At 64.4% G+C, this 57,671-nt stretch carries 47 protein-coding genes (2 of these 47 cut by a window edge); 31 read left to right on the top strand and 16 right to left on the bottom strand.

The features are described from left to right. A protein-coding gene (locus ABIB66_RS01860; RefSeq protein ID WP_354206985.1) for an MFS transporter crosses the window boundary here: on the top strand, positions 1 to 754 show its 3' portion. 488 nt of this gene lie to the left of the window's left edge; 754 of the gene's 1,242 nt are visible here — the last part of the coding sequence; its start codon lies off the left edge, out of view; its stop codon occupies positions 752 to 754. On the opposite strand, the gene ABIB66_RS01865 is transcribed toward ABIB66_RS01860, so the two are convergent. From ABIB66_RS01865 to hpaH, 6 genes are all read right to left on the bottom strand, one after another. Continuing rightward, on the bottom strand, positions 732 to 2,360 hold the full coding sequence (locus ABIB66_RS01865) for a thiamine pyrophosphate-dependent enzyme (RefSeq protein ID WP_354206983.1): 1,629 nt from the start codon (positions 2,358 to 2,360) through the stop codon (positions 732 to 734). The genes ABIB66_RS01860 and ABIB66_RS01865 overlap by 23 nt on opposite strands. Positions 2,361 to 2,385: 25 nt before the next feature. Next, positions 2,386 to 3,255: a fumarylacetoacetate hydrolase family protein gene (locus ABIB66_RS01870; RefSeq protein ID WP_354206981.1), complete on the bottom strand. Its 870-nt coding sequence runs from the start codon at positions 3,253 to 3,255 to the stop codon at positions 2,386 to 2,388. Between the two features lie 174 nt (positions 3,256 to 3,429). Next, entirely contained in the window at positions 3,430 to 4,413 is a 984-nt protein-coding gene (gene hpaD / locus ABIB66_RS01875) for a 3,4-dihydroxyphenylacetate 2,3-dioxygenase (protein WP_354206979.1), read from the bottom strand. A 105-nt stretch (positions 4,414 to 4,518) separates the two neighbouring features. Next, a complete protein-coding gene (hpaE, locus tag ABIB66_RS01880) occupies positions 4,519 to 6,057 on the bottom strand; it encodes a 5-carboxymethyl-2-hydroxymuconate semialdehyde dehydrogenase (protein WP_354206977.1) in 1,539 nt (512 codons plus the stop codon). Further along, complete coding sequence (locus tag ABIB66_RS01885) at positions 6,050 to 6,448, bottom strand: 5-carboxymethyl-2-hydroxymuconate Delta-isomerase (protein ID WP_354206975.1); 399 nt, start codon at positions 6,446 to 6,448, stop codon at positions 6,050 to 6,052. The genes hpaE and ABIB66_RS01885 overlap by 8 nt, the downstream gene beginning before the upstream one ends. Before the next feature lie 30 nt (positions 6,449 to 6,478). After that, complete coding sequence (hpaH, locus tag ABIB66_RS01890; RefSeq protein ID WP_275170578.1) at positions 6,479 to 7,285, bottom strand: 2-oxo-hept-4-ene-1,7-dioate hydratase; 807 nt, start codon at positions 7,283 to 7,285, stop codon at positions 6,479 to 6,481. A 109-nt stretch (positions 7,286 to 7,394) separates the two neighbouring features. Between hpaH and hpaR the strand changes: the two genes are divergently transcribed. The 16 genes from hpaR to ABIB66_RS01970 all read left to right on the top strand — a co-directional run bounded on the left by hpaR (position 7,395) and on the right by ABIB66_RS01970 (position 28,398). Then, positions 7,395 to 7,913, top strand: a complete 519-nt coding sequence (gene hpaR / locus ABIB66_RS01895) for a homoprotocatechuate degradation operon regulator HpaR (protein WP_354057515.1) — start codon at positions 7,395 to 7,397, stop codon at positions 7,911 to 7,913. A 117-nt stretch (positions 7,914 to 8,030) separates the two neighbouring features. Then, positions 8,031 to 9,116 carry a malate/lactate/ureidoglycolate dehydrogenase gene (locus ABIB66_RS01900; RefSeq protein ID WP_354206972.1) on the top strand — a complete coding sequence of 362 codons (1,086 nt, stop codon included), beginning with the start codon at positions 8,031 to 8,033 and terminating at the stop codon, positions 9,114 to 9,116. A 141-nt stretch (positions 9,117 to 9,257) separates the two neighbouring features. Beyond that, positions 9,258 to 10,034, top strand: a complete 777-nt coding sequence (locus tag ABIB66_RS01905) for an HpcH/HpaI aldolase family protein (protein ID WP_035974924.1) — start codon at positions 9,258 to 9,260, stop codon at positions 10,032 to 10,034. Between the two features lie 168 nt (positions 10,035 to 10,202). Then, complete coding sequence (locus tag ABIB66_RS01910) at positions 10,203 to 11,726, top strand: UxaA family hydrolase (protein WP_354206970.1); 1,524 nt, start codon at positions 10,203 to 10,205, stop codon at positions 11,724 to 11,726. 186 nt (positions 11,727 to 11,912) lie between these two features. Continuing rightward, a complete protein-coding gene (locus ABIB66_RS01915) occupies positions 11,913 to 12,434 on the top strand; it encodes a PAS domain-containing protein (RefSeq protein WP_354254060.1) in 522 nt (173 codons plus the stop codon). Then, positions 12,412 to 13,716: a methyl-accepting chemotaxis protein gene (locus tag ABIB66_RS01920; protein ID WP_354206966.1), complete on the top strand. Its 1,305-nt coding sequence runs from the start codon at positions 12,412 to 12,414 to the stop codon at positions 13,714 to 13,716. Before ABIB66_RS01915 ends, ABIB66_RS01920 begins: the two co-directional genes overlap by 23 nt. Positions 13,717 to 14,004: 288 nt before the next feature. Then, entirely contained in the window at positions 14,005 to 17,274 is a 3,270-nt protein-coding gene (locus tag ABIB66_RS01925) for a transglutaminase family protein (RefSeq protein WP_354206964.1), read from the top strand. Positions 17,275 to 17,301: 27 nt separating this feature from the next. Then, positions 17,302 to 19,827, top strand: a complete 2,526-nt coding sequence (locus ABIB66_RS01930; RefSeq protein ID WP_354254062.1) for a circularly permuted type 2 ATP-grasp protein — start codon at positions 17,302 to 17,304, stop codon at positions 19,825 to 19,827. Then, positions 19,824 to 20,702: a transglutaminase family protein gene (locus ABIB66_RS01935; protein ID WP_354206960.1), complete on the top strand. Its 879-nt coding sequence runs from the start codon at positions 19,824 to 19,826 to the stop codon at positions 20,700 to 20,702. The genes ABIB66_RS01930 and ABIB66_RS01935 overlap by 4 nt, the downstream gene beginning before the upstream one ends. 219 nt (positions 20,703 to 20,921) lie before the next feature. After that, positions 20,922 to 21,749: a metal-dependent phosphohydrolase gene (locus ABIB66_RS01940; protein WP_354254064.1), complete on the top strand. Its 828-nt coding sequence runs from the start codon at positions 20,922 to 20,924 to the stop codon at positions 21,747 to 21,749. 12 nt (positions 21,750 to 21,761) lie between these two features. After that, positions 21,762 to 22,652 carry an alpha/beta fold hydrolase gene (locus tag ABIB66_RS01945; protein ID WP_354206957.1) on the top strand — a complete coding sequence of 297 codons (891 nt, stop codon included), beginning with the start codon at positions 21,762 to 21,764 and terminating at the stop codon, positions 22,650 to 22,652. 137 nt (positions 22,653 to 22,789) lie between these two features. Then, positions 22,790 to 23,416, top strand: a complete 627-nt coding sequence (gene folE / locus ABIB66_RS01950) for a GTP cyclohydrolase I FolE (protein WP_354206955.1) — start codon at positions 22,790 to 22,792, stop codon at positions 23,414 to 23,416. 27 nt (positions 23,417 to 23,443) lie between these two features. Continuing rightward, a complete protein-coding gene (locus ABIB66_RS01955) occupies positions 23,444 to 24,967 on the top strand; it encodes an FAD-dependent oxidoreductase (protein WP_354206953.1) in 1,524 nt (507 codons plus the stop codon). Between the two features lie 128 nt (positions 24,968 to 25,095). After that, entirely contained in the window at positions 25,096 to 25,671 is a 576-nt protein-coding gene (locus ABIB66_RS01960) for an HdeD family acid-resistance protein (protein WP_354056349.1), read from the top strand. A 112-nt stretch (positions 25,672 to 25,783) separates the two neighbouring features. Beyond that, positions 25,784 to 26,992, top strand: a complete 1,209-nt coding sequence (locus ABIB66_RS01965; RefSeq protein ID WP_354056347.1) for an ABC transporter substrate-binding protein — start codon at positions 25,784 to 25,786, stop codon at positions 26,990 to 26,992. A gap of 191 nt (positions 26,993 to 27,183) precedes the next feature. Further along, the gene (locus ABIB66_RS01970) at positions 27,184 to 28,398 is read left to right on the top strand and encodes an acyl-CoA dehydrogenase family protein (RefSeq protein ID WP_354206951.1); all 1,215 of its coding nucleotides are present in this window, start codon (positions 27,184 to 27,186) and stop codon (positions 28,396 to 28,398) included. Positions 28,399 to 28,452: 54 nt separating this feature from the next. Here ABIB66_RS01970 and ABIB66_RS01975 read toward each other — a convergent pair whose 3' ends face one another. Then, positions 28,453 to 29,790 carry an epoxide hydrolase family protein gene (locus tag ABIB66_RS01975; RefSeq protein ID WP_354206949.1) on the bottom strand — a complete coding sequence of 446 codons (1,338 nt, stop codon included), beginning with the start codon at positions 29,788 to 29,790 and terminating at the stop codon, positions 28,453 to 28,455. Positions 29,791 to 29,986: 196 nt separating this feature from the next. On the opposite strand from ABIB66_RS01975, the gene ABIB66_RS01980 reads away from it, so the two are divergent. Further along, complete coding sequence (locus tag ABIB66_RS01980; protein WP_354206947.1) at positions 29,987 to 30,250, top strand: hypothetical protein; 264 nt, start codon at positions 29,987 to 29,989, stop codon at positions 30,248 to 30,250. Between the two features lie 181 nt (positions 30,251 to 30,431). Next, entirely contained in the window at positions 30,432 to 30,923 is a 492-nt protein-coding gene (locus tag ABIB66_RS01985; protein WP_342761047.1) for a septal ring lytic transglycosylase RlpA family protein, read from the top strand. Between the two features lie 101 nt (positions 30,924 to 31,024). Here the strand turns inward: ABIB66_RS01985 and ABIB66_RS01990 are convergent, their stop codons facing one another. Beyond that, positions 31,025 to 32,995, bottom strand: coding sequence for an AI-2E family transporter (locus tag ABIB66_RS01990; protein WP_473317875.1), 1,971 nt, complete (start codon positions 32,993 to 32,995; stop codon positions 31,025 to 31,027). A 748-nt stretch (positions 32,996 to 33,743) separates the two neighbouring features. Continuing rightward, on the bottom strand, positions 33,744 to 35,483 hold the full coding sequence (locus tag ABIB66_RS01995) for a methyl-accepting chemotaxis protein (protein WP_354206945.1): 1,740 nt from the start codon (positions 35,481 to 35,483) through the stop codon (positions 33,744 to 33,746). Positions 35,484 to 35,706: 223 nt separating this feature from the next. Here ABIB66_RS01995 and ABIB66_RS02000 point away from each other — a divergent pair, with 223 nt between their 5' ends. The 4 genes from ABIB66_RS02000 (at position 35,707) to ABIB66_RS02015 (ending at position 42,193) form a co-directional block, all read left to right on the top strand. Then, entirely contained in the window at positions 35,707 to 37,089 is a 1,383-nt protein-coding gene (locus tag ABIB66_RS02000; RefSeq protein WP_354206943.1) for an ethanolamine ammonia-lyase subunit EutB, read from the top strand. Between the two features lie 152 nt (positions 37,090 to 37,241). Continuing rightward, entirely contained in the window at positions 37,242 to 38,828 is a 1,587-nt protein-coding gene (locus ABIB66_RS02005) for a B12-binding domain-containing radical SAM protein (RefSeq protein ID WP_354206941.1), read from the top strand. A 6-nt stretch (positions 38,829 to 38,834) separates the two neighbouring features. Beyond that, positions 38,835 to 39,620, top strand: coding sequence for an ethanolamine ammonia-lyase subunit EutC (gene eutC / locus ABIB66_RS02010; RefSeq protein ID WP_354206939.1), 786 nt, complete (start codon positions 38,835 to 38,837; stop codon positions 39,618 to 39,620). A 206-nt stretch (positions 39,621 to 39,826) separates the two neighbouring features. Then, positions 39,827 to 42,193 carry an efflux RND transporter permease subunit gene (locus tag ABIB66_RS02015; protein ID WP_354206937.1) on the top strand — a complete coding sequence of 789 codons (2,367 nt, stop codon included), beginning with the start codon at positions 39,827 to 39,829 and terminating at the stop codon, positions 42,191 to 42,193. Positions 42,194 to 42,313: 120 nt separating this feature from the next. Here the strand turns inward: ABIB66_RS02015 and ABIB66_RS02020 are convergent, their stop codons facing one another. Next, a complete protein-coding gene (locus ABIB66_RS02020; RefSeq protein ID WP_106942534.1) occupies positions 42,314 to 42,811 on the bottom strand; it encodes a hypothetical protein in 498 nt (165 codons plus the stop codon). 458 nt (positions 42,812 to 43,269) lie between these two features. On the opposite strand from ABIB66_RS02020, the gene ABIB66_RS02025 reads away from it, so the two are divergent. The 6 genes from ABIB66_RS02025 (at position 43,270) to ABIB66_RS02050 (ending at position 49,454) form a co-directional block, all read left to right on the top strand. Then, complete coding sequence (locus ABIB66_RS02025; RefSeq protein WP_007593627.1) at positions 43,270 to 43,503, top strand: hypothetical protein; 234 nt, start codon at positions 43,270 to 43,272, stop codon at positions 43,501 to 43,503. Positions 43,504 to 43,697: 194 nt separating this feature from the next. After that, the gene (gene hpnC, locus ABIB66_RS02030; protein WP_354206935.1) at positions 43,698 to 44,582 is read left to right on the top strand and encodes a squalene synthase HpnC; all 885 of its coding nucleotides are present in this window, start codon (positions 43,698 to 43,700) and stop codon (positions 44,580 to 44,582) included. After that, complete coding sequence (gene hpnD / locus ABIB66_RS02035) at positions 44,572 to 45,411, top strand: presqualene diphosphate synthase HpnD (protein WP_275170603.1); 840 nt, start codon at positions 44,572 to 44,574, stop codon at positions 45,409 to 45,411. The genes hpnC and hpnD overlap by 11 nt, the downstream gene beginning before the upstream one ends. Then, positions 45,411 to 46,667 carry a hydroxysqualene dehydroxylase HpnE gene (hpnE, locus tag ABIB66_RS02040; RefSeq protein ID WP_354206932.1) on the top strand — a complete coding sequence of 419 codons (1,257 nt, stop codon included), beginning with the start codon at positions 45,411 to 45,413 and terminating at the stop codon, positions 46,665 to 46,667. The genes hpnD and hpnE overlap by 1 nt, the downstream gene beginning before the upstream one ends. Before the next feature lie 73 nt (positions 46,668 to 46,740). Then, the gene (gene shc / locus ABIB66_RS02045; protein ID WP_354206930.1) at positions 46,741 to 48,708 is read left to right on the top strand and encodes a squalene--hopene cyclase; all 1,968 of its coding nucleotides are present in this window, start codon (positions 46,741 to 46,743) and stop codon (positions 48,706 to 48,708) included. Further along, complete coding sequence (locus ABIB66_RS02050; protein WP_354254067.1) at positions 48,705 to 49,454, top strand: phosphorylase; 750 nt, start codon at positions 48,705 to 48,707, stop codon at positions 49,452 to 49,454. The genes shc and ABIB66_RS02050 overlap by 4 nt, the downstream gene beginning before the upstream one ends. A gap of 168 nt (positions 49,455 to 49,622) precedes the next feature. Here ABIB66_RS02050 and hpnH read toward each other — a convergent pair whose 3' ends face one another. Together hpnH and ispH are read right to left on the bottom strand one after the other, a co-directional pair. After that, positions 49,623 to 50,783 (bottom strand): adenosyl-hopene transferase HpnH, encoded by a 1,161-nt coding sequence (gene hpnH / locus ABIB66_RS02055; protein ID WP_007593619.1) that lies wholly within the window; start codon positions 50,781 to 50,783, stop codon positions 49,623 to 49,625. Between the two features lie 35 nt (positions 50,784 to 50,818). Next, a complete protein-coding gene (gene ispH, locus ABIB66_RS02060) occupies positions 50,819 to 51,745 on the bottom strand; it encodes a 4-hydroxy-3-methylbut-2-enyl diphosphate reductase (RefSeq protein WP_354206927.1) in 927 nt (308 codons plus the stop codon). 462 nt (positions 51,746 to 52,207) lie between these two features. On the opposite strand from ispH, the gene hpnN reads away from it, so the two are divergent. Continuing rightward, a complete protein-coding gene (gene hpnN, locus ABIB66_RS02065; RefSeq protein ID WP_275170608.1) occupies positions 52,208 to 54,796 on the top strand; it encodes a hopanoid transporter HpnN in 2,589 nt (862 codons plus the stop codon). On the opposite strand, the gene ABIB66_RS02070 is transcribed toward hpnN, so the two are convergent. Next, positions 54,764 to 55,396, bottom strand: coding sequence for a DUF2147 domain-containing protein (locus ABIB66_RS02070; protein WP_275170610.1), 633 nt, complete (start codon positions 55,394 to 55,396; stop codon positions 54,764 to 54,766). The genes hpnN and ABIB66_RS02070 overlap by 33 nt on opposite strands. Before the next feature lie 141 nt (positions 55,397 to 55,537). Here ABIB66_RS02070 and hpnO point away from each other — a divergent pair, with 141 nt between their 5' ends. Next, complete coding sequence (gene hpnO, locus ABIB66_RS02075) at positions 55,538 to 56,929, top strand: aminobacteriohopanetriol synthase HpnO (RefSeq protein WP_275170612.1); 1,392 nt, start codon at positions 55,538 to 55,540, stop codon at positions 56,927 to 56,929. A 2-nt stretch (positions 56,930 to 56,931) separates the two neighbouring features. Here the strand turns inward: hpnO and ABIB66_RS02080 are convergent, their stop codons facing one another. The 3 genes from ABIB66_RS02080 to ABIB66_RS02090 all read right to left on the bottom strand — a co-directional run. Continuing rightward, positions 56,932 to 57,237, bottom strand: a complete 306-nt coding sequence (locus ABIB66_RS02080) for a HigA family addiction module antitoxin (protein WP_354206924.1) — start codon at positions 57,235 to 57,237, stop codon at positions 56,932 to 56,934. Between the two features lie 12 nt (positions 57,238 to 57,249). Continuing rightward, a complete protein-coding gene (locus ABIB66_RS02085) occupies positions 57,250 to 57,531 on the bottom strand; it encodes a type II toxin-antitoxin system RelE/ParE family toxin (protein WP_354254068.1) in 282 nt (93 codons plus the stop codon). 69 nt (positions 57,532 to 57,600) lie between these two features. Next, a protein-coding gene (locus tag ABIB66_RS02090; protein WP_354206920.1) for an anti-sigma factor family protein crosses the window boundary here: on the bottom strand, positions 57,601 to 57,671 show its final stretch. It continues 691 nt past the right edge of the window; only the last 71 of its 762 coding nucleotides appear in the window; its start codon lies beyond the right edge, outside the window; it ends in the stop codon at positions 57,601 to 57,603.

Raw genomic sequence — 57,671 nt, forward strand, 5'->3', positions numbered from 1 at the left:
GGTCTCGCCCTATCTCGGCGTGGTGCTGCGCGAGCACGACGCGCGGCTACCCTTCGTGATATCGAGCGCAGTGCTGCTGTTGACCGCGCTCGGACTGTCACGGATCGAGCACGACGTGGCCCGCGACACCGCGCCGCCGACACCGGCCGAGGCAGCAAAGCCGCTTGGCCTTGTGCCGATCGCCTTCATCGTCGCGATGGTGGCGCTCGCGCTCGGCTATCAGTTGCACTTCGCTCTGAACAGCGCGCCGTTCTACCTGCGCTTTGCCAAGCCGGATGAGCTGCAATGGCTGATGCCGGTGTTCTGGATCGGTTTCAACATTGCGATGTTTCCGGCAAGCCTCGTCGTCAAGCACCGTGGCGGCGTGATCGTGATGGGCGCGGCCGGACTGCTTGGAGCGGTCGCGATTGCTGCGGCCGAATTCGCCGGCAGCCTCAACACGCTGATCGTCGCGCAGTTTCTCGCCGGCGCGGCGTGGGGCTGCATGCTGATGAGCGCGATCTCGGCCGCGTTGGCGATCGGCTCGACCGGCGCGGAGGGAAAGGTGACCGGCCTCGTCTTCTCGGCGCTGGCACTCGGGACCTTCGCGCGGATGGCGGCGGTCGCCGGCGGCTTGCAGAAAATGCCTGACTACGCGCCGCTGCTGCACTGGGCCCCGGTCGCCTGCTGGGCGGTCGCAGGCGCGGGCCTGCTGGTGATCGCGGCGGCGCGGCTACAGGGCGGCGTTCACCTCAAGGCTTCGGCGGGTGGATGAACGTCCACGGGCTGACTTCCGAATCTCGCATCACTTCGACCGAGATCAGATACGGCCCGCCATGGGCCAGCGCCTTCTCCATCGCCGCCTTGAACTGGTCCGGCGCGGTGACGCGCGCGGATGCGACGCCAAACGACTCCGCGAGCTTGACGAAATCCGGATTGACCAGATCCGACGCCACCACGCGGCCGTCGAAGCGCTCGCGCTGGTCGCGGCGGACATTGCCGTAGGCGTTGTTGTTGAACACCAGCGTCACCACGCCGATGTTGAACTGCACGGCGGTGGCGAGCTCCTGCACACAGAACATGAAGCCGCCGTCGCCGGTGATCGCCACCACCGGCTTGTCGGGATTTGCGACCTTGGCCCCGAGCGCGGTCGGGAAACCCGAGCCGAGCGTGCCCTGATAGCCTGAGGTGATGAAGGTGCGCGGCTCGTAGATCGGGAAGCCGTACCAGGAGGCGAAGCCAAACTGCGACAATTCATCTGTCACGATCGCGTTCGCCGGCAGCACCTCGCGCAGGATGTTGAGATACGCCATCTGCGGCTGGATGCGCTGGATCTCGGCTTGCGCCGTCGCAGTCACTTCCCGGATGTCTCCCCGCCGACCGCTGGTCCTGGCGTAGCCGGCCTTCTTCACGGCGGCGACGAGATCGGCCGCGCCGGTTTTGGCGTCGGCGACGATAGCGACATCGGAGGCGAGCCGCCGCATCTCGGCGGGATCGATATCGACACGAATGGATTTCAGCCCCTTCGGCTGATACGGCCAGCGGAAGCCTGACGCCGGCAGTTCGGCGCGCGTGCCGATCGCGATCATCAAATCGGTTGTCGGCCATAGCTTGTAGGCCGCCGCCATCGTGAGTCCTAGCTCATGCGCATTGGAGACGATGCCGCGGCCGCTGCGGAAGGCGACGACAGGTGCGTCGATCATCTCGGCGAGTTCGAGAATTTCCTCGCGCGCTTCGATCGCGCCGCTGCCGACGAAGATCATCGGCGCCTTGCTGTTCCTGATCAGCGCGGCCGCCTGTTTGATCATATCAGGGTCGGGCTGCGGCGCGGGCAAGGGCTCCAGCACCTGTGCTGCAGCCGTGTCCGCGCGTTGGGTGAAGACGTCCCAGGGCATCTCGACCGAGGCGGGGCCACGCCGTCCGGACGTCATCTCCTGGAAGGCGCGCGCGACCGTGGTCGGCGCGTTGCCGGGATATTCGATGCGGTCCGCCCATTTCACATAGGTGCGCAAGGTCGCGAGCTGGTCCGGCATCTCGTGCAGGTGGCCGCGGCCCTTGCCCAGAAACTGCGTCGGCACCTGGCCGGTGACGCACAACACCGGCTCGTTGCAGCCGAAGGCGGTGAGCAGTGCCGCGCTGGCGTTGAGCACGCCGGGACCCGGCACCACGCTGAACACGCCGGGCCTGCCGCTGGAGCGCGCATAGCCGAACGCCATGTAGCCGCAGGCCTGCTCGTGCCGCGCGCCGATCACCTTGAGCTGAGCCTGGTGGAAGGCGTCGAACAGACCGTAGACCTGCGCGCCTGGCAGGCCGAACACGGTGTCGACTCCGTGGGCGACAAGGCCGCTTACGATCGCTTCGCCTCCGGTGAGGGTGGTCATGGCACTATTCCATTTCAATCGGTGTTCAGGCTTCGTCGACGACGCCATTTCGCAAGGTCCCGATGCCCTCGGCATGGACCTCGACGACATCGCCGGGTTTCAAATAACGCGGCGGGTCGAACCGCGCGCCGGCGCCGGTCGGCGTGCCCGTGACGATGATATCGCCGGGGACAAGCGTCGCGAAGGTCGAGATATAGCTGATGAGATAGCGGAACGGAAACATTAGCCTGCTGGTGCGGTCGTCCTGCCGAAGCTCGCCGTTGACATGCGTGGTGAGGCGGATGTCCGCGATCTGCGATTCCTGTACGTAGGGCACCAGCCACGGGCCGAGGCTGCCGCTGGAATCGAAGTTCTTGCCCTGCGTGACGTTGAACTTGGCATGGCGCAGCCAATCTCGCACCGAGCCTTCGTTGCAGAGCGTCAGCGCGGCGATGTGGTCGAGCGCAGAACTTTCGGGGATGTGCCGGCCGGCCTTGCCGATCACCAGCACGATCTCGCCCTCATAGTCGAGCTGTGCGGATGCGCGCGGGCGCACCAGCGGCGTGTCATGGCCGACGAAGGAACGCGGCGAGCGCATGAACATGCTCGGATATTTCGGTGCGTCCTGGCCGTCCTTGTACTCGGCGTTACGATCAGGGTAGTTGACGCCGATGCAGATGATCTTTTCCGGCGCGGGTACCGGCGGCAGCCAGATGATATCGCCGAGCGCGTGATCGGGCGTGCGGCCGGCGGCTTCTTCGGCGAGGCTCGCGAGCTTTCCTGCCGCGATCACCTCGCGCAGCGTCGGATAATCTTTGGCGTGGCGCGCGGAGAGCTCGACAACGCCGCCATCGACGACGGCGCCGTACTTCGTTTCACCCTTGACGGAATAGGTGGCGAGGCGAGGGAGGTTCATTTGCTGCTCTTCATTCCTCGTCGTCCCGGCGAAGGCCGGGACCCATACCGCGTGATCTCTCGATTGGAGAAGGTAGAAGTACCGAACAACGTGTCTTCGCCAAACGTCTCCCTGTGGCTATGGGTCCCGGCTTTCGCCGGGACGACGGCTTGGGAAGCTCGACAGTCACTGACATTAATCCGCCACCAGCACGTCGGCCACGAACTTCGGCTCACGCACGGCTTGCCCGGAGAACGGCGAGCCCTGCTCGAACCAGGAGCGCGGGGCCGGCGCGCCCCATAATGTCTGGCGGCGCGGATCGCGCAGCGACCAGCGCAGCGGCTCGTGGTCGTGGTCGCCGGTGAAATAGTCGCTGGTGTAGAGCTCGAGCCTGTGACCGTCGGGGTCGCGGACGTAGAGGAAGAACGCATTCGAGATGCCGTGGCGGCCGGGTCCACGCTCGATGTTCTTCACGAAGCCTTGCGAGGCCATGACGTCGCAGAGATGGATGATGTTCATCGCCGTCGGCGTCCAGTAGGCGAAGTGGTGCAGCCGCGGGCCCTTGCCGTTGGTGATCGCAAAATCGTGGACATTGCCCTTGCGATGCATCCAGGCCGCGGCGATGCGCCCGTTCGGTCCGTCCTCCTCGGCGTATTCGGTGAGGCGAAAGCCGAGCCGGGCATAGAATTCGACGGTGTCCTGCACCTCGGCGGCGAACACGTTGAAATGGTCGAGCCGCTGCGGGTGGCATCCCCTGTAGAGATCGTAGCGGCGCAGCAGATGCGGCCGCCGGTCCATCGACGCATACAGCTCGATCTGGAAGCCGAAGGGGTCGGTGAACTGCAGCGTGCGGCCCTGGAAGGGCTGATCGACGAAGGCATAGCCAAGACCGTTCTCGGACAGGAACTTTGCGGCCTTGTCCAGATCCCCGTCATTGCCGACCTTGAAGCCGAGGCGGTTGCAGGCAGGCGCAGCCGCTTTGCGCAACACCAGCGAGTGGTGCTGATGCTCCTCGGCGGCGCGCAAGTAGACGACCTTGTCGTCGGCGTCCTCGACATGCAGGCCGACAACGCTTTCATAGAACTCGCGGCTGAGCTTCAGATTGGTGACGTCCAGCACGGCGTGGCTGGAGCGGATGATGTTGAACGGCGGCTCGAAGATATGTTGCGGTACGGGCATTGCGTTTCCCCTCTCTAGACCCGGTCATTCCGGGGCGGTCCCTTAAGACCGAACCCGGAATCTCGAGGTTCCGGGTTCGCTTCGCGCCCCGGAACGACGGTGGCTCTAAATTCCCAGCTTCTGAATCTTGTGCGTGCCCCGCGCGAGCGAGACGTGCTTGGTTTCCATGTAGAAATCGAACGAGTAATCACCGCCGTCGCGGCCGATGCCCGAGGCCTTCATGCCGCCGAACGGCGTCGGCAGATGGCGGACGTTTTCCGAGTTCAGCCAGATCATGCCGGCTTCCAGCGCATCGGCAACGCGCAAAGCGCGGCCGACGTCGTTGGTCCAGACATAGCCAGTCAGGCCATAGCGGATGTCGTTGGCGATCTCGATTGCGTCTGCTTCGTCCTTGAAGGGCAGCACGGTGAGGAAGGGGCCGAACACCTCCTCCTGTGCCACGCGCATCTTGCCGTGTGCGCCGGTCACCAGCGTCGGCTCGACATAGTGCCCGCCGCCGGGGCCGTCATAGGCCTTGCCGCCGACGGCGATCGTCGCGCCGTCCTGGCGTGCGACGTCGAAATAGGAGCAGACCTTTGCCAGGTGACGCTCGTGGATCAGCGGCCCGATCTCGGTTGCGGGATCGAGGGGATGGCCGACCTTCAAGGCCTTTACCCGCGCGGTCAGCTTCTCGATGAACTTTTCGGCGACGCCGGCCTGGATCAGCAGGCGGCTCGACGACGTGCAGCGCTCGCCGTTGAGAGAGTAGATCATGAACACGACGGCATCGAGCGCGCGGTCGAGATCGGCGTCGTCGAACACGATCACCGGGTTCTTGCCGCCGAGTTCGAAATGCACGCGCTTCAAGGTCGGCGCGCCCTGAACCATGATCGCCGAGCCGGTCGAGCTTTCGCCGACAAAGCCGATCGCCTTGATGGCGGGATGCTCTGTCAGCGCCTTGCCGGCCTCTTCGCCGAAGCCGTGGACGGTGTTGAGCACACCGTCGGGAACGCCGGCTTCCTTGACGAGCTTTGCCAGGATAGCCGCCGTGATCGGCGACCATTCCGCCGGCTTGTGCACGACGGTGCAGCCGGCTGCGAGGGCAGGGGCGATCTTCCAGGTCGAGAGCATGAACGGCGTATTCCACGGCGTGATCACGCCGACCGGGCCGATCGGCACGCGGGTCGAGATGTTCCAATGCTCGTCGCTCGGCGTGTTCTGGCCGTCGCGCGCCTCGCCGCATCGGTCGGCAAAGAAGCGGAAATTCTCGGCGGCGCGGATCGCGGCCTTGGCCATGAAGCGATAGGCCTGGCCGGTGTCGATGCATTCGAGCACCGCGATGTCCTCGGCATTGTCCTCGATGGCGTCAGCGACGCGATGCAGCAGCTTCTTCCGCATCGCCGGCGCCATGTCGCGCCAGGATTTGAAGGCCAGCGAAGCAGCGGTTGCCGCGGCGTCGATATCCTCGGCATTGCCGCGGGCGACGCTCGCGAGGGTCGCGCCGTCGACCGGCGATTTCGTCTCGAACGTTTCGCCTGAGATCGACGGCACGATCTTGCCGTCGATCATGTGGCCGATGCCGTCGGCGCGCAGCGACTTCAGCAGCGGTGCGATGCGGTCGCGATTGGCCTGGAACACATCGGCTTTCGGCGTGGGCTTATCCATGGGCGGCCTCCGCTTTCAGGGCGTCGTGGATGTTGTTGCGCTTCCAGCTCGTGTCCTTGTCGTTGATCTGCATGTCGAACGAGAGGGCGAATTTCGAGCTTGCGAACACGGGATCGAGATGCCGGGAGAGCGCCTGGAAGATTTGCTCGCCGGCTTTCTTGCGGGTCTCGAGGTCACGGCCTTCGCCAATGCGCAGCACCATGTCGAGAAAGCCGTAGTCCTGTCGCGCGTCCGCGATCGCATAATGCTCGCATTTGACGGCGCGGACGCGGATGCCGCCGAGCGGGAAGATGCCGGTCTCGACCGCGGCCTTGCGCACCACCTCGCACGCCGCGCCGATGTCGAGGCGGTCGTCGAGATTGGCCGAATATTCGATCGTGAAATGCGGCATCGCGGTTTCACTCCCTGTTTTTTTGTTCGTCTAAGCGAAGTAGCAGCTCACCGAGCCGTAGGCGCCATAATCGGCCTGAATTGTGTCGCCCTTGCGGGTCTCGATCGGACGGATGAAAGAGCCGGCGAGCACGATTTGTCCGGGCTCAAGCGCAAGGCCGAGCGGTGCGATCTTGTTGGCGAGCCAGGCGACGGCAGTCGCGGGATGATTGAGCACGCCCGCGGCAAGGCCGGTTTCCTCGAGCTGGCCGTTCTTGAAACAGAGCGCACCGATCCAGCGCAAATCAGCATCCAGCGGGCGGATCGGCCGACCGCCGAGCACGATGCCGGCATTGGCCGCGTTATCGGCGATGGTGTCGAAGATCTTTCGCGTCGCCTTGGTCCGGGGATCGACGCGCTCGATGCGCGTGTCCAGAATCTCCAGCGCCGGCACGACGAAATCGGTGGCGTTGAGCACGTCGAACAGGGTGCAGTCAGGGCCCGCGAGGCGCTTGCTCATGACGAAGGCGAGCTCGGCTTCCACGCGCGTCGCGATGAAGCGCTCCGTCGGGACGAGGCCGCCATCGGCGAAGAACATGTCGTCGAGCAATACGCCGGAATCCGGCTCATTGATTCCAAGCGCGCTCTGCATCGCCTTCGAGGTCAGGCCGATCTTGTGTCCCCTGACGATGCGCCCCTCGGCAATCTTGACGTCGACCCAGGCCTTCTGAATCGCGTAGGCATCAGCGATGCTGATGGCGGGAAAGTCCTGCGACAGCTGCCGGATCTGCGTACGGGTCTTCTCCGCCTGATGCAGACGGCTCGCGCAAGCTCGGATATCGTCGTTGGAAAGCGCCATTTGTGATCTTACAAAATGTGGAGCTCGAAGATACTTAACATGTTAAGTGAATGCGTCAACGCCATTTTGGCTTGCTGCACTGCAAACGTTTTGCGGTTGAAGGGGCATCATCGTGAAGAGACCGGCTGATCCAGCGGACGACGGCGCCACCGCCGCGCGACAGGTGCCGATGCGCGACTTCTCGCGTTCGTTGCCGATGTCGTTGCTGCGGGCACGCGAAGCCGTGATGCGGCAATTCCGTCCCTCGTTGCGTGAGCATGGGTTGACCGAGCAGCAATGGCGCATTCTGCGCGCGCTCGCGGCGATCGACACGGTCGAGGTCACGGAACTCGCGCGCACCGCGTTCCTGCTCGGCCCGAGCCTGTCGCGCATCCTGCGCGATCTGGAGGCGCGCAACCTGATCGAGCGCAAGACCGCCAAGGCGGACCAGCGCCGCAGCATGGTCTCGATCTCGGAAAAAGGCGTGAAGCTGATGGCGTCCGTGGCGCCGTCCTCCGAAGCGATCTATGCGGAGATCACGCGCCGCTTTGGCGCGCGCAAGCTCGTCGAGTTGCAGGGGATGCTCGGCGAGCTCGAACAAAGTCTCGCAGGGCTCGGTGCCGGCGAGGAGGCAAGTGCCGAGGAGTGAAAGCAGATATGCGCGAGCGCGCGGCAACAATCATGGACATCGCCGCATTTTTTCGCTCAAGTGCCGCTCAAGCCGGTGACTGCAAAATCGGCGCCAGGTAGAGGCAAACAGACCCTCATGGTCACCATCCAGGTTCAGAAGCTGATCGACTTCGTCACCGAGGTCTTCGCGCATGCGCAGTCGTCGCCTGACGAAGCCCGGCGCATCGCCACTTATCTAACCGCGGCGAATCTGACCGGCCATGACAGCCACGGCGTGATCCGCGTCCCCGTCTATATCCGCTGGCAGAAGAGCGGCGCGGTCGTGCCCAACCAGAACGCCGAAATCGTGCTCGACACGCCCTCGCTCGCGGTGGTCGACGGCAAGTTCGGCTACGGCCAGACCGTGACGGCGCAGGCGGTCCGGATCGGCATCGAGAAGTGCAGGAAGGCGGGACTTGCCGCCGTCGCGCTGCGCAATGCCGGCCATATCGGCCGCGTCGGCGATTGGGCCGAGATGGCCGCCGCCGAAGGACTGATCTCGGTACATTTCGTCAATGCCGCGGGCTCGCTGCTGGTGGCGCCTTTCGGCGGCGTCGAGAAACGGCTCTCCACCGCACCCTATTGCGTCGGCATTCCGCGCGAGGGCCAGGATCCGATCGTGCTTGATTTTGCGACCTCAGTCGTGGCCGAAGGCAAGGTGCTGGTCGCGAGCCGCGGCGGCAAGAAGCTGCCGAAGGGCGCGCTGGTCGATGCCGACGGCAGCCTGAGCGAGGAGCCGGCCGTACTCTACGGCCCCTACACGCCGGACGGGCCGCGCGATCACACCAAGGGAACGGGCGCAATCCGTGCGTTCGGCGAGCACAAGGGCTCGGGCCTTGCCTTCATGTGCGAGCTGCTCGGCGGCGCCTTGACCGGAACCGGGGCCACGTCCGGCGGCCGCCGCTTCGCCAACGGCATGCTGGCCTTCTACGTCGATCCGAAAGTGGTCGATACCTCCCATGTCTTCGACGCAGAGGTGTCGCGCTATGCCGACTTCATCCGTGCCACCAAGCCGGTGGCCGGGATGGACCAAGTGCTGATTCCCGGCGACCCTGAGCGGAAAACCCGGGCTGAGCGGACCCGAAACGGCATCCCCTTGCCGGATGACACCTGGGCGGCAATAGTGAATACCGCCCGCGAGGTCGGCGTCAGCGAAGTCAGCATCCAGAGGGCGACCGCATAGGTCTTGCGTCATTGCGAGCGTAGCGCGACGCGCCAGTTCGCGGTAACAGCGGTTGTGCTGTCGCGACGCTCGTCATGGTGACGATGGTCCAAATCACACGGTCCAAATAACACGGTCCGAACAACAAAGAAGGAAGGCAACGTGGCGAACAAGGTCAAGGAAATCTGGAAGTCGGGCAAGGCCGTGGTCAACGCGTGGCTCGCGATTCCCTCCGGCTTCTCGGCCGAGATGATCGCGCAATGCGGCTTCGACAGCGTCACCGTCGACATGCAGCATGGCGTGCAGGATTATCTGTCGATGGTGCAGTGCTTCCAGGCGATGGACAAGCACCCGATCACGCCGATGGTCCGCGTGCCCTGGAACGAGCCCGGCATCATCGGCAAGGTGCTCGATGGCGGCGCCTATGGCGTGATCTGCCCGATGGTCAACACGCCGCAGGAAGCCAGGAACCTCGTCTCCTATTCCAAGTACCCGCCGAAGGGCGTGCGCTCCAACGGCCCGATCCGCGCCGGCATGTACGGCACCGCGGGCTCCTACCAGAAGACGGCCAACGACGACATCGTGCTGCTGCCGATGATGGAGACCAGGACCGCGGTCGAGAACATGGAAGCGATCTTCGACGTCGAAGGCATCGACGGCGTCTATATCGGCCCGTCCGACCTCGGCTTCTCCTACGGCCTTGAGCCGAAGCTCGATCGCACCGAGCCCGAGATCCTCGCGATCTACGAGAAGATCATCAAGGAGTGCGGCAAGCGCGGCCTCAACCCGGGCATCCATTGCAGCGGCGCCGAAGGTGCCGCGCGCGCCATCAACATGGGCTTCAAGCTGGTGACGCTCTCGAACGAGGTCGGCCTGATGACGACCTACGCCAAGATGCAGGTCAACGCCACCCGGAAGGATTCCGGCGGCAAGGCCTGAGCTCTCTCTGTGTCCCGGACGCGGTGCGGCGCGTAGCGCCGCTCCGCAGAGCCGGGACCCAGAAGCCAGTGAAGCACATTACGTAAACAACTAGGCCCGGCTCAGCAGCGCATCGTTTCGCGCTGCGCTGCGTCCGGGGCACGATAGTTTCGATACAGGAGACCTCCCATGACCATCAGCCCCGTCATTCGCCTGCATCCCGATGATGGCGTGCTGATCGCGCGCGCAAGCTTGCCGCCGGGAACATTGGTGGCCGACGGCGTGACTACGGTCGAGCGCATTCCTTCCGGCCACAAGGTCGCGATCAAGCCGATCGCTGTCGGCGAGCCGGTGATACGCTATGGCCAGATCATAGGCTTCGCGACCACCCCGATCGCGCCGGGCCAGCACGTGCACGTGCAGAACTGCGGCATGGGCGATTTCGCCAAGGACTATGCCTATTGCGCCGACGTCAAGCCGACGCCGAATTTCGATCTGCCGGCGAGCTTCGAAGGCATCCGCCGTCCGGACGGCCGCGTCGCCACGCGCAACTATATCGGCATCCTGACCTCGGTGAATTGTAGCGCGCATGTCGCAAGCCTGGTCGCCGACGTCTTCAAGAAGAATCCCTTCACCGGCGACAATCCGCTGGCCGATTTCCCCAATGTCGACGGCGTGGTCGCGCTGACCCACAAGACCGGCTGCGGCATGACGCAGAACGAGCCCCTGGCGCTGCTCCGCCGCACGCTCGGTGGTTATGCGCGGCACGTGAACTTCTCCCACGTCATCGTACTCGGCCTCGGCTGCGAGGTAAACCAGATCGGCGGCCTGATGGAGGAGCAGAAGCTCGCCGGCCGCCTGCGCGCGATGGACATCCAGGAGGTCGGCGGCACCCGCAAGACGGTGGAAGCCGGCGTTGCCTTCGTGCGCGAGGCACTCGCGGAGTCCAACAAGGTCAAGCGCGAGTCCGTTCCGGTGAGCGAATTGACCGTGGCGCTGCAATGCGGCGGCTCGGACGGCTATTCCGGTGTCTCCGCCAATCCGGCGCTGGGCGCGGCCAGCGATCTCATCGTGCGTCACGGCGGCACCGTGATCCTGTCGGAGACGCCGGAGACTTATGGCGCCGAGCATCTGCTCACGCGCCGCGCCGTCAGCCGCGAGGTCGGCGAGAAGCTGGTCGATCTCATGCGCTGGTGGGATGAGTACACGACGCGCGAAGGCGCCGAGATGAACGCCAATCCGAGCCCGGGCAACAAGGCCGGCGGTCTCACCACCATTTTGGAGAAGTCGTTGGGCGCGATGGCGAAGGCCGGCACCACCAATCTCGTCGAGGTGCTGCGCTACGCCGAGCCCATCACCAAGAAGGGTTTCGTGTTCATGGACACGCCCGGCTACGATCCCGTTGCCGCGACCGGGCAGGTCGCTGGCGGCGCCAATCTGGTCTGCTTCACCACGGGGCGCGGCAGCGTGTTCGGCTGCAAGCCGGCGCCCTCGATCAAGCTCGCCACCAACACGCCGATGTACAAGCGCATGGAAGAGGACATGGATGTCAATTGCGGCACCATTCTCGAAGGCGAGGAGAGCGTCCAGCAGTGCGGCCAGCGCATTTTCGATCTGATTCTCAAGACCGCGTCGGGCCAGCCGACCAAGAGCGAGAGTTTTGATTTCGGCGGCGCCGAGTTCGCGCCCTGGGTGCTGGGCGCGACGATGTAATCCCTTCGTTGCGCGTCGGCGGTAGCCCCGCACTGCAAGCGACGCTCCTAAGTAATGATACGGAGCCGTGAAGTGATCTCGGCGGTTCCCGCGGTCACACCTGATTAACATCTTCTGCCGTAATCCCTGGAGCGATGCGAGCTCCACCCACTAGGGGCGTTCGCCCTTCGTGAGGATTCGTCAACGATGACGCGTGCGATACGGCCGACCGGCGTGGAATATCTCCTCGGAGAGGAGGAGCTGATCGTGTCGAAGACCGATCTCAAAGGCCGCATCACCTACGCCAACGATGTCTTCATCCGGATGGCGAAGTACTCCTGGAAGGAGCTGATGGGCGCCCCCCACAGCCTGATCCGCCACCCCGAGATGCCACGCTCCGTCTTCAAGCTGTTGTGGGACACGCTTCAGTCCAGGCAGGAGATCTTCGCCTACGTCGTCAACCTCGCGAAGGACGGCAGCCATTACTGGGTGTTCGCCCACGTCACGCCGACATTCGACGAGCGTGGCAATGTCGTCGGCTATCACTCCAATCGCCGCAAACCCGATCCTGCGCAGATCGAGCGTATCAAGCCGATCTACAAGGCGCTGTGCGCGGAAGAGGCGCGGCATGCCAATGCCAAGGACGGCATGCATGCGAGCTTCGAGGCGATGGTCGGGCTGCTCAAGCAACAGGGTGTCGGTTACGATGAATTTGTGCTCTCTCTCTAAGGCGCAGGGAGCGACCGCGCTCGCATCCGTTCTTGCCGTCGTTGCGTTCGTGCTGTCGCTGGCCGGTGCGACTGGAATTTCCGCCACGGCGTTGCTTGGCGCGACGGTCGTGCTGCTCGGTTACGCCGTCTGGTGCCAGCACCGCACGGCGGTGGCCGTCGACGAGATGGCAGACGTGTGCCGCAAGGCCGCACGTGGCGACCTCGAGACGCGCATCCTCAGCATCCGCCAGGCCGGACGGATCGGCGCCATTCAGAAGGCGGTCAACGACATGCTCGACATTACCGATGCCTATTTGCGGGAGGCTTCGGCGTCGATGGACTATGCGAGCCGCGGTAAATATTTCCGCAAGATCCTCGCGCGGGGATTACCCGGCTCGTTCCGCCGTTCAGCCACCGTCATCAATTCCGGCACCGACAGCCTCGGCCGTCGCGTGGTCGAGATCGCGGATCTCGCAAAGCAGTTCGGCACGCATCTTGACCAGGTCGCCGGCACTCTGATGGGCGCGGCAACCGATCTCGAATCCGACGCCGGCCAGATGGCGGCGGCGGCCGAGAAGACCAGCCGGCAGACCTCCGGCGTGCTCAGTGCGTCCGACCAGGCCTCGCGCAACGTCGCCACCGTCGCGAGTGCCGCGGAGCAGCTCGCATCATCGATCGCGGAGATCAGCCGCCAGGTGGCCGGCTCGACCACGAGCACGGGGCGGGCGGTGAACGAAGCCAATCGTGCCGGCAGCGAGATTCGCACGCTTGCGGATGCGGCGATGCGGATCGGCGACGTGGTCAAGCTGATCAGCGAGATCGCCGAGCAGACCAATCTGTTGGCGCTCAACGCCACCATCGAAGCCGCGCGGGCAGGCGAGGCCGGCCGCGGCTTCGCCGTGGTCGCATCCGAGGTCAAGAGCCTCGCCAACCAGACCGCGAAAGCGACCGAGGAGATCAGCGCCAAGGTCGGCGAGATGCAGCAATCGACCACCAATTCGGTCGCCGCCGTCGAGGCGATCGCGCAGACCATCACCGAGATCAACGGCATCACCGCCTCGATCGCGACCTCGATCGAGCAGCAGGGTCTCGCCACCCGTGAGATCGCCCGCAACGTCCAGGAAGCCTCGGCCGGCACCTCGCAAATGTCCTCCAACGTCACCGGCATCAGCGAAGCCGCCGCCGATACCGGCCGTGTGGCGAGCCGCGTCAACAGCGCCTCCGAACGCGTCCATGGCGAGGTCGAGACGCTCCGGCGCGAGGTGACGCAGTTTTTGCAGCGGCTGACGTCAGCGGCGTAGGACATCGCGGAGAGGACGCGCATTCTTCCCCTCTCCCCTTGTGGGAGAGGGTGGCTCGCCGCTCAGCGGCGAGACGGGTGAGGGGTCTCTCTCCGCGCGCACCTCTCACGCCGGAATTCGCGGAGGCGTACCCCTCATCCGGCGCTTCGCGCCACCTTCTCCCGCAAGAGGAGAAGGAAGAAAGCGGGCGGGCCGCACCTTGCGTAGGCACCCTTTGCCCGTTGTTAGTGCTTGATCGAGGTCACCAGCGGTGTTCTGCTTAAAAAAGCTGCTGGAGTACCGCACCCCGTGTCGATCTACGTCGCATTACACCACGTCACGCACTACAAATACGACCGCCCGATCGATCTCGGCCCGCAGACCATTCGTCTGCGGCCGGCGCCGCATACCCGCACGCCGATCCTGAGTTATTCGCTCAAGGTCACTCCGGCCAATCATTTCGTGAACTGGCAGCAGGATCCGCTGGGCAATTGGATCGCGCGTTACGTCTTTCCGGAGAAGACGACCGAGCTCAAGATCGAGGTCGATTTCACGGCGCAGATGACTACGGTCAATCCGTTCGACTTCTTCGTCGAGCCCTATGCCGACAGCTTTCCGTTCGAATATACGCAAGATCTCAAGATGGAGCTCGCGCCTTATCTCGAGACCGTCAAGCCCGATCGGCTGTTCGCGAAATATCTCGACACGATCCCGCCCGAAGCCCCGAACACCGTCAATTTCCTGGTCGATCTCAACAGGGAGTTGCAGAAAAGGATCGGCTACGTCATCCGCATGGAGGCGGGCGTGCAGACGCCGGAGGAGACGCTTTCCTCCGCGGCCGGCTCGTGCCGCGACTCCGCCTGGCTCCTGATCCAGACCTTCCGTCACCTCGGTCTCGCCGCCCGTTTCGTCTCCGGCTATCTGATCCAGGTCCGTCCCGACATCGATCCAATCGAGGGGCCGCCGGAGGTTGAGAACGATTTCACCGATCTCCACGCCTGGGCCGAGGTCTACCTGCCGGGCGCGGGCTGGATCGGCTTCGACGCGACCTCGGGCATGCTCGCGGGCGAGGGCCACATCCCGGTCGCCGCGACGCCGCACTACCGCTCGGCGGCGCCGATCTCCGGCGGCGCCGGCTTTGCCGAGGTCGAATTCGCCTTCGACATGAGCGTCAAGCGCATTCGCGAGGCGCCGCGCATCACGAAACCGTTCTCGGACGAATCCTGGATACGGCTCAATGATCTCGGCGAGCAGGTCGACGGCGATCTCGCTGCGCAAGACGTGCGTCTGACCATGGGCGGCGAGCCGACCTTCGTCTCCGTCGATGATCTCGAAGGGGCCGAGTGGAACACGGATGCCGTCGGTCCGACCAAGCGCGGGCTCGCAGACGATCTGATCCGCCGCCTGCGCGCGCGTTTCGGACCCGGAGGCCTGCTGCACTTCGGTCAGGGCAAATGGTATCCCGGCGAAAGCCTGCCGCGCTGGGCGTTTGGCCTGTACTGGCGCAAGGACGGCGTGCCGATCTGGAAGAATGCCGACCTCATCGCCAGCATCGAAAATCCGCGGCCGGCGCACGCCAAGGACGTCCAGGCGTTCGTGGAAGGCACGGCGCTGCGGCTTGGCCTCGATCCCGGCTACATCATGCCGGCCTATGAGGACACCGCGTACTGGCTGCAGAAGGAATCCGAGCTTCCCGTCAACGTCGATCCGTCCGATTCCAAATTGTCCGATCCGGAGGCCCGCGCGCGGATGGCGCGGGTGTTCGAGCAGGGGCTCAACAATCCTCGCGGCTTCGTGCTGCCGGTGCAGCGCTGGAATGCGGCACCACGCTGGCGCAGCGAGCGCTGGCAACTCCGGCGCAGTCATCTGTTCCTGATGCCGGGGGATTCCCCGCTCGGCCTGCGCCTGCCGCTGGACTCGCTGGGCTATGTCCCGCCCGATCAATATCCCTACATTGTCGAGCGGGATCCGATGGAGGCCCGCGGCAAGCTGCCGGTGTTCAGCCTTCCGGCGCGTCCCGACTCGCCGGAGCGGCTCGAGCCCGAACAGCTCAACACCTCCGTCCCGGTTCGCACCGCGATGTCGGTCGAGGTCCGCGACGGCGTGCTCTGTGCCTTCATGCCGCCGGTCGAGCAGATCGAGGATTATCTCGAGATGATCGCGGCGCTCGAAGCCACGGCCGAGGAGATGCAGCTCCAGGTCCATGTCGAGGGTTATCCGCCGCCATTCGATCCGCGCGTCGACGTCATCAAGGTGACGCCCGATCCCGGCGTGATCGAGGTCAACGTCCAGCCGGCAAAGAACTGGCGCGAGGCGGTCGAGATCACCGCCGGCCTCTATGAAGATGCCGGCAAGACGCGCCTCGGCGCCAATCGCTTCCTGGTCGATGGCCGCCACACCGGCACCGGCGGCGGCAATCATGTCGTGGTCGGCGGCTCGAGCCCGCAGGACTCGCCGTTCCTGCGCCGGCCCGATCTGCTGAAGAGCCTGGTGCTGCACTGGCAGCGTCATCCGTCGCTGTCCTATTTCTTCTCCGGCCTGTTCATCGGCCCGACCAGCCAGGCACCGCGCATCGACGAAGCCCGCCACGACAGCATTTACGAGCTCGAGGTCGCGCTCACGCACGTGCCGCCGCCGGGCGTTCAGGCGCCGCTGTGGCTGGTGGATCGCTTATTCCGGCATCTCCTCGTCGACATCACAGGCAACACCCATCGCGCGGAGATCTGCATCGACAAGCTCTATTCACCGGACGGCACGACCGGGCGCCTCGGCCTCGTCGAATTCCGCGCGCTCGAAATGCCGCCGGATCCGCGCATGTCGCTGGCGCAGCAGCTGCTGATCCGCGCGCTGATCGCAAAATTCTGGCGCGAGCCGCAACAAGGCAAGTTCGTGCGCTGGGGCACCGCGCTGCACGACCGCTTCATGCTGCCGCACTTCATCTGGGAAGATTTCCTCGAAGTGCTGAGCGAGTTGAAGCAGTCCGGCTATCCGTTCGAGCCTGAATGGTATCTGGCCCAGCTCGAATTCCGCTTCCCCGCCTTCGGCCGCATCCATCATGGCGGCGTGACGCTGGAGCTGCGGCAGGCGCTGGAGCCCTGGCACGTGCTCGGCGAGGAGGGCTCGGCCGGCGGCACCGTGCGCTATGTCGACTCATCGGTCGAGCGGCTCCAGGTCAAGGCGGAAGGCTTTGTCGAAGGCCGCCATATCGTCACCTGCAACGGCCGCCGCCTGCCGATGACCGCGACCGGCCGCTCGGGCGAAGCCGTGGCCGGCGTCCGCTTCAAGGCCTGGCAGCCGGCCTCCGGCCTGCATCCGACCATTCCCGTCCACGCGCCACTGACGTTTGACCTGATCGACACCTGGAACGGGCGCTCGCTCGGCGGCTGCGTCTATCACGTCGCCCATCCCGGCGGCCGCAGCTACGACACCAAGCCCGTCAACACCTACGAGGCCGAGGCGCGGCGGCTGGCGCGATTCCAGGACCACGGCCATACGCCGGGCCCGATGCAGCCGCCGCCGGAGGAACGCACAAATGAGTTTCCGCTGACCCTCGACTTGCGGACCCCGCTCCTGCAATGAGTATGATGCCGGGGCAGGGAGAGGCGCATGGCCGAGGGCGCAGCCGAAGAGGACGACAAGGCGGGTAAGGCGCAAGGTCAGCGCGAAGGCGAGCGCCGCTTCGCGCAATGGGTCCGCGACTATAGGCGCCTGCCCGGCATCCCCGACGAGTTTCTCGGCCCGGACGGCAAGCCCCGCGCGGTCTGGAGCCGCTTCTTCGATGCCTTCGGCGCGCTCGCGCCCGACGAGGTCGAGCGGCGGTTCGGCATGGCCGACCGTCATCTCCGCGAGGCCGGCGTCACCTATCGCGCGCCCGGCGAGAGCGCCGACCGGCCCTGGTCGATCAGCCATCTGCCGCTGCTGATCGACGAGGCCGACTGGAAGCAGCTGTCCGACGGAATCACCCAGCGCGCTGAGCTGCTCGAGCTCGTGCTGCGCGACATCTATGGCGAGGGCCGCCTCGTCGCCGAAGGCGCGCTGCCGGCGGCCGCGATCGCCGGCAGCCCCGAATATCTCCGTCCCGTCTGCGGCGTGCCGCCGCCGGGCGGGCGCTATCTCTCGCTTTATGCCGCCGATGTCGGCCGCGGGCCCGACGGCCGCTGGTGGGTGCTCGGCGACCGCACGCAGGCGCCGTCGGGCGCGGGCTATGCGCTGGAGAACCGCCTGGTGCTTTCGCGCGCGTTCTCGGATCTCTACAAGTCGATGAACGTGCCGCGCGTCGCGCCGTTCTTCGAGGCGTTTCGCGACAGCCTTCGCGCGCGCGCCGACCGCGACGAGCCGCGGATCGGCGTGCTCACGCCGGGCAGCTTCAGCGAGACCTATTTCGAGCACGCGACGCTGGCGCGCTATCTCGGCTTCCTGCTGGTCGAGGGCGACGATCTCGCCGTCAGCGACAACCATATCCACATTCGCACGGTTGCGGGTCTCAAGCGCCTCGACGTGCTGCTGCGCCGCGTCGATTCCAATTCGCTCGATCCGCTCGAGCTCGATGCCTCCTCGCGGCTCGGCGTGGCCGGCCTGATCGACGTGCTGCGCAAGGACGGCGTCGTCGTCGCCAACATGCCGGGATCGGGCGTGCTGGAGGCGCGCGCGATGCTCGGCTTCCTGCCGGCACTCAGCCGCCGCCTGCTTGGCGAGGAACTGAAGATGCCCCACATCGCGACCTGGTGGTGCGGCCAGCGCTCGGCGCGCGACGAGGTGTTGTCGCGGCTCGACGAGGTCGCGATCGAAGGCGCCTATCGGCGCGGCGTTCCCGGTTTCGACAGCAACGGTCCGGTGCTCGCGAGCGAGCTCGACGCCGCCGGCCGCCGGCGCCTGAGCGACGCCATCGCCGCGCGCGGCATGGACTATGTCGGCCAGGAGGTGGTGCGGCTCTCGACCATGCCGGTGTGGGAGCAGGGGCAGATCACGCCGCGTCCCTTCGTGCTGCGCGTGTTCGCAGCCGCGACGCCCGACGGCTGGGCCATCATGCCCGGCGGCTTCTGCCGGATCGCCGAGCAGCCGGATGCGCGCGCGGTGTCGATGGGCGACGGCGCGCGTTCCGCCGACGTCTGGGTGGTCTCGGACAAGCAGGTCTCGACCGCGACGCTGCTGCCCGCGACTGACAAGGTGCGCATCCGCCGGATCGCCGGCGTGCTGCCGAGCCGCGCCGCCGACAATCTGTTCTGGCTCGGCCGCTATCTCGAACGCGCCGAGGCGACGCTGCGGCTGGTGCGGGCGCTGGGCTCGCCGAGCGGGCCCAACAAGGGCACCGCGGCCTCGCTGCAATCGGCGGAGCGTATCCAGCGCCTGCTGGTAACCTGGGGCGCGATCTCGCAGACCTCGCGCGCGACGACCGGCCGTATCGTCGCCGAAGCGCTGCAGAGCCCGGAGCGCTTCGGCTCGGCACTGTCGCTGGTCCGCGCGGCCCAGCGCACGGCGACCTCCTTGCGCGAGCGGCTGTCGCCCGACGCCTGGCAGGTCATTACCGAGATGGCGGAGCGGCTGGCCGTCGAGGTCGAGGACGACGACAGCGTGCTGAGCGCGGCCGAGCTGACTTTGCAGGAGCTCGCGAGCTTTGCCGGCCTTGCGCATGAGAACATGAACCGCGCCGCCGGCTGGCGCTTTCTCGATATCGGCCGTCGCACCGAGCGCGCCATCAACACCACGCGTTTTGCGCGGCAGTTTGCCTATGACGAGGCCGGCGACGAGGATCTCGATATCCTGCTGACGCTGGTGGATTGCCAGATCACCTACCGCTCGCGTTATCTGCTGGCGCCGATCCTGGCGCCGGTGCGCGACCTCGCCGTGCTCGACAGCTACAATCCGCGTTCGGTGGCGTTCCAGGTGACGGCGCTGAACGAACACATCGCCGCACTGCCGAGCCTGAAGGAGCACGGCCTGATCGAGAAGCCGCAGCGGCTTGCGGTCGCGATGCAGGCGATGCTCGCAACCGCGGAGGCCGAGAAGCTCGAGGTCAAGACGCTGTTCGCACTGGAGCAGGATCTGCTCAGCCTCGCCGAGGCGGTCGGGCAGCACTACTTCCCGCACGGCCCCAATGCCAGCCGACCGGAAAAGCTGACGGGGCTCGCGTGATCTACGACATCCGTCACGTCACAACTTACCAATACGAGAGTCCGGTCAGCTTCGCCCGCTGCACGCTGCGGCTGGAGCCGAGGAGTGGCCATGGCCAGGAGTTGATCTCGCATAAGCTCGAGATCCGTCCGCGCCCCGCGGAGCGTAGCGTCCGGCGCGATTTCTTCGGCACCCTGACCGAGAGCGTCGTGATCGAGGCCGCGCATCGTACTCTACGCATCGATTCCCGCTCTCGCGTGAAGGTGTCGCGCCAGCCGCCGGCGCGCGCCGCTGCCAGTCCGGGCTGGCAGAGCATTCGCGACATCGCCTTCGAGGCGACGAGCCTCGGGCCGTCCTCGCCGGTCGGCTATGTCTTTGCGAGCCCGCTGGTGCCGGTGCTGGGACCGGTCAGCGCCTATGCGGCGGAAAGCTTCGCGCCCGGCGCGGGCATCCTCGCCGGGGCGGTCGATCTGATGCATCGCATCCGCACCGAATTTCGCTACGATCCGAAGGCGACGGTGATCTCGACGCCGCTCAACGAGGTCTTCGTCAAGCGACATGGCGTCTGTCAGGATTTTGCCCATGTGATGATTGCGGGCTTGCGCGGGCTGGGCCTGCCGGCGGCCTATGTCAGCGGATATCTGCGCACCATTCCGCCGGCGGGCCAGCCGCGCCTGCAGGGCGCCGACGCCACCCATGCCTGGGTGTCGCTGTGGTGCGGGGAGGAGCTTGGCTGGGTCGATTTCGATCCGACCAACGATCTTATGGTTGCTGGCGACCATATCGTGCTCGCGGTCGGCCGCGACTTTTCCGACGTTTCGCCGGTCGACGGCATCATCGTCGGCTCGCCGAAGCAGAAGCTCGACGTCGCCGTCGACGTGCTGCTGGTGGAATGATTGCGGGTCCTGCCGTGTCGGCGACGCCCTAGCCTGGGTGTATCGAACCGGCACCGCAACTGCGATATCGCGGGGCAACAACCGCAAAACATATTTGCGTGTTTACGCCCCCGGGTTTTGCCAGTCGGCCAAGATGGGCTATGCTGGCGCCTTCGTCGAGGACGAGAATGAGACGTCGGGAGTTGATGTGGGACACCACCGACAGACGGGGCTGCATCCATGATGACGTTACCGAGACTGGCGGCGGAATCCCTGGAGAAGACGCTGGGTTCGTTCATGCGCCGCAGGTACGGCGATTCTCCGGCAAACATCGTCGAGAGCGCAACCCGCACCGCGATGGAATGCATCGGAAACAGCGACGCTCTCTATCATAATGTCGAACATACGATGCTGGTCACGCTCGCGGGCCATTCCATCCTGAGCGGCCGGTATCTTCATATTCATCTCTCGGCCGAGGATTACGTCCACGTCCTGATCGCGTGTCTTGCCCATGACATCGGCTATGTCCGCGGCTTGTTCGAAGAAGATGACGAGGACGGTTTTTTGGTCGATGCGGCAGGCACCAGGGTCTCGCTGCCCCGCGGCTCATCAGATGCCAGCCTGATGATGTATCATGTCGACCGATCCAAGCTGTACGTCATGCGCCGGCTGCAGCACATTCCAGGGCTTGATCCGGAACGCATCGCCCGCGCCATCGAGGGGACACGGTTTCCGGCCCGGGAAGGCCAGGACTATGACGACGACGCCTCGATCCTGCGCGCCGCCGACTTCATCGGCCAGCTCGGCGACCCCAATTATCTGCGCAAGGCCAACGCGCTCTACTACGAATTCGAAGAGGTCGGCATGAACCGCCAGCTCGGCTACGATTCGCCGGCCGACATCGTGAACCGCTATCCGCAGTTCTATTGGAATAGCGTCGCGCCGCACATCCAGACCGAGATCGGCTACCTCAACAAGACCGAGATCGGCCGCCAGTGGATCGCCAACCTCTACAGCAACGTGTTCCGCGCCGAGCGCGACATCACGTTGTCCGGGCCGCAAAAATAGCTTCGCCTTGTAATGCAACAAAAAACAATCACCACCGATATCCTCGACATCGTCTATCGCGAATACGGCGCGCCGGACGGCTGGCCCTGCATCATGGGTCACGGCTTTCCTTACGACGTGAACGCCTATGCCGAGACCGCGCCGATCATTGCGCAAGCGGGCGCGCGGGTGCTGGTACCCTGGCTGCGCGGCTACGGGCCGACGCGATTCCGCTCCGCTGCGACATTGCGCTCCGGTGAGCAGGCGGCGCTGGGCGCCGATCTCCTGGCCTTCATGGATGCGCTTGGAATCTCGCGCGCAGTGGTCGGCGGCTACGACTGGGGCGGGCGCGCGGCCTGCGTGGTCTCGGTGCTGCATCCGGAGCGCGTGATCGGCCTCGTCTCGGGCAATTCTTACAACATCCAGAACATCGCGCGTTCGATGGAGCCGGCTTCGCCAACGGAGGAGGCGGCGCTCTGGTATCAATATCTCTTCCACAATGAGCGCGGCCGCCGCGCGCTGGAGCGCAACCGGCGCGGCTTTGCGCGCCAGCTCTGGTCCATGTGGTCGCCGACATGGGCGTTCGACGACGCGACGTTCGAGACCACCGCAATGTCCTTCGACAATCCTGATTTCGTCGATGTCGTGATCCACTCCTATCGACATCGTTACGCGCTGGTCGCGGGCGATCCCGCCTATGCCGCGATCGAGGCGAAGCTCGCCGCCCAGCCGCCGGTTCGGGTGCCGACCATCGCGATCGACGGCGACAGCGACGGCGTCAATTCCGGCACCGCGCACCATGCACGCAAATTCGAGGGCTTTTTCGAGCGGCGCGTCTTTACAGGGGCCGGCCACAATTTGCCGCAGGAGCGGCCGGCCGAATGGGCGCGGGCCGTGCTCGATGTGCGGAAAGCGGCCTCATAGAGCCGGGTTTCTTGTCCCTCAGTCTTGCCGCTCTCGCGGATTCCAATTTTTCCTGATCCCGGGAACCTTTTCCAATCGCAGCCGTCCAAGCTGTGGGGCCGCTTTCTGTACGCGGTTCGTTGCAGGGGAGGTTTTCGATGAAGACACAAACGCGCAGGCTGGAACGTGTCGCGGTCGCGCAGGCGCCGACCGAGCGGCCTGAGAGGGCGGAGGTCGAGCAGGCGATCCGCACCATGATCCGCTGGGCCGGCGACGATCCCGCGCGCGACGGCCTGCGCGAAACGCCGGACCGAGTCGCCCGCGCCTTCGAGGAGTATTTCTCCGGCTATGCGCAGGACCCCACCGAAATCCTGCAAAAGACGTTTGAGGAGATCGAAGGCTATGACGAGATGATCGTCCTGCGCGGCGTTCGCTTCGAAAGCCATTGCGAGCACCACATGGCACCGATCGTCGGCCGCGCCTGGGTCGCTTATATCCCGCAAGGGCGCGTCGTCGGCATCTCCAAGCTCGCGCGTCTCGTCGACATCTACGCCAAGCGGCTTCAGATCCAGGAAAAGATGACCGCGCAGATCGCCAACACGATCAACGATGTGCTGAGGCCCGAAGGTGTCGGGGTCATCATCAAGGCAACGCATCACTGCATGACCACGCGCGGCGCGCACAAGCCCGGGACCGATCTCGTCACCAGTCGCATGCTCGGCGTGTTCCGCGATAATGCGTTGACCCGCCAGGAGCTGCTGGGGCTGGCCAATTCGGACGATTGATCCGCGACGGCTCAAGGAGGCAACGCCATGACCGAGGACAAGAAGCGAAGCGGCCCCGACCTGAGCCGAGGCGTGACGCTCGCCGCGTTCAAGGATGGCAAATTGCTCGGCCATGTCGGCGAGGAAGACGTCCTGCTGGTGCAGGCCGGCGGCGAGATCTTCGCGATCGAGCCGGCTTGCAGCCACTATCACGGTCCGCTCGCCGAAGGACTGGTGGTTGGCGACACCATCCGCTGTCCCTGGCATCACGCCTGCTTCTCCTTGCGGTCAGGCGAGGCGACCCGTCCGCCGGCGCTGAATGCGTTGGCGGTGTGGGAGGTCTCGCGCGATCAGGACAAGATCGTGGTTCAGCGCAAGCGCGAGATGCCGAAGCCTTCGGTGCCTCACCGGACAGCGCCAACGCCGGCAAAATTTGTCATCATCGGCGGCGGCGCGGCGGGTTTCGCGGCGGCGGAGACGCTCCGTCGCGAGGGCTTTGCCGGCGCCATCACGATGCTCAGCAATGACAGCGCGATGCCGGTGGACCGGCCCAATCTCTCCAAGGATTACCTCGCCGGCAACGCGCCGGAGGATTGGCTGCCGCTGCGGGGCGAGGACTATTATCGGGACGCCGGCATCGATCTCAGGCTCAACACGAATGTCGCCGCGATCGAGGCGAAGACGCGCAGCGTGACGCTGGGCAACGGCGACAGGCTGCCGTTCGACCGGCTGCTGCTCGCGACCGGCGCCGAGCCGGTCAGATTGCAGATTCCGGGGGCCGACCAGCATCATGTCTACACCCTGCGCTCCGTCGCCGACAGCCGCGCCATCATCAAGGCGGCCGGCGGCGCCAAGCGTGCGCTGGTAATCGGCGCCAGCTTCATTGGCCTGGAAGTTGCGGCCTCCTTGCGGGCACGCAAGATCGAGGTGCACGTGGTCGCGCCGGACAAACGGCCGATGCAGAAGGTGCTCGGTCCCGAGATGGGCGACTTCGTGCGCGCGCTGCATGAGGAGAATGGCGTCAACTTCCATCTCGAGGACACGGTGGAAAAGCTGGACGGCACGCGCGCCACGTTGAAGAGCGGCGGCGTGATCGAGGCCGAACTGGTCGTGGTCGGCATCGGCGTCAAGCCGCGCCTTGCGCTCGCCGAGCAGGCGGGGCTTGCGGCCGACCGGGGCGTCAGCGTCAGCGAATATCTGGAGACCAGCATAGCCGGTATCTTTGCGGCCGGTGACATCGCGCGCTGGCCCGATCCGCATTCGCGGCAAACCATCCGCGTCGAGCACTGGGTCGTGGCGGAGCGGCAAGGCCAGACCGCGGCGCGCAACATGCTCGGCAAGCGCGAGCGCTTCGAGGCCGTGCCGTTCTTCTGGTCGCAGCACTATGACGTGCCGATCAACTATGTCGGCCACGCCGAGAGCTTCGACGACATCGCGATCGACGGCAGCATTTCCGGCAAGGACTGCCTGCTGAAGTATCGCAAGGGCGGCCGAGTCCTTGCGATTGCTTCAATTTATCGCGATCTCGACAACCTCAAGGCCGAGCTGGAGATGGAGCGGAGGCGCGGCTGAGGCGCGCATCCGGGTCTTGATTTGCGTCAATGTTGCTGCCCGCGAGGGCTGCTGTGCTGGCTGTCTCCGGTGCGGCGCGCGCTATTCTGGCCTGTGCTCGCTGGCTTCCCATGCAGGAGTGGCCCCTCATGACAAATGCCTCGGATATCTCCCATCCTTCCAGCCTGGGCTCCGGCATCGCGGCCTTGCATGGCAAATGGGGATGGATCGTCGCTCTCGGCGTGGTCTATCTCATTGCCGGATTCGTCGCGCTCGGCAGCATGGTGATGGCGACGGTGGCGAGCGTGATCGTGGTTGGCGCCATGATGATCGTCGCAGGCGCGGCCGAAATCATCGGTGCGTTCCAGATGAAGAGCTGGGGCAAGTTCGTGATCTGGGCCTTGCTCGGCGTGCTCTACATCGTCGCGGGCTTCCTGACCTTCGCGAACCCGCTGTTTGCTGCGGCGCTGCTGACCCTATTCCTTGGCGCCTCGCTGCTCGCCTCCGGCGCGGTCAGGCTGTTTCTCGCCTTCAGCATGAAGCGCGAAAGCCCGTGGGTCTGGGTGGCGCTGTCGGCCGTCGTCACGCTGCTGCTCGGGCTGTTGATCCTGGCACGTTGGCCGGTAAACAGCGTCTACATCCTCGGCCTGTTTCTCGGCATCGACCTGATCATGGCGGGCGCGGGCTGGGTCAGCCTGGGCTTCAGCCTGAAGCGGCGGCACTGATCAGCAACTCGACACAAAACCCTCTCGCGGAACTCCGCTGATCTGACGTGCTGGCAAAAAGCAGCACGTCGCGCTTTCCGACTCGCGCGGCGATCATCACCGGGGAGAAACCATGAAAGCGGCTTTGGCCCTGGCTGCAGCGCTGGCTGCCTGCCTGTCCACGCCTGTCTCCGCGCAAAAATCCTACGGTCCCGGTGTCAGCGACACCGAGATCAAGATCGGCAACACCATGCCCTATAGCGGCCCCGCATCGCCGCTCGGCATCACTGGCAGGGTGATCTCGGCCTATTTCGACGAGGTCAACGAGAAGGGCGGGATCAACGGCCGCAAGCTCAATCTCCTGTCGCTCGACGACGCCTTCTCGCCGCCGAAGACCATGGAAGCGGCGCGGCGTTTGGTCGAGGGCGACGGCGTCGCCTTCATCTTCGCGACCATGGGCACCGCGCCGAGCTCGGCGATCGCGAAATATCTCAACAGCAACAAGGTGCCGCAGCTGTTTCTGATCAGCTCGGCCTCGAAGTGGAACGACCCCGCCAACATGCCGTGGTCGATGGCGCTGCCGTGGGCACCGAACTACACCAGCGAGGCCGCCATCGACGTCGCCTATGCCCGCGCCAAGAACCCGAACGCGCGCTTCGCGGTGCTCTATCAGAACGACGACGCCGGCAAGGAATATCTGCGCGGCGTCAAGGAAGCGCTTGGTGCCGACGCCGACAAGGCGATCGCGATGGCGTCGAGCTTCGAGGTGGCCGACCCCACCGTCGATTCCCAGGTGCTGACGCTCGCCAACACCAAGGCCGACGTATTCATGATCTATTCGGTGACGCCGCGCGCCTGCGCCCAGGCGATCCGGAAAGCGCATGAAGTCGGCTGGCAGGCGACGCGCTTCCTCGCCTCGGGCTGCGCCAACAAGGCCACCGTGATGGTCCCCGCCGGTCTCGATGCCGGCAAGGGCGTGCTCTCGCTCGGCTCGCTCAAGCCGTTCGTCGAGGCGCCGAAGAACGATCCGGCGATGACGGCCTATATCGACTTCATGAAGAAGCGCCTGCCCAATGCCGACGTCAACAACGTCGCGGGTCTCTACGGCTACACCGTCGCCGAGGCACTGGTGGTCTTGCTGAAGCAGTGCAAGGATAATCTGACGCGCGAGAACATCATGGCGCAGGCGGCCAATTTGAAGAACGTGCCGCTGTCGCTGCTGATGCCCGGCATCACGCTCAACACCACGCCGCAGGATTTCCGCCCGATCAAGGACGGCTATATGCTCCAGTTCGACGGCAACGACTGGATCGTCGCGAGCGAGCTGCTGCGCGGCACGTGACGGGACTGCGCGAGTGACCGCAACGACACCCTCTCCCCTTGTGGGAGAGGGTGGATCGCCGCGGAGCGGCGAGCCGGGTGAGGGGTCTCTCTCCGCCTGTGAAGCTGTTTATTGCGTCCGCGGAGAGAGACCCCTCATCCGGCGCTTCGCGCCACCTTCTCCCGCAAGGGGAGAAGGAAAAGGAGGACACAATGGATTTTCACCACTCCGAACGTTCGCTCGAGTTGCAGGAGCGCGTCCGCCGGTTCATGCGGACGCATGTCGAGCCGGTCGAGGCGCTCTATTACGAGCAGGTCAAGCCGGAGGCGACACGCTACAAGACGCCGCAGATCCTTCAGGACCTGAAACGGCTGGCGCGCGAGCAGGGGCTTTGGAATCTGTTCCTCTCCGGCGAGCACGGTCCGGGCCTCAGCAATCTCGAATATGCGCCGGTGAAGGAGATCATGGGCCGCATCCTCTGGGCGCCCGAGGTGTTCAATTGCTCGGCGCCCGATGTCGGCAACATGGAGGTGCTGGCCAATTACGGCACGCCGGCACAGCAGGAGCGCTGGCTGAAGCCGCTCCTGGAGGGGCGCATCCGCTCCGGCTTCTCGATGACGGAGCCGCAGGTGGCCTCCAGCGATGCCACCAACATCCAGTGCGAAATCAGGCGCGACGGCGGCGACTACGTCATCAACGGCCGCAAATGGTTCACCTCCGGCGCGATGAACGAGGATTGCGAGATCCTGATCGTGATGGGCAAGACCGCGCCCGACGATCCCGATCGCCACCGCCAGCAATCCATGATCCTGGTGCCGAGAGCGACTCCCGGCGTGCGCATCGTCCGCGACATGCTGACCTACGGCTACGACGACGCGCCGGTCGGCCATCCCGAGATCGTCTACGAGAACGTTCGCGTGCCCGCGGAGAACATCCTGCTCGGCGAGGGCCGCGGCTTCGAGATCGCGCAAGGCAGGCTCGGTCCCGGCCGTATCCATCATTGCATGCGGCTGATCGGCTGCGCCCAGCGTGCGCTGGAATTGATGTGCCAGCGCGCGGTCTCCCGCACGGCATTCGGCAAGCCGCTCGCAGAGCAAGGCTCGGTGCGCGAGGACATCGCACACTCATTCTGCGAGATCGCGCAGGCGCGCTTGCTGACGTTGCAAGCCGCCGACAGGATGGACCGCGAAGGCAACAAGATGGCGCGCGACCTGATTGCCGCCGCCAAGATCGTGGTGCCCAGCATGGCCGCCCGCGTTATCGACCGCGCCATCCAGATCCACGGCGCCGCCGGCGTCTCGCAGGACACGTTCCTGGCCCGCGCGTATGTCTACGCCCGCTTCATCCGGATCGGCGACGGACCGGATCAGGTGCATCTGGCCGCGGTGGGGAAGGAGCTGATCAAGCGCGGCGGGATGATGGGCTAAGCAACGCCCTCCGCAGTTAGATCGCCACCTTGCCGGCGACGCCCTTGACCACGGTCACTGGACCAGATGTGCGGGCCGAAGCGGCCTGAATGCGGCGCGGAGCTCGGCGGAGAAAAGCGCCGGCTGCTCCCAGGCAGCAAAATGACCGCCTTTGTCGACCTCGTGGAAGTAGGTCAGGTTGCGATAGGCCCGCCGGGCCCACGTCTCCGGGGCTTGATAGCTCTCGCCCGGGAAGACCGTGATGGCCACCGGCAGCGAAATCTCCGCAGTCTTCTCCGGACCTGCAAGGGCGGGACTGCGCCCGCTATATTCCCAGTAAAGTCGCGCCGAGGAGGTGGCGCTGTTCGTCAGCCAGTACAGCGTGATGTCGTCGAGTACCTCGTCGCGGGATTTTTCGGAGTCGGTGCCGTCAAATTTCCAATGCGAGAAGCCGGGGTGCCCGAGCATCCAGGCAGCCAGACCCGCGGGAGAATCCGTCAAGCCGTAGCCGATCGTTTGCGGCCTGGTTCCCATCATCAGCGCGTAGGACCGGTTGCCCATCTTGCCGGCCGCACTGAATGCATCGAACGCTGCGCGCTCTTTGGCGGAAAGGTCTGCCGGGGCGGGCCCGCCGGCCGCCAGGATCGCGGCAATATCGGGCGGGACGATCGCCGGCAAATTGATATGGATGCCGAGCAGTCCTGCCGGCGCCAGCCGTGCCATCGCACTCGAGACCGGCGAGCCCCAGTCCCCGCCCTGCGCGACATAGTGGGTGTAGCCCAATCGCTTCATCAGTTCCGCCCAGATGCGCGCCGTGCGGTCAGGACCCCAACCGGTATCGACCGGCTTGCCAGAGAAGCCATAGCCGGGCATCGACGGGATCACGACGTCGAACGCATCCTCGGGCCGGCCTGCATGGGCCGTTGGATCGGTGAGTGGATCGATCAGCTTGAGCTGCTCGAAGACCGATCCCGGCCAGCCATGGGTTATGACGACAGGGAGGGCATTGCGATGTTTGGAGCGGACATGAATGAAGTGGATATCGATGCCGTCGATGTTGGTGACGAACTGCGGAAGCCGATTCATTCTCGCTTCGATCTGTCGCCAGTCATAGGCCGTCCCCCAATAGTTGACGAGGGACTGGAGCTTCGCCAGCGGGATACCTTGGGACTGGTCGGAAACTGTCTCGCGATCGGGCCATCGCGTCGCCAACACGCGTCGGCGAAGCTCGGCAAGGTCCTCCTCCGGCACGGCAATGTGGAAGGGGCGAATTGTGCTTTCGCCCGCGGCCGCCGCTCCACGTAGCGGAAACACGCTGGTGGAAATCGCCGCTGCAATTCCAACCGCTGCGGTGCTCAAAAGCGCGCGCCGGCTTCTGTCGATTGGGTTCTCGGAATCGTATGGCATCGGCATGGGACACCCTCCTGGCTTCAGGCGATCGGAGCCTGCGGAGCAGGGCAGTCCTTCGTCTGGCTCTGCAACATGGCTCGGAAGCTGGTCAATAGCTCGTTAAGGCTTGTTAGATGCTGTGAGCAGTTGCGACTGATGCCGGGCAAGGTGAAGGAAGACAAGCTCAGCATTTCTGTCCCACGTCCTAGACACGGACGGAGTGAACAAGCTGACCGGATCTGTGCGTCGGCTCGTTGCCCCGGAACGTGTTCAGCATCGCGCCTTGCTGCGCAAGGACATTGCAAACTCCCTCTGCGACACGCGCAAGCAAGCCTTCTCACGTCACGCTAGGTGGCTGCCTCCGCCGCAGCGTCGCTGCGATGATCGCTTCTGCAACGACAACGTCAATGAGTATGAAACCACGGTCAGGCAGACGAGCGCACCGCTTGTCCTGATTGGTGGCGCCGTGAGAGTCATGTCGTAGCACTATTTCTCTGTCGCTCGTCGTCATGCTGTTGACGCAATGTCTGGCTTAGACGGCGACAACTAAAACACCGTGCTGGACCACTACGGTTCCCACAACGGTTCCGGAGCCAGGGGTTGGCTCCATCCGCAAAATGATTTGCGGCACCGGAACCGAACAATCGAAAATCACAGGAGATATAATGGGGTTCCGATCGAGCGCCGCAATTTGCGGCGCCGTGATTGCGCTTGCCGTTTCCGTTCCGATTGCGCGATGTGAAGCTGGTGGGGTTCACTCAAGCGCTGCCGACAATGCCGCTTCCGGGGAAGCGATCGTTGGCGCGGCATCCATGTACAATCCGTTCAAGCCTGGCAAAGAGGAGGGCGGCCCGAAGACGGCTTCCGGCGAGCGCTATGATCCCTCGGTGTGGTCGGCTGCCATCAAGACGAGCTTGCGTAAGAAATTCGGTGGGGTCCAATTTGGCGCGAAGCCGAAATACGCCCTCGTCGAGGCCGTCGGCAAGAAAGTCATCGTCAGGATAAATGACGTGGGACCGCTAAGGCCTGGCCGCATCATCGACTTCAATGAGCGGACCATGCGCCATTTCGATCCGAGCCTGGAGCGCGGGGTCATTCCTGACGTAAAAGTTCGGCCGCTTGCCGGCGGCGATTGGACCCCCGGACCGGTTGGCTGAATCGCGCAGTACGAACGAAGGTCGCGGGCGCCGCGCCATCTCCATGATGACATCATGGTTTGCTGCGCGCCCGCAGCAGCCATGTCTGCGCGTCTAAACTACTAAGCGGCCGTGATCTTCGAAGTCTGGCCTTCGGCTCCTGTGCCAAGGCCATCCACACCCGTCGCTTCTATGCAGAGTTTAAGCGCCCCGCCCAGAGTTGCAGCAGCCAAATCCGCTTTGGCACCTTCCCGCACAGTTTCCAGCGCCGCTGGGTCGATGTCCTTCATCCAGCAACCCAGAATGATTGTAGCGTTCGGCAATTTACGGCGAAGCCGTCGCACCGAGTAACGCATATGGGCAGGGCTACTTGCGTCCATATAGACAAGACAGGCAATGGCGACCCCGGCGGTCTCCAGCCGGAAGATATTCGCCGTCGATAACGCTCCCGCTGCTTCAACTCGTGCCGACAAGCCATGCGCATTCGTCAGTTGAGCCAGCATGATCGCAGCGGCTTCGTCGATCGGATTTCTTCCCGCTAAGCAGAGCACGGGATGATCGCCTTGCCATTCAGAAGGCAAGTCCTCCTTGCGCAGCACCCGCAGACTCTCATAAGGCGCGTCCTCAGCCACGCCCTCTATGGCAGATGTAGCCTCGACATCTGTGGTCGGGTTGACCTTCGGCGACGGACGTTCATCCTGCTCCGAAATGTTATTGGCAAATTCTTGGACTGCATCCCTGATCTTGGTCAGCCGGTCGGGGGCCAGAGCGCCGCGCTCGGCATCCGCTTGAGCCAGCTGCAGTCCTCGCAGGGCGACTTCGTCGTAATAGGAGCCAAGAGATCGCTCCTTCAAGAACTCCTCGGCCTTTGCCGATGCTTCTGTCGGATCGCCGGCGAGCATCCGCTGATAGAATATCTCAGGCGGAGAGAGCGCTGGTCGGTCTCCAAACATGACGTCCAGGAACTCCAGGCGCTCGACATGGCGGCCCAGTACGACCAGACACACTGTAAGGGGTGTTGCCAGGACGAGGCCGATCGGACCCCAGAGCGCCGTCCAGAACGTCGCAGAAGCGACAACGGCCACCGGCGACAGTCCCGTGCTGTGTCCATAGACCATCGGCTCCAGCACATGGCCGACGACGGGCTCCACCACCACGAACAGCGCGATCGTCCAAAGCAGCATCGTCCAGGTTGGATCGACCGCGACCGCGAGAGCGAGAGGAAAGGCGGCGGCGATGACCGCCCCAATGTAAGGCACGAAGCGCAGCACTGCTGCCAGAATACCCCACAGGATCGCGCTTGGAACGCCGATCAGCCACAGACCCATTCCGATGATGATGCCGAAGCCCCCGTTCACGAGAAGCTGGATAAGGAAAAGCCGGCTGAGGCGGCTCGCCGCGTCATCAAGGGCAGCCGTGGTGCGCTGCAGGTCATCCGAACCGGCCAGCCTGATCAGACGATTACGAAGATCCTCGCGCTGAAGCAAAATGAAGATCACGAATATGACGATGATCCCGGTCGTTGCGAGCGGATGAAGCAATGGTGAAATCAGCGTTTGCAAGCTCTCCAGCGCACCGGGATCGGGCTGGAGCACTTCCACAGGAACGGGCTTCGGCTGGGCCGCTTTCGGAGCTGCTATGGTCCCCAACGAATTCGCGGCCTCCTTCGGCTTGTCGAGCTCCTTGCTGAGGTCCTTCAACATGCTGGAAGCTCGCTCGAGCGTGCCTCGACCGGCGGTGGTCTCACGGAAGGATTGGATCTTCTCGCTTATTGTGGACTGATATCGCGGCAAATCGCCGGCCAGCTGCGCGAGTTGGGTAGCGAGGAGACTGCCCATCGCAAATATGAATGCGAAGGCGATTACGACCACGCTCACCACAGCCAAACTGCGTGGAATGCGCAGACGCTGAACCAGTCGAACCAGGGGCGCCAGCACGAAGCTGAGCAAGACAGCCAGCGCTATTGGAATGATGATCTCGCGACCATAATACAGCACCATGACAATGATCGACGCGAGAATGGCCATCGCCACGGCGCTCAATAGGGAAATCAGCTCTTCCGGTGTTCGTGCTTTGAATGGCTGCCTGATCACAGCTCCTCGCTAGGCCGGGAAAGACGGCGAGTTGTTGAGGGTTCAGTGAGTTCGGACCGCACATCTTTGGGAAGGTCGTCTAGTCCTGACATGACGCAACCTGTCGAAGTCGATGCATGAGCTTCAGGCCGGTTTGCGAGGCCGGCCACAACTGACCAGGCCCGATCGGCTAGGGCTACGATCCCGACGGGTACGCATTGTTGCCATGAGCATCTGGAGCGGACGATGTTGCGCTGACGGCGGCATTGAATCGGGAGCGCCAAGCCACGTTGGGGATGAACAAGCCACGCCGGGTTTAGTTCCGCGCGCTGCTCCAAGAGCGCGGTATGGCGCCCCGCTTAGCTCGCGCTAGCGATTCGGCGTGTGATCTTTCCGGCCTGCTTCCCGCCGAAAAGCCTGAGCATTTGGGCCGCTTCCAAGGATCATTGTCTCCTGCATCGCTTCCGATAAACCCAGGTGGTGGCGATAGCAAAAAGCCGCGGACTGCTCCGCGGCTTTGGTTCACAGGGCGGCGGCCTCAGCCAGCCTTCGGCTTCTCACGATCTGCCGGCCCAGCGCGGAAGGCTCCAGCATTGACATCATGCCCCTGTTTTGCCCGACGAGTCAAATGTCATTTCGTAAAATACGAATGCTTTGGACTAGAGCCAAGCCATTGATATCGCTATCCCCGGCTACTGTGCATGGGGTTGTTTTCGCGTTTTTTGGTGGAGCGACCCCGCCCCCGGCTCTGCTGGCGATCGACGTGCTGCTACCCCGCCTTGGCGATACGGCCGTCCGCTGCGCCCGAGCGCAGGTTCTGGAAGAACTTCTCCACCTCGCGCGACAGCGTCTCCGCCGTCTCGGTCACGCTGCTCGCAGCCGTCAGCACCGAGGAGGCCGCAGTGTCGGTCTCGCCGATGGCGTCGCGGAGCGAGCTGATGTTGGCGACGAGGGTCTCGTTGCCTTGGGCAGCCGATTGCGCGTTGGACGAGATCTCGCGCGTGGCGGCATCCTGCTGGCCGATGGCGCCGGCGATCGCCGAGGTGACGTCGTTGATCTCGCGCACCGCGCCGCCGATCTCGCGGACAGCGTCGACGGCGTTGCGGGTGGAGGACTGGATCATCGAGACGTTCTCGCTGATGTCGGCGGTCGCCTTCGCGGTCTGCCCGGCAAGCGCCTTCACTTCGTGTGCGACGACGGCAAAGCCGCGTCCGGCATCGCCGGCGCGCGCGGCCTCGATGGTGGCATTGAGCGCGAGCAGATTGGTCTGCTCGGCGATGGCCTGGATCAGGCTGAGCACGCCGTCGATGCGTTGCGTGGCGGCCGCCAGGCTCTCGATCTCGGCGATCGAGTTTTCGGTGCGCTGGCCGGTCTGCTCGACCGCGCTGGCGGATTGCCGCACCTGGCGGCCGATCTCCACCACCGACGCAGACAGCTCCTCGGCCGCGCCTGCCACCGCCGTGACGTTGTGCGATGCCTGCTCGGTGGCGTTCGCCGCCGTGCCGGCGCGGCTGCTCGCGTCCGCGGTGACGCGGGTGATGGTCTGCGCCGTCTCGCGCATGACGGAGGCGTTGTCGCTGAGGCCGCGCATGATCGCGCCGATCGCCTCGCGAAACGCGTCGACGGATTGTTCGATGTGGCGGGCGCGCTCCTCGCGCGCGGCGGAGTCCTGCGAGACTTGTGAGGCGAGGTTGCGGTTACGCCCCATCGCGTCCTGGAAGATCTGGATCGCGCGTGCCAGTGCGCCGATCTCGTCGGCGCGGTTGCTGTGGGGCACCACGACGTTCTCGGCGCCGTCGGCGACCTGCTTGATGGTCGCGGTGATGGCGGAGAGGGGGCGTGCGATCGAGCGGGCAATGATGACGATGCCGATCACGACGAGGGCGAGCGCCACGCCGGCGAGGCAGGTCAGGACGAAGGACAGCGTGCGATTGGTCTCGGTCTCGTGCCCTATTTGCCTCGCGCGCTCGGCATAGACCTTGGACAGCGCCTCGAGATCCTTGTTCAGCGCCGAGCGCACGGCGCGGTTGGCGTCGTTGTCGCCCCATTCGCGGCCCGCGGCCGCATTGATCTCGACGCCGCGGCGCACCAGCTCTTTGCGAAACTCGACGAACTGCTCGATGCGCTTCTTGAACGTGGCGAACTGCTCGGCATCGTCAGCCTTGACGATGGTCTCCCAGCGCTTCACGACGTCGAGGATCTGGGCGTTGAACTTGAGCAGGCCCTCGCCGTATTTCTTCACCACGGCCGGTTCAGTCGACATGTAGACGCCGCGCGATTCCATCACGACCGCATAGACCAGCGAGTTGACCCGCTCGACATTCAGCGCGGCGGCGTTCGCGGTCTCGATTGCGTTCGTCAGGTCGGCGCCGCGGCGGCTGTTGTAGTCGGACAGCATCGCGATCGCCGCCGTGAGCAGCGCGAACAGCGCGAAGATCGCGTAGAGCTTGGTCGCAAGCGTGAAGCGGCCGGCGAGGCCGGTGGCATTCCCAGATTGGTCGATTCTCATGGTTTTCAGGGGCCCGAATGGCCGGAAGCGGCCCGGAGAGCGCAGTCGTACAAATTGATGCAAAACTATGCAGAATGAAGATGGACGCGGCGTTAACGGCGGGTTTGGCCCCCTTCGCCCTTGGTCGAAAGAAAGGTAAGATATTTCAGCGTCTTGATCTGAAGGTATAGTCTTGGGATCGGCCCTGGAGTCGGCCTCTGGCCGACGAACCCCGGAGAGACGATTGGTCTACCGCCACACCATCGACGCCACGACCTACACGTTCCCGGATTTGCGCGACTTGCTCGCCAAGGCGACGCCGCCGCGCTCCGGCGACCGGCTGGCCGGGATCGCCGCCGCCAGTGCCGAACAGATGATCGCGGCGCGGATGGCGCTGGCCGACGTCCCGCTCGGGCAGTTCTTGCAGGAAGCCGTCATCCCCTATGAGACCGACGAGGTCACCCGCCTCGTCATCGACAGTCACGACGTCAAGGCCTTCGCGCCGGTGGCTTCGCTGACGGTCGGTGCCTTTCGCGACTGGCTGCTATCGGACGCCGCGACGACCGAAATCTTGCGCAAGCTGGCTGGCGGCATCACCCCGGAGATGGCCGCCGCGGTCTCGAAGCTGATGCGCAACCAGGATCTGATCCTGGCGGCGCGGAAATGCGAGGTCACCACCGCTTTCCGCAACACCATCGGCCTGAAGGGCCGGATGAGCACCCGGCTCCAGCCCAACCATCCCTTCGACGACGCCAGGGGCATCACCGCCTCCATCCTGGACGGCATCCTGCTCGGCGCCGGCGATGCCTGCATCGGCATCAATCCGGCGAGCGACGACCCGGCCGTGATCGGCCAATTGCTGCGGCTGCTCGACGAGATCATCGCGCGGCTGAAGATCCCGACCCAGGCCTGCGTGCTGACCCATGTCACCACGACGCTGTCGCTGATCGGGCAGGGCGTGCCGGTCGACCTCGTCTTCCAGTCGGTCGCCGGCACTGAGGCCGCCAACCGCAGTTTTGGCATCGACCTCGCGCTTCTCAAGGAGGCGCAAGAGGCCGGGTTGTCGCAGAGGCGCGGTACGGTCGGCCAGAACGTGATGTATTTCGAGACCGGGCAGGGCTCGGCGCTATCGGCCAACGCCCATCACGGCGTCGACCAGCAGACCTGCGAGGCCCGCGCCTATGGAGTTGCCCGCGCCTTTGCGCCCCTCCTGGTCAACAGCGTGGTCGGCTTCATCGGCCCGGAATATCTCTACGACGGCAAGGAAATCATCCGGGCCGGGCTGGAGGATCACTTTTGCGGCAAGCTGCTCGGCCTGCCGCTCGGGATCGACATCTGCTACACCAACCACGCCGAGGCGGACCAGGACGACATGGACAATCTGCTGACGCTGTTGGCGGCCGCCGGCGTCACCTTCATCATGGGTGTCCCCGGCGCCGATGACGTCATGCTGAACTATCAGTCCACGTCTTTTCACGACGCGCTCTACGTCCGCGACGTCTTCGGACTGCGCCGCGCGCCGGAGTTCGACGACTGGCTGGCGCAGTCGGGGATTGCGGGTCCCGATTTCCGGCTTGCCGGCGATGCAGGCCTGCTGCCCGATTTCGCCTCACGGCTGATCGCGTGACGCCGCGGAAGCACCCGGCGGCTCGAGGAAACCATTGGTGCCCTAGGGAATTATGCTCATGCCACAATATTGAGAAATTCCGGCGGCAGCATTACGCTATGTGCCTGTCTGGCAATTTCCGCAGCTAAGTCGAGCGTGGCGGGGGAGCTTTGATGCGAGCTGAAAGTAACGGGACGTCCCGGCGGATTCTGTGCGTGTTTCCGCGATACACATCGTCGTTCGGGACGTTCGAGCATTCCTACCCCCTGACCGACGGCGTCCGCGCCTTCATGCCGCCGCAAGGGCTTTTGCTACTCGCGGCCTATCTGCCCGAGGAGTGGCAGGTCAAATTCGTCGACGAGAACCTTCGCCGCACGACGAAGGAGGAGTTCGGATGGGCGGAGGCGGTCTTCGTCAGCGGCATGCACATCCAGCGCCAGCAGATGAACGATATCTGCCGCCGCGCCCACGAGTTCGATCTGCCCGTCGCGCTCGGCGGTCCCTCTGTCAGCGCCTGCCCGGATTACTATCCCTCCTTCGACTATCTCCATGTCGGCGAGCTCGGCGACGCCACCAATCAGCTGCTCGAAATCTTGTCGCGCGACATCTCACGTCCGGAAGCGCAGGTGGTGCTGACCACCAAGGACCGTGTGCCGATGACGGAATTTCCGATCCCGGCCTACGAGCTCGCCGACGTCAAGAAATATTTCCTCGGCAGCATCCAGTATTCCAGCGGCTGTCCCTATCAGTGCGAGTTCTGCGACATCCCCGGGCTCTACGGCCGCAATCCGCGGCTCAAGTCGCCGGAGCAGATCATCGCCGAGCTCGACCGCCTGCGCGAATGCGGCATGACCGACACGGTCTATTTCGTCGACGACAATTTCATCGGCAACCGCAAGGCGGCGCTGGACCTCCTGCCGCATCTGATCGAATGGCAGAAGAGGACCGGCTACATGGTGCGGCTCGCCTGCGAGGCGACGCTCAACATCGCCAAGCGGCCGGAAATCCTCGAGAAGATGCGCGAGGCCTATTTCGTCACCATCTTCTGCGGCATCGAGACGCCCGACCCCGATGCGCTGAAGGCGATGCACAAGGACCACAACATGATGGTCCCGATCCTCGAGGGCGTGCAAACCATCAACTCCTACGGCATGGAGGTCGTGTCCGGCATCATCATGGGGCTCGACACCGACAAACCGAACACTTCGGAGGCGCTGCTCGCCTTCGTCGAGGACTCGCGGATTCCGCTGCTCACGATCAACCTGCTTCAGGCGCTGCCGAAGACGCCGCTGTGGGACCGGTTGGAGCGCGAGGGACGCCTGGTCGAGGACGACGGCCGCGATTCCAATGTCAACTTCCTGTTGCCCTACGACGACGTCGTCGCGTCCTGGAAGCACGCCATGGCCGTCGCCTACGAGCCCGAGAAGGTCTACGCGCGCTTCCAGTATCAATGCGACCACGTTTACGTGCACCGCCTTGAGATGCCGAAACCGGACGAGATGAAGACCTGGCCCAACATCAGGCGCGGCCTGGTCATGCTGCGAAACATCTTCTGGAAGGTCGGCGTGCTCGGCGACTACAAGCGCGTGTTCTGGAAGTTCGCGCTGGGCCGCATCAAGCGCGGCGATCTCGAAGGCCTGATCGGCTGCACCCTGATCGCCCACCATCTCATCACCTTTGCGCGGGCGGCCTCGACCGGCCAGCAGAACGCCTCGAACTATTCGATCCGGCTACGCGAGGCCTCCGTCCCCGCCGAATGATGCGACATGTCTGATCCGGCCACCCCGCGTCGTCCGACCCTCGATCTGCGGTCGCTCACGCCCGCGCGCGTCGCGCTCGGGCGCAGCGGCGCGAGCCTGCCGACGCGGGCACTGCTCGATTTCACGCTGGACCATGCCCGCGCCCGCGATGCCGTACATGCCGTCTTCGATGCGCCGCGGCTGGTCGCGGATCTCCGCGCGCTTGGCCTCGTCGTCACCGAGGCGAACAGCCAGGCGGTCGACCGCAGGGATTATCTGCGGCGGCCCGATCTGGGCAGACGGCTAGATGCTGGATCAGCAGAGGCTCTGGCGCGGAGCGCCTCGGAGCCGTGCCAACTCGCACTCGTGATTGGCGATGGGCTGTCGGCGGCGGCGGTCCACGCCCATGCGGCCGCCTTGGTGATGCGCCTGCTGCCGTTGCTCGCAGCCGACGATGGTGTCGCGATCGGCCATGTCGTCGTCGCCTCAGGCGCGCGCGTCGCGCTCGGCGACGAGATCGGCGCCATTCTCGGCGCGCGCATGGTCGTGACGCTGATCGGCGAGCGGCCAGGCCTGTCGGCGCCTGACAGTCTCGGCGCCTATCTGACTTTCGCCCCGGGGCCGGGCCGCAGCGATGCCGAGCGCAATTGCGTGTCGAACATCCACAAGGCCGGGTTGAGCTATGACGAGGCCGCCTTCAAGATCGCCTGGTTGGTCCGCGAGGGGCTCGCGCGGGAACTGACCGGTGTGGCGCTGAAGGACGAGAGCGCGGACCGCGCGCCGCGTCGAATTGGCACGGCTTTGCCCGGATGAAGGGCATTAAGGCAAAATCGCCACATCTTGATCGATTCGGCCACACTCCGCCTGCTTGCGAGAAGGGTGATTGACCTGCTAAACCCCTCGCGGCGATTTTCTGCGCATTTTCAAAGGGCAAGCCTCCCATTGGTATGGCATTTTCAAGCCGTTCGCGGGGCGCGACAAGCTCACAGACCCGAGCCGATTTAGGAACTGGACAAGGCATGCTCGAAAAGCACAGCGAGAGTGAGGTTCATGTCGACAAGGTCGAGCAGGGACCTGCGTCCTCGATCGCCTTCGGGCTGGAGCGCATCGGGCTGATCGCTGTCCGGGCGCCCATCGTCTCCTGCATCGTCCTGCTCGTCCTGATCGTCGGCGCCGTGTTCGGCATCCACCGGATCAAGATCGACGATTCGCTGTCGCAGCTGTTCCGGTCCAACACGCCGGAATTCCGCCAGTATGAAGCGGTGACCAAGAAGTTCCCGGCCGAGGAATTCGATGTCCTCGTCGTGGTCGAGGGCAAGACCCTGCTGGCGCGGAACAACCTCGAGAAGCTGCGCGACTTCGTCACCGACATGCAACTGGTCGATGGCACGCGCGGACTGGTCTCGCTGTTCTCCGCGCGTCAGGCGCCGGCGCCGGGCAAGCTTCCCGCCGCGCTGTTCCCGCCCGAGCTGCCCGAGGGCGCGGCCTATGACAAGTTCATCGAGGGCGTCAAAGCCAACGAGATCATCCGCGGCAAGCTGTTGTCCGAGGACGGCACGCTGGCGCTGATCGTGCTGTCGCTCGATCCGGAGGTGGTCGCCTCCAACAAGCTGACCAAGACCGTCGCCGACATCCGCGCGCTGATGAAGGAAGACCTCGGCGACACCGGGCTCAACGTGCAGCTTTCCGGCGTGCCGGTGATGCAGCTCGAGATCCGCAACGCGGTCGAGCGCGACGGGCTCACCTACAACATCCTCGGCATTCTCGCCGGCTGTGTCATCGCCATCATCTTCTTCAGAAAAATCTCGTTCATGGTGGCGGCGGCGTTCCCGCCGATGATCGCGATCTTGCTGGCCCTCGGCGCGCTCGGCTGGGCCAATTTCAATCTCAACATGTTCCTGAACGTGATGACGCCGCTCATCATGGTGATCAGCTTCTCGGACTCGATGCAGCTCACCTTCGCCGCGCGCGACCGGCTGATCGCGGGCCAGGACAAGTTCACCGCGTTCAAGAACGCGGTGCTGGTGGTGGGACCGGCCTGCGTGCTGACGCACGGCACCGCCGGCATTTCCTTCATCGCGCTCCAGTTCTCCGACTCCGATCTGATCCGCAAGTTCGGCGAGGCGGGTCTCGCCGCCACCATCATCGCGCTGGTCGCGGTGTTGTCGCTGGTGCCGGTGTTCGGCGTGCTGTTGGTGCGCAACGAGAAGGTCTTTGCGACCAAGTTCCAGAGCGCGGATGCCGGCGTGCAGGCGCTGCGTAATTTCTGCTACTGGATTGCGGTGCGCATGGTGGGCCGTCCCGGCCTGTTCAGCCTGATCGCCGTGCTGTTCGTCGCCGGCCTCGGCGTCATCTACGCCAATCTGGAGCCGCGCTACCGGCTCGCCGACCAGGTGCCGGACAAGCGCCAGGCGGTCGCCGCCAGCGACCGGCTCGACGCCAAGCTCACCGGCGCCAACCCGGTCAACGTTCTGATCCAGTTCCCCAAGGGTGAATCGCTCTATTCGCCGGAGACGCTGCAGACCATCGCCGACGTGCACGCGACGGTGGAGAAGGCAGCCGGTGTCGGCAATGTCTGGTCGGTCGAGACCCTGCGCCGCTGGCTCGCGGACAAGGCCGGCAGCGCCGATGTCGCGACGCTGAAGGAATATGTCAGCGTCATTCCGGAGCATCTGGTGCGCCGGTTCATCGATGCCGAGCAGGACGCCGTCGTGGTCGCAGGTCGCGTGCCGGACAAGGATTCCAGCCAGCTCCTGCCGATCGTCGACAAGCTCGATTCCGAGCTCGACGCCGTCCGCAAGAAGCATCCCGGCTATGAAGTGGCGGTCACGGGTCTTGCCGCGATTGCCGCGCGCAACTCGGCCGGCATGATCGAGAAGCTCAATCGCGGGCTCACCGTCGAATTCGCGCTGGTCGCGATCTTCATCGGCCTGGCCTTCCGCTCCTGGGTGGTGATGTTCGCCTGCATCCTGCCGGGCATCTTCCCCGTGGTGATGTCGGGAACGGTGCTGTGGGCGATGGGTGAGGGACTGCAATTCGCCAGCGTCGTGGCTCTGACCGTTTCGTTTGGCCTGGGCTTAAGCGCCACCATCCACTTTCTCAACCGCCTCAGGCTCGAGAGCAAGCCGGGCGTCGGCTCGGCGCTCGCGGTCGAGCGCGCGACCGTGCTGGTCGGCCCGGCATTGATCCTGACCACGCTGGTGCTGGCCTGCGGTCTCGTCGTCACGGTGTTCTCCGACCTGCCGTCGCTACGGCTGTTCGGCTGGCTCAGCGCCTTCTCGATGGTCATGGCGCTCGTCGCCGACCTCTTCATCCTGCGGCCGACGGCGATGTGGCTGATCAATCTGCACGGCAAGCTTCAGGGTACAGACAAGCCAGCCATTTGAGCGGCTGCATCCATCGGACATGGAATCGGCGGGTCCGGCGATTGCGCCGCGGCTCCGAAAAACAACAAAGCCCCGGTTCGCGAGAACCGGGGCTTGGTGCTTTGGAAGCGGTAAGAGCTGTCAGCCCTTCGTCATCGTGATGTTGACGCCGCGAATCTCGCCCTTGGACGAGATCTGCACCGTCTGCTTGGTGCCGTTGGTGCGCAGCGACAAATTGGCGGCAAAGCCGTTGGCCTCGACGAAAACCTCGATCTGGCCGCCACCGGCGGTGCCTTGCAAATTGCCGAAGATGTTGCGGTTGGTCTCGCTCCAATTGCCGGAGATGCGCTCACCCTGGCTTGTCACGTCGCTGGTGAGGTCGAACTTGTAGCTGTCGGACGCGCAGTGCAGCGCCTGCTTGAGGCTGAGACCGGTGCCGGCAACCTTGTAGTCCGCCTTGCAGCGGATGCGCTCGGTGGAGCCGTCGGACAGCGACACCGTACCCGTCCCGGTCCACGCGCCCTCGAAACCTGCAAACGGTCCGGACGACTGAGCCTGACTCGCCGAAACTGAGAACAGCAGCACAGCGCCGATGCCGGCCGCCTTGATTGCCAGTTCAGATCGCCCAAAGAATTTCATCTCAAAATATCCCGTTTTGGAACGACGTTCGCTTGTCGCCAAGGACGTCTCGCCACATCGAAGGTTTAGTGTTCCGAGTCTGTGTCAGGTTCAATGGCCGGCCGCCCACATGTCGGCATCGCGAAGCGCGCTTGCCATGGTTGACCTCCGGATTCTCTGCGTTCGGCATGTTTCTGGCGCCTAAGGCGGGATGGAGAGATGCAGCTCTGCAACAGGTGCGCAGCAAAACGCGGCGTGCCTGAATTATGGCGTAGTATCAATCTCTTACATTTGCCAGAGAAGGCGCAGGGAAGACCTGATTTGGTGGACGTGGCGCCAATTTGGCCGCATTTGCCAGTGCTTGTGCCTTCTCTGAGGCCGCTACTCCCGCGGCGACTTGCCATCAGAATACTCCGTTCCGGTCGTCGCCTGTGCTGTCCGGGATTGGTGCGATTCTGCCGTCAGAATGAAGGAATACAATGCGTAAGCTTCTCGTCGCTCTCACCTTGCTGTCGGCCTCCCTCTCGACCGCAGCGTTCGCCCAGCAAGGGCGCGGCACGGACGCCGAGCAGAAGGCCTGCTCGCGCGATGTGCAGAAGCTCTGCCGTCCGGTCATCGACCAGGGCGATTTCACCATCCTGGCCTGCCTCAAGGAGAACCGGGCCAAGATCTCGCAGGCCTGCGACCAGGTCCTGAAGAACCACAACCAGTAAGCTCGGCCACTGGCCCACAAAAGGCGGCCTCCGGGGCCGCCTTTTCGGACCTGATCCGCAAAGGGCAGCCATCGAGAGACAGGATTGGTTTTGCGGCCGTATTCCCCTATATGGGGGCCGCGGCGGCATCGCCGGCACGGGCTAGCGCGAGCGAAAAAGCCCTTCCTGTCCAAACGATTGTAGACCAGCCCTCGATGACCTCTGCGAGCGAATTGCGATCCGGCAAGGGTGAGCGCGACGAGAATTTTCCCGTCGCGTCCTGGATCATTCATCCGCGTCATCGCGCGCTGATCCTGGCGTATTACAATTTCGTCCGCACCGCCGACGACATCGCCGACCACGCCACGCTGCCGCCCGACGAGAAGCTCGCTTATCTCGACCTGCTCGAGGCGGAATTGCTCGGCAAGGGCGACACCCAGGCCGAGGCCGTCAGCCTGCGGCATGCACTGGCCGAACGCGGCATGGCGCCGCGCCACGCGCTCGACGTGCTCATCGCGTTCCGCATGGACGTGACCAAGTTGCGCTACGAGAACTGGGACGAGGTCATCCATTATTGCCGCTACTCGGCGATGCCGGTCGGCCGCTTCATGCTCGACGTCCATGGTGAGAGCACCTCGACCTGGGCCGCGTCGGATGCACTCTGCGCAGCGCTGCAGATCAACAACCACCTTCAGGATTGCGGCAAGGATTTCCGCGAGCTCAACCGCGTCTACCTGCCGCGCGATGCGCTGGCCGCGAGTGGCGCCTCGGTCGAGCAGCTCGGACTGGCGCAGTCGCCGCCGGCGATGCTGGCCTGCCTTCAGGCTCTCGCCGTGCGCAACGAAGCGCTGCTCGAGGAGGGCAGGTCGTTAGCTGCGGAGATCCGGGATTTCCGCCTCGGCGTCGAGGTCTCCGTGATCCAGGCCTATGCCGACCGCATCGTGCGCCTGTTGAAGGTGCGCGATCCCTTGCGCGAGCGCGTGCACCTGAACAAGCTCGAGCTCCTCACCTTCAGCCTCGCCGGCATGATCGGCGAAGTCGGCCGCCGCGCGGTCGGACGCAAAGCCATTTCCAGACCGGGGACTGCACATGACGCTTGAGGCGACCTCGCCCGGCGCCAATTATGGCTCGACCGCATCCGGCAGTTCGTTCTACGCCGCGATGCGCATCCTGCCGCACGACCAGCGCGAAGCGATGTTCCAGATCTACAGCTTCTGCCGCCAGGTCGACGACATCGCCGATTCCGATGGCCCGCGCGACGAGCGGCTCGCCGCCCTTCAGGCGTGGCGCAACGACATCGATGCGCTCTACCAGGGCAATCCGCCGCCGCGGCTGAAGGACTACGTCGCGTCGGTGAAAAGCTTCGGCCTCAAGCGCGAGGATTTCCTTGCGATCGTCGACGGCATGGAGATGGACGTGCCGCAGGACATCCGCGCGCCCGACATGGCGACGCTGGATCTCTACTGCGATCGCGTTGCGAGTGCCGTGGGGCGGCTGTCGGTCCGGGTCTTCGGCCTGCCGGAAGAAGATGGCATCGAGCTCGCGCATCATCTCGGCCGCGCGCTCCAGCTCACCAACATCCTGCGCGACATCGACGAGGATGCGGGCCTCGGGCGGCTCTATCTGCCGCGCGAAGCGCTGCTGCATGCCGGCATCACCTCCAACGATCCGGACCGCGTGATCGTCGAGCGCGCGCTGCCGAAGGTCTGCCTGCCGCTGGCGCAACGCGCAAAGGTGTATTTCGAGAAGTCGGACGAGATCATGAATCGCAACCGGCGCCGCGCGGTGCGCGCGCCGCGGATGATGTCGAAATACTATCATGCCATTCTGGATCTCCTGATCGCGCGCGGGTTCAACGCGCCGCGTGAGCCGGTGCGTGTGTCGAAGATCACACGCATCGCCATCCTGCTCCGTTACGCTCTCATCTGATGCAAAAAACAGCTCACATCATCGGTGCTGGAATCTCCGGCCTCTCCGCCGCCGTGCGGCTTGCCAATGCCGGCTTCAAGATCGCCGTGCACGAGGCGACGCAGCAGGCCGGCGGCCGCTGCCGTTCCTATTTCGACGGTGCCACCAATCTCACCATCGACAACGGCAACCATTTGCTGCTGTCCGGCAATAGCCACGCGCGCGCCTATGCGCGCTCGATCGGCACCGAGGCGGGCCTCGTCGGTCCGGAGCGCGCGCAGTTTCCCTTCGTCGACATCACGACCGGGCAGCGCTGGCAGATCGATCTCGGCGACGGCCGGCTGCCGACGTGGGTGCTCGACGAGAGCCGCCGCGTCCCCGACACCGGGTTGACCGATTATCTGAAGCTGGCGCCGCTGATCTGGGCCTCGGAAGAGACGCTGGTCGGCAAGTCCATTCCCTGCGAGGGCATCCTCTATCAGCGCCTGGTGCAGCCGCTACTGCTGGCGGCGCTCAACGTCGATCCACCCGAAGGCTCGGCTGGGCTTGCCGGCGCGATCGTCCGCGAGACGCTGCTTGCCGGCGGGCAGGCCTGCCGTCCCCTGATCGCGCGGGACGGACTAAGTGCGGTGCTGATCGAGCCTGCCGTGACGTTCCTGCAGGAGCGCGGCCACACCGTTCAGCTCGGCCATGAGCTGCGCTCGTTTGCGACCCATGACGGCAAGGTCGGTGCGCTGAATTTCGGCGGCGAAGATGTGGTCCAGATCGGCGCGGGCGACGTCGTCGTGATGGCGGTGCCGCCGCGCGCTGCCTCCAACTTGCTGCCGGGCCTGAAGACGCCGACCGAATTCCGCGCCATCGTGAATGCGCATTTCCGCGTTGAGCCGCCAGCGGGATCGGCTCCGATCCTCGGCGTAATCGGTGGCGTCGTGGAATGGCTGTTTGCGTTCCCGAACCGGCTTTCCGTCACCATCAGCAACGGCGACCGTCTGGTCGAGATGCCGCGCGAGGAACTCGCGCAGGCGATCTGGAACGACGTCTGCAAGGCGGGCGGTGTTTCCGGCGAGCTGCCCCCTTGGCAGATCGTGCGCGAGCGCCGCGCCACATTTGCGGCGACTCCGGCGCAGAATGCCCTGCGTCCAGGGCCGGTCACTGCGCTGAAAAACCTGTTTCTTGCAGGCGATTGGACTGCTACGGGATTGCCTGCAACCATCGAGGGATCGGTCCGATCCGGTGATCGCGCCGCCGATCTGGTTCTGGCCGCCAAGGGATACTGACAGGCGGCCCTGACGGGCATTTGTCCCGGTCAATTTCGACCAATTCAATCGACTATCGGAGCAATCGAGCGAGATGGATTCCGTGAACGCGACCAGCCGCGAAGCCCAAGAATTGAGAAACTTGGAATCGAGCATTGTGTCGGCCACCGAAGGCGTCCTCGGCTTCCAGCAACCCGACGGCCATTGGGTGTTCGAGCTCGAGGCAGATTGCACCATTCCCGCCGAATACGTGCTGCTGCGCCATTATCTGGCCGAGCCGGTCGATGCCGTGCTCGAAGCCAAGATCGCCAATTATCTTCGCCGCGTTCAGGGCGCCCATGGCGGTTGGCCGCTGGTGCATGACGGCGAGTTCGACATGAGCGCCAGCGTGAAGGCGTATTTCGCGCTGAAGATGATCGGGGATTCCATCGACGCGCCGCACATGGTGCGTGCGCGCGAGGCGATCCATTCCCGCGGCGGCGCCATTCACAGCAACGTCTTCACGCGCTTCATGCTTGCGATGTTTGGCGTCGTGACCTGGCGCGCGGTACCGGTGCTGCCGATCGAGATCGTGCTGCTGCCGTTCTGGTCGCCTTTCCACATCAACAAGATCTCCTACTGGGCGCGCACCACCATGGTGCCGCTGATGGTCATCGCCGCGCTGAAGCCGCGGGCGAGGAATCCCAAGGGCATCGGTATCGACGAGCTGTTCCTGCAGGATCCGCGCTCGATCGGCATGACTGCCAAGGCGCCGCACCAGAGCATGGCCTGGTTCGTTCTGTTCCGCGCGCTCGACGGCATTTTGCGCGTGGTCGAGCCGATGTTTCCCAAGAGCTTGCGCAAGCGCGCGATCGATGCAGCGCTCGCCTTCACCGAGGAGCGGCTCAATGGCGAGGACGGCATGGGCGCGATCTATCCGCCGATGGCCAACATCGTCATGATGTACGACGCGCTCGGCAAGGACGAGAACTTCCCGCCGCGCGCGATCACGCGCCGGGGTATCGACAAGCTGCTCGTGATCAAGGACGACGAAGCCTATTGCCAGCCCTGCGTCTCGCCGGTGTGGGACACGACGCTGACCGCCCACGCGCTGCTCGAAGCCGGCGGTAACAGGGCGGTGCCTGCGGCCAAGCAGGGTCTCGACTGGCTGAGCCCGAAGCAGGAGCTCGAGGTGAAGGGCGACTGGGCGGTGAAACGGCCCGACGTGCGCCCGGGTGGGTGGGCCTTCCAGTACAACAATGCCCATTATCCCGATCTCGACGATACCGCGGTGGTCGTGATGTCGATGGACCGGATGCGCCGGGAGCACGGCGCGACCGGCTATGACGCCGCGATCGACCGTGCGCGGGAGTGGATCGAGGGCATGCAGAGCGACGACGGCGGCTGGGCTGCCTTCGACGTCAACAATCTCGAATACTATCTGAACAACATCCCGTTCTCGGACCATGGCGCGCTGCTCGATCCACCGACCGAGGACGTCACCGCGCGCTGCGTCTCGATGCTGGCCCAGCTCGGCGAGACCGCGAAGACCAGCAAGCATGTCGCGGACGGGATCGACTACCTCCGAAAGACCCAGCACCCGGAAGGGTCCTGGTATGGCCGCTGGGGGATGAACTTCATCTATGGAACCTGGTCGGTGCTGTGCGCCCTCAACATGGCCGGCGTCCGCCATGACGACCCCATGATCCGGAAAGCCGCCGGCTGGCTGGCCTCGATCCAGAACAAGGACGGCGGCTGGGGCGAGGATGCCGTCAGCTACCGGCTGGACTACCGGGGCTGGGAAGCGGCCCCCTCGACCGCGTCGCAAACGGCATGGGCCTTGCTTGCCCTGATGGCGGCAGGCGAGGTTGATCACCCGGCCGTCGCCCGCGGGGTGGAGTACCTGATTGCAACACAGAACGAAAAAGGACTGTGGGACGAACAGCGGTACACCGCCACAGGCTTTCCCCGTGTATTCTATCTACGGTACCATGGTTACCCGAAGTTCTTCCCGCTGTGGGCGTTGGCGCGGTATCGGAACTTGCGGAACACCAACAGCAGGGTGGTAGGGGTCGGAATGTGACTTTGGGGACGGGGGACTATCTTACCGCGGGTCAAACCGTTGATCCGAGGCCGATATTGATCGTGACTGGACTGGTTCAGGAGGCCCGCATCGCGGCCGGGCCCGGAATGGCGGTCATTTGTTCGTCGAGCAGCCCGACCCAGTTGCGGGCGCTGTTGACGGTGCTGGATCCCGAGACGATTCGCGGTGTGATCTCCTTTGGCGTTGCCGGCGGGCTCGACCCGACGCTGCGCTCCGGCGACGTCGTGCTGGCGACCGAGGTGCTCGCGGGCGACACCCGCTGGGCCGCCGGCCTCTCGCTCGGCGACGACCTGATCGACCGCCTGACGTCGGGGCGCCGCCGCGTGGTGCGCGGCAGCCTCGCCGGTGCCGAGGAAGTGGTCACGGGGCGCTCCTGCAAGGCGGCGCTGCATTCGGAGACCGGAGCGGCCGCCGTCGACATGGAAAGCCACATCGCGGCCGCCTACGCCGCCGAGGCCGGCTTGCCGTTCGCCGCGGTCCGCGTCATCAGCGATCCCGCCCATCGCGCGCTGCCGGCGCTCGCCCGCGCCGCCATCAAGCCGAATGGCCAGATCGACGTGCTGGCCGTGCTGCGCGGCATCGCGCGCAATCCGACCGCGCTGCACGGACTGGTCTCGACCGGCCTCGACTTCAACCGCGCGCTGCGCTCACTTCGCGGCTGCCGCGACTTCCTGATCGGCACCGGGCTGGTCGAGGGCGAGGCGCTGGTCTCCGAGGCGGCCTGAGCGGGTTCTGCGATCACTAAAATGAAAAGGCCCGGTCGCCAATGGCGACCGGGCCTTTTGTTTTGATCTGCGTAGCTCGGATGGAGCAGAGCGCAATCCGGGGCCTTCAACGCGGAGGCACCCTCCCGGATTTCGCTTGCGCTCCATCCGGGCTACAGGTCACCGCGCTTACGCGGCGGTCGAAGCCTTCCGTGCGGCCTTCTCCTGGGCAGCGGCGGCCTCGTCCTTGCGGATCTCCGACAGGCGCTTCTGCACTTCCGCCGAGAAGATATACTGGGCCGGACGCTGCTTGCTCATGTCGATCTCCGGCGCCATTGGACCCGTGGTCCTGATGCCGCGCAGCGACACCCACATCGCCTTCAGCGGGTTGTTGATGGCAGCGGTCGCCGCCGTCGGCTCGTAGCCGCAATGGGCCATACAGTCGGCGCACTTCTCGTACTTGCCGGTGCCGTAGGTCTCCCAGTCGGTCGTGTCCATCAGCTCCTTGAAGGTCTTCGCATAGCCTTCGCCGAGCAGGTAGCAGGGCTTCTGCCAACCGAAGATGTTGCGCGCGGGCATGCCCCAGGGCGTGCACTCATATTCCTGGTTGCCGGCGAGGAAGTCGAGGAACAGGCCGGAATGCATGAAATTCCACTTCTTGCCTTTGCCCATCGCAAAGACGTCGCGGAACAGCTTCTTGGTCTTGGTGCGGTTGAGGAAGTGCTCCTGGTCGGGCGCGCGCTCATAGGCGTAGCCGGGCGACATCGAGACGCCGACACCGAGCTCGACCGTGAGGTCGAGGAACTTGGCGATCTCCTCGGCCGGGTGGCCGTCGAAGATGGTGGCGTTGACGTTGACGGTGAAGCCGCGGGCCTTGGCCGCCTTGATCGCGGAGACGGCGCGGTCGAACACGCCCTTCTGCGACACGGCCTTGTCGTGGTGCTCCTTCAGGCCATCGAGATGCACCGAGAAGAACAGATAGGGCGAGGGCTCGAACAGATCGAGCTTCTTCTCGAGCAACAACGCGTTGGTGCAGAGCGAGACGAACTTCTTGCGCGCCACGAGGCCGCGCACGATCTCGCCGATCTCCTTGTGGATCAGCGGCTCGCCGCCGGGAATGGCGACCATCGGCGCGCCGCACTCGTCGGCCGCGTCCCAGCACTCCTGTGCGGTCATGCGGCGGTTGAGGATCGCATCCGGATAGTCGATCTTGCCGCAGCCGACGCAGGCGAGGTTGCAGCGGAACAGCGGCTCCAGCATCAGCACGAGCGGATAGCGCTTGCGGCCAAGCAGCTTCTGCTTGATCAAATAGCCGCCGATACGCATTTCCTTGAAGAAGGGGATAGCCATTACAAGTTTCTTTCTGGGCTTGAAATTCGGGTGGGTCAGCTCGCAGCCAGTTGGGCCGGAAGCCGGAATTCGATGTTTTCCTCGCGGCCGGGGAGCACCGAGACCTTGACCGGTCCGATCCGCCGCATTGCTTCGATCACGTCATCCACGAGTACCTCGGGCGCCGAAGCGCCAGCCGTGACACCGACGGTTCTGGCATCTTTCAACCACTCGGGATTGAGCGCGCTGCCGTCGGCAATCAGATAACTCGCGACACCGGCCTCAGTGCCGATTTCGCGGAGCCGGTTCGAGTTCGAGCTATTGGCAGCGCCCACCACCAAGATCACGTCGACCAGCTTGCTCAAATCCCTTACCGCAGATTGGCGGTTCTGTGTCGCATAGCAGATATCCCGGATATCCGGACCTTGAATATCTGTAAAGCGGGCCTGCAGGGCCGAAATGATGTCCTTGGTGTCATCCACAGACAGGGTGGTCTGGGTGATGTAGGCCACTGGCGTATCCGCCGGCAGCTCAAGGGCCTTAACCTCTTCAACACTTTGGACCAGCAGGACGGGGGCGGGAACCTGGCCCATCGTACCCTCGACCTCGGGGTGGCCAGCATGGCCGATCAGGATCAGGGTGCGGCGCCTGGCGATGTAGCGCTTCCCCTGATTGTGAACTTTCGTGACCAGGGGGCAGGTGGCATTGAGCACTGGAAGGTCGCGCGCGGCCGCTTCTTCCTCGACGCTGCGGGCGACGCCATGAGCGCTGAAGACCGTCACGGCCTTCGGCGGCACCTCTGACAGTTCCTCGACGAAGATCGCGCCTTTGTTTTTCAGGCTCTCGACGACGTACTTGTTGTGCACGATCTCATGGCGCACGTAGACGGGCGGGCCGTACTTCTCCAGCGCCCGTTCCACGATCTCGATTGCACGCACCACTCCCGCGCAAAAGCCACGCGGTTGCGCCAGATAAACTTCCATTGGACGCCCATCACGCAAGTTGCACCAATCCGCTCTCAAGTTCAGGGGTCACCGCGATACGAACCAATGAGTTGCAATATCCGCACCACGGTTTCGCGCAGGCGGTAGCTGCCCACCCCTGTCGCCGCCCCGGTGCATGGAGGCGCAGCACTTTGTGTCAAAAAATCGGCAGTAAGGAAAGGTGGAACGAACTTTGGTTCCCTACTGGATCACTTTTGCGGTACTATAGTAGAGGGCGCCCATTGCCGCAAAAGTGGAGACATTTGTGCGCGCGCTTCGTCACTTTCCCGCCTCAACTCCCCGGCTATACCGACTGCCCCGCATGATTTTGCCATGGTCTTCCGCCGTTTACCTCGAACCTTCTGACGGCGATAACCACTCAAAACAGCAATAGGTTTCGGCCGGGAACTCCGTTAAACAGCGGGCGTTTCCGGCAAGCTGTTAACCGCAGAAAGAAAAGTAGTGCTGCAAAGCGTAGTCGTTGCCACCGTCAGGGCCTGCACCCGGTTTGCCTCCCTCGTCGTCGTTCTCGGGCTCCTGCTGGCGGTGGGGGCGGGCTATTACACGTCCCGGCACTTTGCCATCAACACCGACATCAACTCGCTGATTGCCCAAAATCTGGACTGGCGCCAACGCGACCAGCAGTTCGATCGCGCCTTCGACCGCGATGCGACGATCACGGCGGTGGTCGAAGCCAAGACGCCGGAGATGGCGACCGCGGCGTCGGACGCGCTCTATGCCAAGCTGAAGGACAACAAGACCGACTTCCAGTCGATGCAGCAGCTCGGCACCGGCGAGTTCTTCGAGAAGAATGGTCTGTTGTTCCTGCCGACCGAAGAAGTCGGCAAGGTCACCAGTCAGTTCGAATCCGCCGCGCCCCTGATCGAGATCATGGCGGGCGATCCCTCGATCCGCGGCCTGACCGGCGCGCTGGAAACGGGACTTGCCGGCGTCAAGCGCGGCCAGGTCAAGCTCGACAACACCGAACGGCCCTTCAACCAGATCGCGCAAACGGTCGAGACCGTGCTCAACAAGGGCAACGCGACCTTCTCCTGGCGCGAACTCGTCAGTGACGACCCGCTGACGGATTCGGACAAGCGCGCCTTCATCGAGTTCAAGCCCGTCCTCGACTACAACGCGCTCGAGCCCGGCAAAGGCGCAACCGATGCGATCCGCAAGGCCGCAGCCGATCTGGATTTTGCCACCAAATATCAGGCGCGCGTGCGACTGACCGGTCCGGTCCCGATCGCCAACGAGGAATATGCAACCGTCCAGGAAGGTGCCGTCGTCAACGGCATCGGCACGGTCCTGGTCGTGCTGCTCATCCTGTGGCTGGCGCTGCATTCGGCGAAGATCATCTTCGCGGTGTTCGTCAATCTCTTCGTCGGTCTTGCGCTGACGACCGCCGCGGGCCTGATGATGGTGGGCTCGCTCAATTTGCTGTCGATCGCGTTCGCCGTGCTTTTCGTCGGCCTCGGCGTCGATTTCGGCATTCAGTACAGCGTCCGCTATCGCTCCGAACGCTACAAGCACAACGACCTTTCGGGCGCGCTGGTGCTGGCCGCCAAGCGCTCGGCAATTCCGTTGTCGCTGGCGGCAATGGCGACCGCGGCCGGCTTCCTCTGCTTCATCCCCACCGACTACAAGGGCATCGCCGAACTCGGTCAGATCGCCGGCGTCGGCATGCTGGTGGCGTTTGTTACCAGCATCACCGTGCTCCCGGCGATGCTGAAGCTGTTGAACCCGCCCGGCGAGAAAGAGCCGGTCGGCTACGCCTTCCTGGCACCGCTCGATCACTTCCTGGAGAAGCACCGCGTGCTGGTCGTCGGTGGTACGATGTTTCTCGCGGTCGCCGGCCTGCCGCTGCTCTATTTCATGAAGTTCGACTTCAACCCGATGAACCTGCGCAACCCGAAGGCAGAGTCGATCGCGACCTTCCTCGATTTGCGCAAGGATCCCAACACCGGCGCCAATGCCATCAACGTGATGACCACGTCGGAAGAGCAGGCAAGGCAGGTGGAGGCGAGGCTGGAGAAGGTGCCGGAGGTGTTGCGCGTGATGTCGCTCAACAGCTTCGTTCCTGAAGACCAGGCGCCGAAGCTGAAGCTGATCGCGCAGGGCGCCAAGGTGCTGAACCCCGCGCTCAATCCCGACCAGATCGACGCCGCGCCGACGGACAAGGAAAACGTCGATGCGCTGAAATCCTCGGTCGACAATCTGCGCCGGACCGCAGGCGATGCGAAGGGCCCGGGTGCGGTCGCCTCGCGTCGGCTCGCGGACGCGCTGGACAAGCTCGCCAATGGCGATGAAGCCACGCGGAACAAGGCGCAAGACGTGTTCGTCGCGCCGATGAAGATCGTGTTCGACCAGCTCCGGAACGCGATGCAGGCCGAGCCGGTCACCCTGAAATCATTGCCGGCAGATCTCGTTAGCGCCTGGAAGAGCAAGGATGGCATCATCCGCGTCGAGGCGCTGCCGAAGGGCGATCCCAACGACAACGACACGCTGCGCAAATTTGCGGCGGCTGTGCTCGTTGCCGAGCCGACCGCGATCGGCGGTCCGGTCTCGATCCTGAAATCCGGCGACACCGTGGTGAAGGCGTTCATCCATGCCGGAATCTATGCGCTGCTGGTGATCGGCCTGCTGCTGTGGATCACGCTGCGCCGGTTCGTCGACGTGCTGATGACGCTGGTGCCACTGCTGGTGGCCGGTGCGGTGACGCTCGAGATCTGCGTGTTGATCGGCTTGCCGCTCAACTTCGCCAATATCGTCGCGTTTCCGCTGCTGCTCGGCGTCGGCGTGGCCTTCAAGATCTACTATGTCGTGGCCTGGCGCTCAGGCAGGACAAACCTGCTCCAGACCAGCCTGACGCGCGCGATCTTTTTCAGCGCGCTGACAACGGCGACCGCGTTCGGCAGCCTCTGGCTGTCGAGCCATCCCGGCACGTCCAGCATGGGCAAGCTGCTCGCGCTGTCGCTGGTAACGACGCTCGCCGCCGTGCTGCTGTTTCAGCCCGCCCTAATGGGCAAACCCCGCAATCTCAGGGAGTAGGCAGATGTCGCCGACCTGGTCGGCGGCGCCCTTCTGACCGGGTTTGGCGGTGCCGCCGGGCTTGGGAAGTGCGGGCGCAGGCTGCGCCGCCGTAGCGCCCGTCGTTGCCGGGGCTTTCGGCGCGGCGCCGGTGGGCTTCGGCGCGCCCTTGGCCATGGCGTTGGCGGGGCTCAGGGGAATCGGGGGGCTGACCCGGGTCCAGGTCTCGCCACCGCACAGGAAGCCCATCACGCAGCCCTTGATCTCGAGCTGGTCGGTGCCGACCGGCGTGATGGTCGCGCTGTAGAGCTGGCCGTCCTTGGCGTTGTAGACCTGACCTTCCCACTGATCGGCGCCGGGCTTCTTCTTCATGTCGATCAGGGTCGCCAGGCCTAGCGTGGGCCGGGTCTTTTTCGAGGCGTCCGGATTGTTCTCGTCGCGGCCGCCGGGCTGTTTTTCCCAAGAAACCGCGCCCCACATGCTGCCATTGCATTGGGCGACACGAATGTTGGCGACGCCATCGGCAACCCGCCAGTCGCCGGTCGGATCGGCGGCGAGCGCCGGGGTCAGGCAGGCGTAACCGCCAGCCAGTATTAGTCCGGTGTAAAGGGCTAAACGCATGATAGTTCCTTGGCAGTGCAACATGGTCTAAAGCTCTGCTTGCGAAGATGGTCCGAAAAAGGGCAAAAGGCCGCACAGACCGTTTTTGGCAACGGTCCGTTTTCAGTTGACGAGACGGCCCTCAACCGAAGTATGTAGCGGATGCACAGCCCAAATCCAGACATGTCTCAGCTGTTTGCGGACCGCCAGGCCCAGCGCAGCGCCCTGCATAATCGGCATCTGAACGAGCAGTTCGTTCGGGTTCTGAAGACCATCGGCTACGATGTCGGCTTCCAGAAGGGGCAGGGACAGTACCTCTACGACCGGGACGGGGCGCGCTATCTCGACCTCTTGTCCGGTTTTGGCGTGTTTGCGATCGGGCGCAATCATCCTGTCATGCGCGAGGCGCTCAAGAGCGTTCTCGATGCCGACCTGCCCAACCTCGTCCAGTTCGACGTCTCGGTGCTCGCTGGCGTGCTCGCCGAGCGGCTTTTGAAGTACGTCCCCTATCTCGACAAGGCGTTCTTCGCCAATTCCGGCGCCGAATGCGTCGAAGCGGCGATCAAGTTCGCCCGCGGCGCCACCGGCCGTCCGGGCATCGTCTATTGTGCCCACGGCTATCACGGCCTGACCTATGGCGCGCTGTCGCTGACGGGCGATTCGAACTTCCGCACCGGCTTCGAGCCGCTGCTGCCGGGCTGCACCTCGGTCCCGTTCAACGATCTCGCCGCGCTCGAAAAGGCGCTGGCCTCGCGCGAGGTGGCGGCCTTCGTCGTCGAGCCGATCCAGGGCAAGGGCGTCAACATGCCCACCGACGAGTTCCTGCCGGCTGCGGCTGCGCTCTGCAAGAAATACGGCACGCTGTTCGTCGCCGACGAGATCCAGACCGGCATGGGCCGCACCGGCCGCTTCCTCGCGGTCGAGCACTGGAACGTCGAGCCCGACATGGTGCTGCTGTCGAAGTCGCTGTCCGGCGGCCATGTGCCGGTCGGCGCGGTGCTGACGCGCAAGAGCATCTTCGACAAGATATTCAACCAGATGGATCGTGCAGTGGTGCACGGTTCGACCTTCTCCAAGAACGACCTGGCGATGGCCGCGGGCATCGCCACGCTCGATGTCATGGAGTCCGAGAAGCTGATCGAGTCCGCCGCCAAGCGCGGTGCCGAACTGCGCCTCGCGCTGACTCGTATGGTGCCCGGCTACGAGCTATTGAAGGAAGTTCGCGGCAAGGGCCTGATGATCGGCGTCGAGTTTGGCCCGCCGAAATCGCTGCGGTTGCGGGCGTCCTGGAACGTGCTGGAGGCGGCCAACAAGGGCCTGTTCTGCCAGCTCATCACCGTGCCGCTGTTCAAGGACCACAAGATCCTCACGCAAGTCGCCGGCCATGGCAGCCACACCATCAAGCTGTTGCCGCCGCTCACCATCACCGAGGAAGACTGCGGCTGGATCGAGCGCGCCTTCGACGACGTCATCGCCGGCAGCCACAAGGTCCCCGGCGCGATCTGGTCGCTCGGCAAGACGCTGGTGGACAACGCGGTGAGGCGATCGGCGTAAGCTCAGGCCGCCTTGGGCTTGTTCACAGTCTCGATGCGGTCGAGAGCCTTCCCGAGATCGCGTTTGGCGATCTGGATATCGTAATCGTTCTGGAGATTGAGCCATAGCTCGGCGGTCGTGCCGAGCGCTTTGGCAAGCCGAAGCGCGGTGTCAGCGGTGATTCCGGTCTGCTCACCCGCAATCCGCTCAATACGCGTACGCGGCAGGCCGCATGTCTTGGCGAGCGCGCCTGCCGACATGTCCAGCGGGCTCAGGAATTCTTCCCGAAGAACCTCACCAGGATGCATGGGCTTGAGTTTCTTGGCCATCGTCGCATTCTCCTAGTGATAATCCACGATCTCGACCTGAACGGGACCTTGTGATGTCCACACGAAGCACACTCGGAACTGGTCGTTGATCCTGATCGAGTGCTGTCCCTTGCGATCGCCCGTGAGGACTTCAAGGCGATTTCCGGGTGGTGCCCTCAAATCGCTGAGTTCGCCCGCAGCGTGAAGATAGCGCAATTTCCGGCGAGCAGCCTTCACCAGGTCCGCCGGAAAGCGTTTGGGGCTTTCGCCGTTAAAGACCGCTTTAGTCGTTTTATCCCGAAAGGTCCTGATCACTCAGTCAATGTATCATTGGTTGATACGTGCGCAAGGGATTTGTATCAATTTCTGATACGACTCTAGGGGTTACCCTTCCACATTCGCCTTCATCGCCGCCTCGAACTTGTCGACGAACTCGGCGAGCTCGTCTGCGCCGA

The organism is Bradyrhizobium sp. F1.13.3 (assembly GCF_040548265.1).
GTDB lineage: Bacteria > Pseudomonadota > Alphaproteobacteria > Rhizobiales > Xanthobacteraceae > Bradyrhizobium.

Excerpts from the sequence above, each read along its gene's own strand:
- ABIB66_RS01985 (WP_342761047.1), top strand. The coding sequence starts at position 30,432 with ATGGGGTTCCGATCGAGCGCCGCAATTTGCGGCGCCGTGATTGCGCTT.
- ABIB66_RS02070 (WP_275170610.1), bottom strand. The coding sequence starts at position 55,396 with ATGCGTTTAGCCCTTTACACCGGACTAATACTGGCTGGCGGTTACGCC.
- ABIB66_RS01955 (WP_354206953.1), top strand. The coding sequence starts at position 23,444 with ATGACCGAGGACAAGAAGCGAAGCGGCCCCGACCTGAGCCGAGGCGTG.
- ABIB66_RS01910 (WP_354206970.1), top strand. The coding sequence starts at position 10,203 with ATGACCATCAGCCCCGTCATTCGCCTGCATCCCGATGATGGCGTGCTG.
- ispH (WP_354206927.1), bottom strand. The coding sequence starts at position 51,745 with ATGGAAGTTTATCTGGCGCAACCGCGTGGCTTTTGCGCGGGAGTGGTG.
- ABIB66_RS01915 (WP_354254060.1), top strand. The coding sequence starts at position 11,913 with ATGACGCGTGCGATACGGCCGACCGGCGTGGAATATCTCCTCGGAGAG.
- folE (WP_354206955.1), top strand. The coding sequence starts at position 22,790 with ATGAAGACACAAACGCGCAGGCTGGAACGTGTCGCGGTCGCGCAGGCG.
- eutC (WP_354206939.1), top strand. The coding sequence starts at position 38,835 with ATGTCTGATCCGGCCACCCCGCGTCGTCCGACCCTCGATCTGCGGTCG.
- ABIB66_RS01940 (WP_354254064.1), top strand. The coding sequence starts at position 20,922 with ATGATGACGTTACCGAGACTGGCGGCGGAATCCCTGGAGAAGACGCTG.
- ABIB66_RS01870 (WP_354206981.1), bottom strand. The coding sequence starts at position 3,255 with ATGAACCTCCCTCGCCTCGCCACCTATTCCGTCAAGGGTGAAACGAAG.
- ABIB66_RS01970 (WP_354206951.1), top strand. The coding sequence starts at position 27,184 with ATGGATTTTCACCACTCCGAACGTTCGCTCGAGTTGCAGGAGCGCGTC.
- ABIB66_RS02080 (WP_354206924.1), bottom strand. The coding sequence starts at position 57,237 with ATGGCCAAGAAACTCAAGCCCATGCATCCTGGTGAGGTTCTTCGGGAA.
- ABIB66_RS02015 (WP_354206937.1), top strand. The coding sequence starts at position 39,827 with ATGCTCGAAAAGCACAGCGAGAGTGAGGTTCATGTCGACAAGGTCGAG.
- hpnE (WP_354206932.1), top strand. The coding sequence starts at position 45,411 with ATGCAAAAAACAGCTCACATCATCGGTGCTGGAATCTCCGGCCTCTCC.
- ABIB66_RS01930 (WP_354254062.1), top strand. The coding sequence starts at position 17,302 with ATGGCCGAGGGCGCAGCCGAAGAGGACGACAAGGCGGGTAAGGCGCAA.
- hpaD (WP_354206979.1), bottom strand. The coding sequence starts at position 4,413 with ATGCCCGTACCGCAACATATCTTCGAGCCGCCGTTCAACATCATCCGC.
- ABIB66_RS02020 (WP_106942534.1), bottom strand. The coding sequence starts at position 42,811 with ATGAAATTCTTTGGGCGATCTGAACTGGCAATCAAGGCGGCCGGCATC.
- shc (WP_354206930.1), top strand. The coding sequence starts at position 46,741 with ATGGATTCCGTGAACGCGACCAGCCGCGAAGCCCAAGAATTGAGAAAC.
- ABIB66_RS01945 (WP_354206957.1), top strand. The coding sequence starts at position 21,762 with ATGCAACAAAAAACAATCACCACCGATATCCTCGACATCGTCTATCGC.
- ABIB66_RS01995 (WP_354206945.1), bottom strand. The coding sequence starts at position 35,483 with ATGAGAATCGACCAATCTGGGAATGCCACCGGCCTCGCCGGCCGCTTC.
- ABIB66_RS01920 (WP_354206966.1), top strand. The coding sequence starts at position 12,412 with ATGAATTTGTGCTCTCTCTCTAAGGCGCAGGGAGCGACCGCGCTCGCA.
- hpnD (WP_275170603.1), top strand. The coding sequence starts at position 44,572 with ATGACGCTTGAGGCGACCTCGCCCGGCGCCAATTATGGCTCGACCGCA.
- hpnO (WP_275170612.1), top strand. The coding sequence starts at position 55,538 with ATGCACAGCCCAAATCCAGACATGTCTCAGCTGTTTGCGGACCGCCAG.
- hpnH (WP_007593619.1), bottom strand. The coding sequence starts at position 50,783 with ATGGCTATCCCCTTCTTCAAGGAAATGCGTATCGGCGGCTATTTGATC.
- hpaH (WP_275170578.1), bottom strand. The coding sequence starts at position 7,285 with ATGGCGCTTTCCAACGACGATATCCGAGCTTGCGCGAGCCGTCTGCAT.
- ABIB66_RS01975 (WP_354206949.1), bottom strand. The coding sequence starts at position 29,790 with ATGCCGATGCCATACGATTCCGAGAACCCAATCGACAGAAGCCGGCGC.
- ABIB66_RS01900 (WP_354206972.1), top strand. The coding sequence starts at position 8,031 with ATGGTCACCATCCAGGTTCAGAAGCTGATCGACTTCGTCACCGAGGTC.
- ABIB66_RS01885 (WP_354206975.1), bottom strand. The coding sequence starts at position 6,448 with ATGCCGCATTTCACGATCGAATATTCGGCCAATCTCGACGACCGCCTC.
- hpnC (WP_354206935.1), top strand. The coding sequence starts at position 43,698 with ATGACCTCTGCGAGCGAATTGCGATCCGGCAAGGGTGAGCGCGACGAG.
- ABIB66_RS01960 (WP_354056349.1), top strand. The coding sequence starts at position 25,096 with ATGACAAATGCCTCGGATATCTCCCATCCTTCCAGCCTGGGCTCCGGC.
- ABIB66_RS01965 (WP_354056347.1), top strand. The coding sequence starts at position 25,784 with ATGAAAGCGGCTTTGGCCCTGGCTGCAGCGCTGGCTGCCTGCCTGTCC.
- ABIB66_RS02005 (WP_354206941.1), top strand. The coding sequence starts at position 37,242 with ATGCGAGCTGAAAGTAACGGGACGTCCCGGCGGATTCTGTGCGTGTTT.
- ABIB66_RS02025 (WP_007593627.1), top strand. The coding sequence starts at position 43,270 with ATGCGTAAGCTTCTCGTCGCTCTCACCTTGCTGTCGGCCTCCCTCTCG.
- ABIB66_RS01865 (WP_354206983.1), bottom strand. The coding sequence starts at position 2,360 with ATGACCACCCTCACCGGAGGCGAAGCGATCGTAAGCGGCCTTGTCGCC.
- hpaE (WP_354206977.1), bottom strand. The coding sequence starts at position 6,057 with ATGGATAAGCCCACGCCGAAAGCCGATGTGTTCCAGGCCAATCGCGAC.